57 protein-coding genes, 1 tRNA gene and 3 pseudogenes (1 of these 61 only partly in view) are annotated in these 57120 nt (G+C 57.4%); 20 read left to right on the top strand and 41 right to left on the bottom strand.

The annotated features are described in order from the left end of the window. Positions 1-322: the 3' end of a sterol desaturase/SRPBCC family protein gene (locus KGA83_RS08055; RefSeq protein ID WP_108217267.1), read on the top strand. The gene continues 824 nt to the left of window position 1, outside the view; 322 of the gene's 1146 nt are visible here — the last part of the coding sequence; the start codon falls outside the window, past its left edge; its stop codon occupies positions 320-322. Further along, complete coding sequence (locus KGA83_RS08050) at positions 319-1398, top strand: SMP-30/gluconolactonase/LRE family protein (RefSeq protein ID WP_115947840.1); 1080 nt, start codon at positions 319-321, stop codon at positions 1396-1398. Before KGA83_RS08055 ends, KGA83_RS08050 begins: the two co-directional genes overlap by 4 nt. Positions 1399-1569: 171 nt before the next feature. Here KGA83_RS08050 and KGA83_RS29810 read toward each other — a convergent pair whose 3' ends face one another. The 4 genes from KGA83_RS29810 to KGA83_RS08035 all read right to left on the bottom strand — a co-directional run bounded on the left by KGA83_RS29810 (position 1570) and on the right by KGA83_RS08035 (position 5249). Continuing rightward, on the bottom strand, positions 1570-1695 hold the full coding sequence (locus tag KGA83_RS29810; protein WP_256357299.1) for a hypothetical protein: 126 nt from the start codon (positions 1693-1695) through the stop codon (positions 1570-1572). Between the two features lie 106 nt (positions 1696-1801). Continuing rightward, on the bottom strand, positions 1802-2035 hold the full coding sequence (locus tag KGA83_RS08045) for a DUF465 domain-containing protein (RefSeq protein WP_108217265.1): 234 nt from the start codon (positions 2033-2035) through the stop codon (positions 1802-1804). 173 nt (positions 2036-2208) lie between these two features. After that, the gene (locus KGA83_RS08040; protein ID WP_115947839.1) at positions 2209-4320 is read right to left on the bottom strand and encodes a PAS domain-containing sensor histidine kinase; all 2112 of its coding nucleotides are present in this window, start codon (positions 4318-4320) and stop codon (positions 2209-2211) included. A gap of 239 nt (positions 4321-4559) precedes the next feature. Continuing rightward, a complete protein-coding gene (locus KGA83_RS08035; protein WP_108217263.1) occupies positions 4560-5249 on the bottom strand; it encodes a GntR family transcriptional regulator in 690 nt (229 codons plus the stop codon). Positions 5250-5399: 150 nt separating this feature from the next. Between KGA83_RS08035 and KGA83_RS08030 the strand changes: the two are divergent. Then, positions 5400-5622, top strand: a pseudogene (locus KGA83_RS08030) (flavin reductase family protein); the annotation flags it as partial. Between the two features lie 125 nt (positions 5623-5747). On the opposite strand, the gene KGA83_RS08025 reads toward KGA83_RS08030, so the two are convergent. From KGA83_RS08025 to KGA83_RS08000, 6 genes and pseudogenes are all read right to left on the bottom strand, one after another. Then, positions 5748-8846: an error-prone DNA polymerase gene (locus tag KGA83_RS08025; protein WP_177413274.1), complete on the bottom strand. Its 3099-nt coding sequence runs from the start codon at positions 8844-8846 to the stop codon at positions 5748-5750. After that, positions 8822-10237 (bottom strand): Y-family DNA polymerase, encoded by a 1416-nt coding sequence (locus tag KGA83_RS08020; protein WP_115947837.1) that lies wholly within the window; start codon positions 10235-10237, stop codon positions 8822-8824. The genes KGA83_RS08025 and KGA83_RS08020 overlap by 25 nt, the downstream gene beginning before the upstream one ends. A gap of 7 nt (positions 10238-10244) precedes the next feature. Continuing rightward, positions 10245-10862 carry a translesion DNA synthesis-associated protein ImuA gene (gene imuA, locus KGA83_RS08015; RefSeq protein ID WP_115947836.1) on the bottom strand — a complete coding sequence of 206 codons (618 nt, stop codon included), beginning with the start codon at positions 10860-10862 and terminating at the stop codon, positions 10245-10247. Beyond that, entirely contained in the window at positions 10862-11479 is a 618-nt protein-coding gene (gene lexA, locus KGA83_RS08010; protein WP_115947835.1) for a transcriptional repressor LexA, read from the bottom strand. The genes imuA and lexA overlap by 1 nt, the downstream gene beginning before the upstream one ends. A gap of 114 nt (positions 11480-11593) precedes the next feature. Continuing rightward, positions 11594-12010, bottom strand: a complete 417-nt coding sequence (locus tag KGA83_RS08005; RefSeq protein WP_115947967.1) for a DUF3010 family protein — start codon at positions 12008-12010, stop codon at positions 11594-11596. 18 nt (positions 12011-12028) lie between these two features. Beyond that, positions 12029-12193: pseudogene (locus KGA83_RS08000) on the bottom strand (helix-turn-helix domain-containing protein); the annotation flags it as partial. A 207-nt stretch (positions 12194-12400) separates the two neighbouring features. Here KGA83_RS08000 and KGA83_RS07995 point away from each other — a divergent pair. The 9 genes from KGA83_RS07995 to KGA83_RS07955 all read left to right on the top strand — a co-directional run bounded on the left by KGA83_RS07995 (position 12401) and on the right by KGA83_RS07955 (position 22863). Beyond that, positions 12401-12625 carry a hypothetical protein gene (locus KGA83_RS07995; RefSeq protein WP_158560142.1) on the top strand — a complete coding sequence of 75 codons (225 nt, stop codon included), beginning with the start codon at positions 12401-12403 and terminating at the stop codon, positions 12623-12625. After that, a complete protein-coding gene (locus tag KGA83_RS07990; protein WP_158560141.1) occupies positions 12622-14013 on the top strand; it encodes an acetyl-CoA carboxylase biotin carboxylase subunit family protein in 1392 nt (463 codons plus the stop codon). Before KGA83_RS07995 ends, KGA83_RS07990 begins: the two co-directional genes overlap by 4 nt. After that, positions 14014-15576, top strand: a complete 1563-nt coding sequence (asnB, locus tag KGA83_RS07985; RefSeq protein WP_223529411.1) for an asparagine synthase (glutamine-hydrolyzing) — start codon at positions 14014-14016, stop codon at positions 15574-15576. It abuts the gene before it with no gap. A gap of 6 nt (positions 15577-15582) precedes the next feature. After that, positions 15583-16695, top strand: coding sequence for an arginine 2,3-aminomutase (gene blsG, locus KGA83_RS07980; protein WP_115947831.1), 1113 nt, complete (start codon positions 15583-15585; stop codon positions 16693-16695). 102 nt (positions 16696-16797) lie between these two features. Further along, positions 16798-17610: a hypothetical protein gene (locus tag KGA83_RS07975; RefSeq protein ID WP_223529409.1), complete on the top strand. Its 813-nt coding sequence runs from the start codon at positions 16798-16800 to the stop codon at positions 17608-17610. Positions 17611-17647: 37 nt separating this feature from the next. Then, positions 17648-18988 (top strand): MATE family efflux transporter, encoded by a 1341-nt coding sequence (locus tag KGA83_RS07970; RefSeq protein ID WP_223529431.1) that lies wholly within the window; start codon positions 17648-17650, stop codon positions 18986-18988. A gap of 431 nt (positions 18989-19419) precedes the next feature. Next, entirely contained in the window at positions 19420-20205 is a 786-nt protein-coding gene (locus tag KGA83_RS29905) for an aspartyl/asparaginyl beta-hydroxylase domain-containing protein (protein WP_223529408.1), read from the top strand. 18 nt (positions 20206-20223) lie between these two features. Further along, the gene (locus tag KGA83_RS07960; RefSeq protein WP_115947826.1) at positions 20224-21351 is read left to right on the top strand and encodes a pyridoxal phosphate-dependent aminotransferase; all 1128 of its coding nucleotides are present in this window, start codon (positions 20224-20226) and stop codon (positions 21349-21351) included. 162 nt (positions 21352-21513) lie between these two features. Then, entirely contained in the window at positions 21514-22863 is a 1350-nt protein-coding gene (locus KGA83_RS07955; RefSeq protein WP_177413273.1) for a KamA family radical SAM protein, read from the top strand. A gap of 313 nt (positions 22864-23176) precedes the next feature. Here the strand turns inward: KGA83_RS07955 and KGA83_RS07945 are convergent, their stop codons facing one another. The 10 genes and pseudogenes from KGA83_RS07945 to KGA83_RS07900 all read right to left on the bottom strand — a co-directional run bounded on the left by KGA83_RS07945 (position 23177) and on the right by KGA83_RS07900 (position 31821). After that, positions 23177-23455 (bottom strand): DUF971 domain-containing protein, encoded by a 279-nt coding sequence (locus KGA83_RS07945; RefSeq protein ID WP_223529406.1) that lies wholly within the window; start codon positions 23453-23455, stop codon positions 23177-23179. Beyond that, the gene (locus KGA83_RS07940; protein WP_115947824.1) at positions 23452-24414 is read right to left on the bottom strand and encodes a HEAT repeat domain-containing protein; all 963 of its coding nucleotides are present in this window, start codon (positions 24412-24414) and stop codon (positions 23452-23454) included. Before KGA83_RS07940 ends, KGA83_RS07945 begins: the two co-directional genes overlap by 4 nt. Next, positions 24411-25259: an ABC transporter ATP-binding protein gene (locus tag KGA83_RS07935; RefSeq protein WP_223529405.1), complete on the bottom strand. Its 849-nt coding sequence runs from the start codon at positions 25257-25259 to the stop codon at positions 24411-24413. The genes KGA83_RS07940 and KGA83_RS07935 overlap by 4 nt, the downstream gene beginning before the upstream one ends. Beyond that, the gene (locus KGA83_RS07930; protein WP_115947822.1) at positions 25259-26041 is read right to left on the bottom strand and encodes an ABC transporter permease; all 783 of its coding nucleotides are present in this window, start codon (positions 26039-26041) and stop codon (positions 25259-25261) included. Before KGA83_RS07930 ends, KGA83_RS07935 begins: the two co-directional genes overlap by 1 nt. Positions 26042-26187: 146 nt before the next feature. Next, entirely contained in the window at positions 26188-27594 is a 1407-nt protein-coding gene (locus KGA83_RS07925; RefSeq protein WP_223529403.1) for an ABC transporter substrate-binding protein, read from the bottom strand. Positions 27595-27832: 238 nt separating this feature from the next. Then, on the bottom strand, positions 27833-28078 hold the full coding sequence (locus KGA83_RS07920; protein WP_003180418.1) for a ferredoxin family protein: 246 nt from the start codon (positions 28076-28078) through the stop codon (positions 27833-27835). A gap of 25 nt (positions 28079-28103) precedes the next feature. Continuing rightward, positions 28104-29834, bottom strand: coding sequence for a fumarate reductase/succinate dehydrogenase flavoprotein subunit (locus KGA83_RS07915; protein WP_223529401.1), 1731 nt, complete (start codon positions 29832-29834; stop codon positions 28104-28106). Continuing rightward, positions 29831-30583, bottom strand: coding sequence for a GntR family transcriptional regulator (locus tag KGA83_RS07910; RefSeq protein WP_108219904.1), 753 nt, complete (start codon positions 30581-30583; stop codon positions 29831-29833). Before KGA83_RS07910 ends, KGA83_RS07915 begins: the two co-directional genes overlap by 4 nt. 214 nt (positions 30584-30797) lie before the next feature. Continuing rightward, a pseudogene (locus KGA83_RS07905) lies at positions 30798-30923 on the bottom strand (gfo/Idh/MocA family oxidoreductase); the annotation flags it as partial. A 10-nt stretch (positions 30924-30933) separates the two neighbouring features. Then, positions 30934-31821 carry a Dyp-type peroxidase gene (locus tag KGA83_RS07900; RefSeq protein WP_223529399.1) on the bottom strand — a complete coding sequence of 296 codons (888 nt, stop codon included), beginning with the start codon at positions 31819-31821 and terminating at the stop codon, positions 30934-30936. Positions 31822-32206: 385 nt separating this feature from the next. Between KGA83_RS07900 and KGA83_RS07895 the strand changes: the two genes are divergently transcribed. Then, the gene (locus KGA83_RS07895) at positions 32207-33832 is read left to right on the top strand and encodes an NADP-dependent glyceraldehyde-3-phosphate dehydrogenase (protein ID WP_108219906.1); all 1626 of its coding nucleotides are present in this window, start codon (positions 32207-32209) and stop codon (positions 33830-33832) included. A gap of 44 nt (positions 33833-33876) precedes the next feature. Continuing rightward, on the top strand, positions 33877-34917 hold the full coding sequence (locus KGA83_RS07890; RefSeq protein ID WP_108219907.1) for an FUSC family protein: 1041 nt from the start codon (positions 33877-33879) through the stop codon (positions 34915-34917). 15 nt (positions 34918-34932) lie between these two features. Here KGA83_RS07890 and KGA83_RS07885 read toward each other — a convergent pair whose 3' ends face one another. After that, positions 34933-35826 (bottom strand): DMT family transporter, encoded by an 894-nt coding sequence (locus tag KGA83_RS07885; RefSeq protein ID WP_115947819.1) that lies wholly within the window; start codon positions 35824-35826, stop codon positions 34933-34935. A 136-nt stretch (positions 35827-35962) separates the two neighbouring features. On the opposite strand from KGA83_RS07885, the gene KGA83_RS07880 reads away from it, so the two are divergent. Both KGA83_RS07880 and KGA83_RS07875 read left to right on the top strand, forming a co-directional pair. Then, positions 35963-36400, top strand: a complete 438-nt coding sequence (locus KGA83_RS07880; RefSeq protein WP_057396958.1) for an Lrp/AsnC family transcriptional regulator — start codon at positions 35963-35965, stop codon at positions 36398-36400. A gap of 56 nt (positions 36401-36456) precedes the next feature. Next, positions 36457-36786, top strand: coding sequence for a YceK/YidQ family lipoprotein (locus tag KGA83_RS07875; protein WP_108219909.1), 330 nt, complete (start codon positions 36457-36459; stop codon positions 36784-36786). Between the two features lie 59 nt (positions 36787-36845). Here the strand turns inward: KGA83_RS07875 and KGA83_RS07870 are convergent, their stop codons facing one another. Continuing rightward, complete coding sequence (locus tag KGA83_RS07870; RefSeq protein WP_108219910.1) at positions 36846-37517, bottom strand: Bax inhibitor-1/YccA family protein; 672 nt, start codon at positions 37515-37517, stop codon at positions 36846-36848. A gap of 123 nt (positions 37518-37640) precedes the next feature. Here KGA83_RS07870 and KGA83_RS07865 point away from each other — a divergent pair. The 4 genes from KGA83_RS07865 (at position 37641) to KGA83_RS07850 (ending at position 41042) form a co-directional block, all read left to right on the top strand. Next, positions 37641-37728, top strand: a tRNA-Ser gene (locus tag KGA83_RS07865). A 207-nt stretch (positions 37729-37935) separates the two neighbouring features. Continuing rightward, a complete protein-coding gene (locus KGA83_RS07860; RefSeq protein WP_223529398.1) occupies positions 37936-38145 on the top strand; it encodes a hypothetical protein in 210 nt (69 codons plus the stop codon). A 1254-nt stretch (positions 38146-39399) separates the two neighbouring features. Continuing rightward, positions 39400-40539: a DUF262 domain-containing protein gene (locus KGA83_RS07855; RefSeq protein ID WP_223529397.1), complete on the top strand. Its 1140-nt coding sequence runs from the start codon at positions 39400-39402 to the stop codon at positions 40537-40539. Further along, on the top strand, positions 40536-41042 hold the full coding sequence (locus KGA83_RS07850) for a HEPN domain-containing protein (RefSeq protein ID WP_223529396.1): 507 nt from the start codon (positions 40536-40538) through the stop codon (positions 41040-41042). Before KGA83_RS07855 ends, KGA83_RS07850 begins: the two co-directional genes overlap by 4 nt. 169 nt (positions 41043-41211) lie before the next feature. On the opposite strand, the gene KGA83_RS07845 is transcribed toward KGA83_RS07850, so the two are convergent. The 19 genes from KGA83_RS07845 to KGA83_RS07755 form a co-directional block, all read right to left on the bottom strand. Then, on the bottom strand, positions 41212-42006 hold the full coding sequence (locus KGA83_RS07845) for a DNA adenine methylase (RefSeq protein WP_223529394.1): 795 nt from the start codon (positions 42004-42006) through the stop codon (positions 41212-41214). A gap of 202 nt (positions 42007-42208) precedes the next feature. Then, positions 42209-43243, bottom strand: coding sequence for a phage late control D family protein (locus tag KGA83_RS07840; RefSeq protein WP_223529393.1), 1035 nt, complete (start codon positions 43241-43243; stop codon positions 42209-42211). A 52-nt stretch (positions 43244-43295) separates the two neighbouring features. Next, complete coding sequence (locus tag KGA83_RS07835; protein WP_057716592.1) at positions 43296-43502, bottom strand: tail protein X; 207 nt, start codon at positions 43500-43502, stop codon at positions 43296-43298. Continuing rightward, the gene (locus tag KGA83_RS07830) at positions 43477-44334 is read right to left on the bottom strand and encodes a phage tail protein (protein WP_223529391.1); all 858 of its coding nucleotides are present in this window, start codon (positions 44332-44334) and stop codon (positions 43477-43479) included. The genes KGA83_RS07835 and KGA83_RS07830 overlap by 26 nt, the downstream gene beginning before the upstream one ends. 9 nt (positions 44335-44343) lie before the next feature. After that, complete coding sequence (locus KGA83_RS07825) at positions 44344-46695, bottom strand: phage tail tape measure protein (RefSeq protein WP_223529389.1); 2352 nt, start codon at positions 46693-46695, stop codon at positions 44344-44346. Positions 46696-46837: 142 nt separating this feature from the next. Beyond that, complete coding sequence (locus tag KGA83_RS07820) at positions 46838-47146, bottom strand: phage tail assembly protein (protein WP_223529387.1); 309 nt, start codon at positions 47144-47146, stop codon at positions 46838-46840. Positions 47147-47157: 11 nt separating this feature from the next. Next, positions 47158-47661: a phage major tail tube protein gene (locus tag KGA83_RS07815; RefSeq protein WP_108217350.1), complete on the bottom strand. Its 504-nt coding sequence runs from the start codon at positions 47659-47661 to the stop codon at positions 47158-47160. Positions 47662-47673: 12 nt separating this feature from the next. Continuing rightward, positions 47674-48837, bottom strand: a complete 1164-nt coding sequence (locus KGA83_RS07810) for a phage tail sheath family protein (protein ID WP_223529385.1) — start codon at positions 48835-48837, stop codon at positions 47674-47676. A 102-nt stretch (positions 48838-48939) separates the two neighbouring features. Further along, positions 48940-49527 (bottom strand): hypothetical protein, encoded by a 588-nt coding sequence (locus KGA83_RS07805; RefSeq protein ID WP_223529383.1) that lies wholly within the window; start codon positions 49525-49527, stop codon positions 48940-48942. Further along, on the bottom strand, positions 49527-51836 hold the full coding sequence (locus tag KGA83_RS07800; RefSeq protein WP_223529381.1) for a phage tail protein: 2310 nt from the start codon (positions 51834-51836) through the stop codon (positions 49527-49529). Before KGA83_RS07800 ends, KGA83_RS07805 begins: the two co-directional genes overlap by 1 nt. Further along, on the bottom strand, positions 51829-52440 hold the full coding sequence (locus tag KGA83_RS07795) for a phage tail protein I (protein WP_154859743.1): 612 nt from the start codon (positions 52438-52440) through the stop codon (positions 51829-51831). The genes KGA83_RS07800 and KGA83_RS07795 overlap by 8 nt, the downstream gene beginning before the upstream one ends. A 1-nt stretch (position 52441) precedes the next feature. Continuing rightward, entirely contained in the window at positions 52442-53320 is an 879-nt protein-coding gene (locus tag KGA83_RS07790) for a baseplate J/gp47 family protein (RefSeq protein WP_223529379.1), read from the bottom strand. Continuing rightward, complete coding sequence (locus tag KGA83_RS07785; protein WP_223529378.1) at positions 53317-53643, bottom strand: GPW/gp25 family protein; 327 nt, start codon at positions 53641-53643, stop codon at positions 53317-53319. The genes KGA83_RS07790 and KGA83_RS07785 overlap by 4 nt, the downstream gene beginning before the upstream one ends. Positions 53644-53656: 13 nt before the next feature. Further along, positions 53657-53878 carry a hypothetical protein gene (locus KGA83_RS07780; RefSeq protein WP_223529377.1) on the bottom strand — a complete coding sequence of 74 codons (222 nt, stop codon included), beginning with the start codon at positions 53876-53878 and terminating at the stop codon, positions 53657-53659. 57 nt (positions 53879-53935) lie between these two features. Beyond that, entirely contained in the window at positions 53936-54496 is a 561-nt protein-coding gene (locus KGA83_RS07775; protein WP_223529375.1) for a phage baseplate assembly protein V, read from the bottom strand. Beyond that, the gene (locus tag KGA83_RS07770) at positions 54463-55014 is read right to left on the bottom strand and encodes a hypothetical protein (RefSeq protein WP_223529373.1); all 552 of its coding nucleotides are present in this window, start codon (positions 55012-55014) and stop codon (positions 54463-54465) included. Before KGA83_RS07770 ends, KGA83_RS07775 begins: the two co-directional genes overlap by 34 nt. Continuing rightward, positions 55007-55372, bottom strand: coding sequence for a hypothetical protein (locus KGA83_RS07765; protein WP_223529370.1), 366 nt, complete (start codon positions 55370-55372; stop codon positions 55007-55009). Before KGA83_RS07765 ends, KGA83_RS07770 begins: the two co-directional genes overlap by 8 nt. Then, complete coding sequence (locus KGA83_RS07760) at positions 55369-55689, bottom strand: capsid cement protein (protein ID WP_223529367.1); 321 nt, start codon at positions 55687-55689, stop codon at positions 55369-55371. The genes KGA83_RS07765 and KGA83_RS07760 overlap by 4 nt, the downstream gene beginning before the upstream one ends. Before the next feature lie 67 nt (positions 55690-55756). Continuing rightward, a partial coding sequence (locus tag KGA83_RS07755) for a ClpP-like prohead protease/major capsid protein fusion protein (protein ID WP_411741903.1) occupies positions 55757-57120 on the bottom strand: 1364 nt, incomplete at its 5' end.

The raw sequence follows: 57120 nt of genomic DNA, 5'->3' as shown, positions 1-57120 counted from the left end.
ACGTTTCGAAGAGGACATCCGCGCTGGTGGCCGTGACGGGCACTTGCGCTGGGAGGTGGCGGAGTACCTGCCCGGACGGCGCTGGAGTGCGTGCGCACAGGGGGATCATGGCCTGTCGCTGGTGGTGACCTATGAATGCGATGCCGAGGGCAACGACACACGTTTCGTCCGCACCCTGGAGTATCAATTCAGCGGTCTGGCGATGCGGATTGCCAACCGGTTGTTGCTCAAGCGGCGCATCGATCGGGAATCGGCGGCGTCGATGCGGGCATTGCGCGAAATGGCGCCGAAATACCTGACGGCGACAGGGGTCAGCGCGTGAGCAGAGCCTTCAAATGCCTGTTGCTGATCATCTTCGTCATCGGCGCCTTCCTGCTGCTGATGCCGACCAAGGTGCGACCGGTGGCCTGGGCTCCACAACTTGCGCCATCCCTCTCCAGCGGAATCTACGCGGACAATCAGCGGCTCAAGGGGGTGGAACGCGTCGGTGCCGCCGACATCGACGGGCCGGAAGCCTTGTTGCTGGAAAACGACACACTCATTACCGGTCTGCACGACGGTCGTCTGATCCTCACGAGCCTGGACGGCAAGACCACCAAAGTCCTGGCCGATACCGGAGGCCGGCCATTGGGTCTGGCCCGTCATCCCAATGGTCTGCTGGTGATCGCCGATGCCGTCAAAGGCTTGTTGGCCCTCGACGCCCAGGGGCGCCTGGTGGCCTTGAGCACAGAGGCCGACGGCGTTCCCTTCGGCTTTACCGACGATGTGACCATCGACAAACCCGGTCACTACGCCTATTTCAGCGATGCTTCGAGCCGCTTTGGCTATGGCCACGACGGTGAGGCCGTAATCGAACATGGTGGTGGCGGTCGCCTGCTGCGTTACGACTTCCAGACCGGCAAAACGTCGGTTGTGCTGGATAAGCTGGAGTTTGCCAACGGCGTGACCCTGGGGCCGGACGATGCTTATGTACTGGTCAATGAAACCGGCGCCTACCGCATCAGCCGTTACTGGCTCAGCGGCCCCAAGGCCGGCACCCATGACCTGTTCATCGACAACCTGCCGGGGCTGCCGGACAACCTGTCGTTCAATGGCCGCGACCGGTTCTGGGTGGCGCTGTATGCCCCCCGAAACGCTTTGCTCGATGGCACGGCGGCCCATCCGTTCGTGCGCAAGATGATCGTGCGAGCCATGACCGTATTGCCCAGGCCCGTGGAAAAACGCGGGTTTGCCCTGGGCCTGGACCTTGAAGGCAAGGTGATCGCCAACCTGCAGGACGGCAGCAGCGACAACTACTCGCCCATCACCACGGTACGCGAGTATGGAGACTGGCTGTATTTCGGTTCGCTGAAAGCGCAGAACATGGTGCGGTTGCCTTTGAGCAAGGCATTGCAATAAGCAGCCTCTTTTTCTGAATTCACTGAAGAACTACTGTGGGAGCGAGCCTGCTCGCGAAGACGTCAGCACATTCAACATCGACATTGACTGTCAGGCCCTCTTCGCGAGCAGGCTCGCTCCTACAGGGGACGGTGTTCATTCTGAATCGACGTCGACACCTTCATCTCCCGGTCACTCATCAATACCAGGCTCTTCCTCGGGATTGACCGTGGTGTGTTCGGGGCTCAGCGGTTCGGGATGAGTGGGTATAGGGTCGTAGCCACCCGGTTGTTCTCCGGGGTATTCGGGCTGGGTCATGAGGCACCTCGTCGAGAGCCATGACATTGGTCTGCGAGCATTCGAGGTGCCGGTTCTGGTTGCCGTTCCAACGGTTCAGCCACCGGTCATTGGTGGCACTGGCGGGTCAGGACGACGAGCCCAACTGCCTGACGATCTTGTCCTTGACCTGAAGACGTACCTCCTTGAGTTTCCTTACGGTGTCATCGTTGGACTTGGCCTCCTCTGCTTTCACCACTTCGGCATCCGCCTGGGAATACTTGTTAAGCAGTGAATCCAGTAACGGATCCTTGGTGCGTTTCTGCTGGATTTCTTCCTTTGAGCGTTTCAGATCCTGATAAAGGTCATGGGGCACCGGCATGGAACACCTCCGTTTGTTGATCGGCAGCGAGACGCGATCAATTGCGTTCACCAACTATCAGAATGGCCTCGGTTAGCCTGTTCTGTCGACCACCTGTCAGACCAGCGGTGTCCGTTCGTCGTCCTGTCGCAAGCGCGATAAAACCTTTGCCTGCACCCGCGCCGTCACCGGTTTCAGCCGTTAAGCACCGTGCGCACCATTTGCCTGAGTGCTTCGGGATTGTAGGGTTTGCTCAGCAGGTGGGTGTCGGGGCTGAGCTGGTGATTGCGCGAGATGATGTCGCGGGTATGCCCCGAGGTGAACAGCACGGCCACCGGTGGTTCCTGCACTTTCGCCCAGGCCGCCAGGTCCGAACTCTTGATCAGGCCGGGCATGATCACGTCGGTGAATATCAAGTCCACCGCCAACCCTTCCAGCAACATTTGCATGGCGACGTCACCATTGGTGGCCGTGAGGATCTGATAGCCCTCTTCGCGCAACAACTCCACCACCGACACCCGCACGGCCTCATTGTCTTCGACCACCAGGATGCGTTCGTGCCCGCCCCGTTGCGGCACATCAGGGCTCAGCGTTTCACTGGGTGGCACGCGCAGGGTGCGCGGGAAATACAACTGCACCCGAGTCCCCTGCCCCAGACTGCTGGAGATTTCGATATGACCGCCACTCTGTTTGACGAAACCAAACACCATGCTCAAGCCCAATCCGGTGCCCTGACCGTCAGCCTTGGTGGTGAAGAACGGCTCGAATGCCTGGGCCAGCACCTGCGGCGGCATGCCGACGCCGGTATCCGCTACGGACACCCGCACATAGTCCCCGGCGGCAATGCCTTTTCCCGCACAAAATTCGCGATCAAGGACGATGTTTTCTGCACAAATGTCAATCCTGCCCTCGCCTTGAAGGGCGTCACGGGCATTGATTGCCAGATTGAGAATGGCGTTTTCCAGCTGGTTGCGATCGACAAACACGCTCCACGAATCTTCGGGCGCCGACATGTGAACCTGGAGCGTTTCACCCAAGGCGCGCAGCAACAGTTCCGCCAGGCCATCGAAAATCTGCCGCAACGTGAAGACCGCGGGCGACAAAGGTTGGCGCCGGGAGAATGCAAGCAATTGCGAGGACAGCTTGGCACCGCGCTCGACTGCGGCAATCGACGCCGATACCCGGCGCTGCACATTGGCGTTTTTCGGCTCATGGCGTGCCAACAGGTGCAGGTTGCCGGCGATCACTTGCAACAGGTTGTTGAAGTCGTGGGCCACACCGCCGGTGAGGCCACCGATGGCTTCGAGTTTCTGTGACTGGCGCAGTTGTTCTTCCGCCACCAACCGCGCCTCGACCTCATCAGCCACCCGCTGCTCCAGGTTGCGGGTGAACTTGAGCAGGGATTCTTCGGCGGTCTTGCGTTCGTGAATATCGATCAGCACGCCGGGGAAACGAAATGCCTCCCCTTGCTCATCGAATTCGCAACAACCGCTGGCGAGCACCCAGAAGTAACTGCCGTCGGGACGCTGGATCCGGTACTCGACGTTGTAGGGTTCGCCCGTCTCGACCGACAGTTTGACTCGTTCCTGGACCCAGCTGCGGTCGTCCGGATGGATCCGCCCTTTGGCGATTTCCTGTGACAGGTGGCTCAGGTCATGCCCGGGTGGATAAGAGAGCGTGCGAGCGAATCGCTCATCACCCGACAACACGTTGGTCTTGATGTCCCAGACAAAGGACCCGAGCAAGGCACCGGCGTTCAATGCCAGGCGCACCCGCTCGTTATCCGCACGATAAGCGTCTTCAGCCACTTGTCGCCGGCGCTCGGATATCACCCGCTCCGTGGTTTCCACAACCATGGACATGACCCCGGCCGGACGTCCGTCATCGTCAGCCACCGGGCTGTAGTAGAGGTCCATCCAGACATCTTCCGGAACCCCGTCACGCAGCAGCACCATTTCTTTGTTGCGATAGGACAAGGTGCCGCCCGCCAGGCAGGTATCCACCACGTGGCGATTGAAATCGGCGACTTCGGGCCAGCCCAGCTCCACCGTGGACCCCAGCAGATAGGGATGACGCCCACCGGCGAATTTCGAGTAGGCGTCATTGTAAATCATGTACCCGGACTGGCCCCAGAGCATCACCATCGGCAGCGGCGACGCAAGCATCAACTGCACCGCACTGCTCAGGCTCTTGGACCATGAGTCGAGTGGGCCAAGTTCGGTCTGGCTCCAGTCGAACGCACGAATGCGCCCGGCCATTTCGCCGTTCCACCCGGCACACCCGTGGCTATCCGCTAGAAACTGCATCGGCTGGCTCTATCCCGGTAAATTGCACCCGTTTGTTTCGAGCATTCTGGACGCTATTCGTTTCATAGAGGTATAGCTGATTCTTGCGAGCCACTGCAGATCCCTTGTGGGAGCGAGCCGGCTCCGGGCGGCGTTCCGACGAAAGCGGTGGCACAGTCAACATCAATGTCTTCTGACACACCGCCTTCGCGAGCAGGCTCGCTCCCACAATTTGTGTCCTCAGCACGAGGGACCGTGCACTACACCTCAATCAAGTGCTTTAGCGGGTTGTAACTGCTTTTCAGGGTGGCCGCGACATCCAGGATCGCCTTCTCTATCCCATTCAAATGCATGCAGGTCAGCTCGATGGCTGCGCTCTGGTTGCCCGCTTCGATGTACTCGATCAGCCGCAGGTGTTCGTCGTCGCGGCAGACTTCGTGGCTGTCGTCATCCAGTGCGGCGGCATACAGCGACGCCCGGGAAATCAGCTTCTGGAACCAGTCGAGCAACACCGGGTTGTTCAGGCTGCGGGCCAGCTTGATGTGGAACTCGCCGAGCAGGTGAATCAGCCGTTCGTGATCACCACTCTGATGCGCTTCATCTTCCAGCAACAAATGATCGCGCAGGTCCTGTGTCACCGTCGTATCGCGACGACGGCACAGTTCGCTGACGATACCGATCTCGACCAGACGCCGGGTTTCGAACAACGAGCGAATCTCTTCGTCACTCGGCAACGACACCGATGCACCTTTATTGGGCTCGGTGGTGACCAGTCCATCGGCTTCCAATTGCTTGAGCGCGGCCCGAACGGACGTGCGGCTGACATTGAATAGCTCGGCCAGTGAGGCTTCGCCGAGCTTCATGCCCGGACGCAACGAGCGTTTGCTGATCGCCTCGTAAACCCCTTGGTAGACGCGGTCGACCGTGGTTTCCAGTTTCTTTTCCGTCATTCATCAACTCCTCGCGCCCTGTGCAACCAACCCTGGCGAATGAACAGCCTTTGAAAAAGGGGCTTGCACGGGCAGATTAATCCGGGCATTTCTAAATTGCATCCAGATTTTGCATACAGTAATTATAGAAATGCACCATAATGGCCCATCCGGGAGATCATCTTTGGTGAAGTGCTGATGGCCCATGTGCGTGACGAACTGATCGATCCGAAAACCCTGTACATCGATCAGCTGGGGTTGGATGCGATCGGACGCATGGGCGGGCATGGCTATGCGCGCGCGCGGGATTATTTCGAATTGCCGACGCGATCGTTACAGGCGTGGACGGATGCACCGGGGGGGTGGCGAGCGGTTTGGGCCTGTCATCAAATGACGCCTGTTTACACATGACCTGTAGGAGCTGGCTAGCCAGCGAAGGCGGCCTTGAGACGTGCAGCGCCATCAAAAACGCCTTCGCCGGCAAGCCGGCTCCTACAGGGGGATGGGTGACGGCTGGCGTCAGTGAAAATCCCGGCTGCGCACAGTGATGCCATCGAGCAACGCACTCAGATCACTCAAGCGCCCGGCAATCAGATGCCGCACCTCGCCCTCCTTCTCCCAGCGGCCATCGACCTTGAGCAGCTGCGAGCCGACCAACACCTGGCGCTGCCGCTCGGCCAGGTCGCGCCACACCACCACGTTGACGTTGCCGAACTCGTCCTCAAGGGTGACGAAGGTCACGCCGCTGGCGGTGGCCGGGCGTTGTCGGCCCGTGACCAGCCCGGCGATGCTGACCGGCCGACCGTGTTCGACGTCCAGCAACTCCTTCGAACTGCGGCAGCGCCGCGCCTTCAATTCACCGCGTAACAGGGCCAACGGATGCGGCCCGAGGGTGGTGCCGACACTGGCGTAATCGGCTTGCAGGTCCTCGCCCACGGTGGGCTTGGGTAACGCCACCGCGTCCTCCTCCTGGCTCGGCAGGCCGGCGAACAAACCCAGCTGCTTATGTACCCCGGCCACTTCCCAGCGCGCCCGATGGCGATCACCGGCCAGCCCGCGCAGCGCACCGGCATCGGCCAGTTGCTCCTGGGCGCGGGCATCGAGTCGCGCCCGCTCGCCCAGGTCGGCGATGTCGGCAAACGCGACTTGGGAGCGGGCCACCTCGATGCGTCGGGCATCGTCCTCGCGAAAGCCCTTGATCATGCGCAGGCCCAGGCGAATCGCCGGTTGCGCACCGGCGATCGGCTCCAGGCTGCAATCCCAGTCACTGGCGCGCACGTCCACCGGGCGAACCTGCAAATGATGACGCCGAACGTCCTGCAGAATCTGGTCCGGGCTGTAGAACCCCATCGGCCAACTGTTGATCAGCGCACAGGCGAAGGCCGCCGGCTCGTGGCATTTCAACCAGCAACTGGCGTAGGTCAGCAAAGCAAAACTGGCCGCGTGGGACTCGGGAAAGCCGTAGCTGCCAAAGCCCTTGATCTGCTCGAAGATCTGCGTGGCGAACTCGGCGGTGTAGCCGTTTTTCTTCATCCCGACGGCCAGCCTTTCCTTGTGCGGTTCGAGCCCGCCGTGGCGTTTCCACGCGGCCATGGAGCGACGTAGCTGGTCGGCCTCGCCGGGGCTGTAGTCGGCGGCGACGATGGCGATCTGCATGACCTGTTCCTGAAACAGCGGCACGCCGAGGGTGCGCTTGAGCACCACTTCCAGTTCCGGTGACGGATAGGCCTCCGGTTCCTCCTTGTTCCGTCGCCGCAGGTACGGGTGCACCATGCCGCCCTGGATCGGCCCCGGCCGAACGATGGCGACCTCGATCACCAGATCGTAGAACGTCTTCGGCCTGAGCCTGGGCAGCATCGACATTTGCGCCCGGGACTCGATCTGGAACACGCCGATGGTGTCGGCCCGACCGATCATTTCGTAGGTGGCCGCGTCTTCGGACGGGATGCTCGCCAGGCTCAGGTCCAGACCCCGGTGCCGACGCAGCAGATCGAAACATCGGCGAATCGCGCTGAGCATGCCCAGCGCCAGGATATCGACCTTGAGCAAACCGACCGCATCGAGGTCATCCTTGTCCCACTGGATGATGGTGCGCTCGGCCATGGCGGCGTTTTCCACCGGCACCAGACTGTCCAGCGGCTGCTCGGAAATCACGAAACCGCCGGGGTGCTGGGACAAATGCCGGGGGAAGCCGATCAGTTGCCCCGTCAGGCTCAACACCCGGTGCAGCATCGGGCTCTCGGGGTCGAACCCGCCCTCGCGCAGGCGTTCAACGGGGGGCGTTTCATCGCTCCAGTGACCGCAACAATCGGCCAAGGCGTTGATCTGGTCCGGCGGCAAGCCCAGTGCCTTGGCTACATCCCGTACCGCACCGGCCGCATGATAGGTGCTGACCACTGCCGTCAGCGCGGCGCGGGCCCGGCCATAGCGCTGGAACACGTACTGCAAGACTTCCTCGCGGCGTTCATGCTCGAAATCGACGTCGATGTCCGGTGGTTCGTTGCGTTCTTTGGACAGAAAGCGCTCGAACAGCAACGTGGTGCGATCCGGATCGATTTCGGTGATGCCCAGGGCAAAACACACCGCCGAGTTGGCGGCAGAACCACGCCCCTGACAAAGAATCCGTTGCTGGCGGGCAAAGCGGACGATGTCGTGGACCGTCAGGAAATAGCTTTCATAGCCCAGCTCCGCGATCAGTTGCAGCTCCTTGTCGATCTGCGCCAGCACTTCGCTTTTCGGCCCTTTTGGCCAGCGCCACTCGATGCCCTCCTCGGTCAAATGACGCAGCCACGAGGTGGCCGAGTGCCCTTGTGGCACCAGTTCGCGGGGGTACTGGTAACGCAACTGGCCCAGATCAAAGGTGCAGCGCCGGGCGATGTTCAGCGTTTCGGCCAGCAAGGCTGGCGGGTACAGCGCCTGCAGCACATCGAGGCTGCGCAGGTGGCGTTCGCCGTTGGGGTGCAGGCGCAACCCGGCATCGGCCACCGGCAGGTGATGACGGATCGCGGTCATGGTGTCCTGCAAGGCGCGCCGGCCGCGAGCGTGCATGTGCACATCGCCGCAAGCGACCGCAGGAATACGCAACTCCCTGGCCAGGGCCAGCAGATCGTCCAGGCGCCGGGCATCGTCCTGACCGCAATGCAACTGCACGGCCAGCCACAGGCGCTCGGCGAAGACCTGCTTGAGCCAGCGGCCCTGTGCAAAGGCATCGACAGCGTCCGGCACCCACAACGCCAACAGCCCCGGCAAGGGTTCACTGAAGTCTTCGCGCAACACCTGATACTGGCCTTTCTGCGTGCGACGCCGGGCGCGGGTGATCAATCGGCACAACGCCTGATAGCCCTCGAGGCTCTCCACCAGCAGCACCAGTTTCGGACCGTTCTCGATACGTACTTCACTGCCGATGATCAGCGGCAACTCCACGGACTTCGCCGCTTGCCAGGCCCGAACGATGCCCGCCAGGGTGCATTCGTCGGTGATCGCCAGGGCTTGATAACCCTGTTTTTTCGCGCGCTGGAACAGTTCGAGGGCACTGGAGGCACCGCGCTGGAAGCTGAAGTTCGACAGGCAGTGCAATTCGGCATAGTCGATGCTCATGCGAACCACCCCTGCAACCACAACGGGCCGTCCTCACCGACCGCCCGGTAGGCCCAGCCCTGTTGGCCGGCACGGGTTTCGATCAGGTAGTAGTCGCGGCGTACGTCGTCGCCGTCCCACCAACCAGACTCGATACGTTCCGGCCCCATGAGGATGCGCGCCGTGCCCTGATGCACGGCCAGCGGTTCAGCCAGTAGCCAGCCCGGCCGTTTCACCGCCGCCGGCACTGCGCAGGGCTGGCTGTCGGCACTGGCCTGCCACGCACACTCGGGGCGGTGATCGGCCTGGAAGCGCAAGCCATGCACCGCGTCATCCCCCAGCCGTGCACGCAGGCGTTCACGCAGTTGCTCCCAGGGCAAGGACTGCTGCGGGCGATCGTCGAACAGCTCCTGATGCTGGGGCACGAAGGTCGGCAAATCCTCGGCGCGCAGACGAAAGCCGCGCACCGGCGCCTCGACCTGGACCTGCTCCAGCCGCCCCCGGGCCAGTTCGAAGAGCATCGCCGGATCGCGCTCGGCGCTGAGCAGGCCAACCTTGATGAGCGTATCCGGCAACCCGCCGTGCTCCAGATGCAGGTCGAAACGCTGTACGCCGCTGTCGCGACCGCAGAGGAACGCCGACAGGTCGCCAGTCAACCGGCGCAACGGAAACAGCAAGGCTTGATGGGACTGCACATCGAAATTGAGCTCGATGCGCACATCGAAGCGGTCCGGCGGCAGGTAAAACGCCAGCGCCAACCGCCGCAAACCCAAGAGGGCATCCAGATGCTTGAGCACCTGGGCCTCGAAACGCCGGGCCAGGCTATGCCGGGGCAGCGCCTGCACCTGGCTCAAGGTGCGCAGGCCCATGCGCGACAAGGCCGTGGCGACCGGTGCTTCGAGGCCGATCCGGTCGACGGGCATTTGCCCCAGGTGATGCTGCAAGGCTTGATCGTCCGGAACCACCAGACCGTCATAGGCGTTGGCCAGCACCCGCGCCGCCACCGGGTTGGGCGCGGCCACGATGCGGTGCCGAAACCCCAGTTCGCCGAGCTCACGGCGCAAAAGCGCTTCGAATTGCGGCCAGGCGCCGAACAGGCCGAGGCTGGATTCGATCTCGAACACCAGGGCCCGGGGGTAATGCACGCTGACCTGGGAACTGAAGCGATAGGCCCAGGCGGCGAGAAACTGCTGCCAGTGTTCGATTTCAGCGGCGTCGTATTCGGCCGTGACAAAGCCTTTGCTCAAGGCCTGTGCCGCACTCATGGACTGGCCGGGACGCAAACCCAGCGCCCGCGCCGCACCGTTGACGGCCTGCAGCACCCGGCGCTGGGCCGGACCGGTCAGCAACGCCAGGGGTTCATCGGGATCGGCGCGCTGACGCAGTACCGCGTCCAGCGCCAATTGCGGGAAAACAATGCAGACCCAGCGCATGGCAACCTCAATGCCCCACGGCGAAGGCAATCGGCGCCGAACGGGCCAGGCCGCCGCGGCACTTGAGCACGCGCAGTTGTGCCGGTCGGGCATCGATGGCAATGCGCAGGGCCGCTGGCGAAGGGTTGATCGCTTCACCGAGGGGACGATAGGCGAAGGCCAGGGTCTGGCCGGTTTCCGCTGCCACCTGCAAGCGGCGCAAGGCGCGGTCATCGGCCTTGTGCGGCCAGCACAGCACCGCGCCGCAACTGCCCGAGCGCAGGCATTGTTCCGCGGCCCACAGCGCATCACGCTCGCCGGCCTGGATGATCGACAATTGACGCAGATCGACCCCGGCGCCCTGCCACGCCTGGGGGTACGGCACATAAGGCGGCGCCACCAGCACGATGCGCTCGCCCGCCGCCGACAGCCGTGCCAGCGTCGGCCACACCAGTTGCAATTCGCCCACGCCCTGCCCGGCCAACAGGATTTCCGTCAGCGCCGCCTCCGGCCAGCCACCGCTGGGCAACGCGGCGTCCAGCGCGGCATGCCCGGTGGGCTGCGGGCTGGCGGCCGGTGGCGCAGGCCGGCCCCTCCAGACCTGGCCGCCATTGAACAGCGTATCCAGCGCAACGACGGCGCCCATCAGCCTTGCCTCACCAAGCCACAGAACACGCCTTCGATGGCCAGGTCCCGGTCGGCCTCGACAATGATCGGCTGGTAGGCCGGGTTGCGTGGCAGCAGGCGAACCACATCGCCGACCCGCTCGAAGCGCTTGATGGTGACTTCACCGTCGAGCCGCGCCACGACGATCTGGCCATTAACGGCCTCGGGGCTGCGGTGCACGCCAACCAGATCGCCGTCGAAAATGCCGTCCTCGATCATCGAATCACCGCGCACTCGCAACATGTAGTCCGGCACCCGCGAGAAGATAGACGGATCGAGCAGCAAGCGGCTATGGACCTCCGCATCGGCCCCCATCGGCGCACCAGCCGCCACCCGGCCGAGCACCGGGATGTCCAGCAACTCGGGACGCGGCGGCTGCCCGAGCAGGCGAATGCCCCGGGCCTGATGCGGGTTGACCTCGATAAACCCGGCTTCGGTCAACGCCAGCACATGCTTGCGCGCCACGCTGCGGGAGGCGAAACCGAACGCCTCGCTGATTTCAGCGAGACTCGGAGGCTGACCGTGCTCGGCGATGCGATCGCGGATGAAGGTCAGAATGGCGGTACGGCGGGGAGTCAGAGTCGTCATGGAGTACATTTGTACTCTTTTGGCTTTTTTCTGGCAAGGGCCGTCAGTCATCCGATGGCAGAACCGATAACCTGTGCGAGCCTGCTCGCTCCCACAATTGATCTTCTCTGTCAGGAAGGCCGGTTACTTCTTCAGAAGCGCCGAACACGCCGCCTTGTACGCCTCATGCTGGTACTTGTTCAGCGTTCCCGGCAATTCGAAGTTGTGCTTCTTGGCCTGGGCATTGATGGTCTGCGGCGACAACAGCGTCACCTCGCAATTCTCCAGCAACTGGAACACCCCTTCGATCTTGAACGTAGTCGGCCCACCGGCGAACTCACCTTTCTTGCCGCGCTTCTTGATCGCGATGCGGTCGATGGAGTTTTCACGGACGAACGACGCAACCTGCGCGGCGAACAGCTTAACGTTGGCCGCCTCGTCATCATCATCGAGGGCGATTTTCTTGGTGTTGAGGGCGACGTGACTCAGGGCCGTACCGTCGAGGGATGCCACGGCGATGATCGCTTCACTGCCTTTGATTTCGATGCCGCAGATTTTCATTTCGATCCCTTTCACAGCCTAAAGCTCAAGTTGATTAGCGGCAATACCAAACGCCGCTGCTATTTTTTCGCGAGTGGCCTTCCGAGGCTCTGAGAGGGTCTCTTGCTGGGAAAATGCCGGCTGAGAGACACCCATCCGTTTGGCCACTTCATCCTGGGTAAGGTTCAAGTGTTCGCGCCATGGAGCGCTGTCCGAGGGAAGATCAACGGATCTGTGAAAGCTTGATTGAAATTGTCTTGCATCTTATCGAGCAGAAATTTCTGTAGGATTTTTAGTATCAATTACTGCGAAGTTTCCTTTTCCTTCCTTTGACTGTGAGTTCGGCGGTACGAATTATTTAGTTTGTGCCGCATCATTCATGGACATCCATCACAGATAAGGATTTTGGAAATGAATGCTCCCCTCTCCTCTGTGTACACCAATAAAGCCTCCCCAGATTCTCTTCGCAGCAAAAAAGATTACCTTTTCTCGCAGCAACTTGAAGGGGCGAACAAAGACGTCTTGAGGATTATTGAGCAACAACGGGCTTACGCCAATGCTCCTCCGCCCACAGCCAACCAATGCTCGCTATCTCGTTTTACAACAACGAATATGATCATGGGCCTATATATATGAAGCCAGAAATATTAATTTTCATAGATAACGACTATTTATCAACCTCACTATATTTGTATAGAAGATTACACTTTCAAGCTGCAGCAAAAGAAGGCATCAGGTGCATAACAATAATCGCAAAAGATAGCAAAAATATTAGGGAGGCCAGCGATGAAAGTGATGAAGCTGTCTTGGTAGATAGTATTGAAGCCAGAGAAGTACTCTGCGCAGTAGAACGTTTAAGTCGGACATACAGTGTGAAAGGACTGTTTTGCTACCCCGCGCATGTCACACCGCGTGGGGACGCTAACCCTGTAGTTGAAGATATCGCCAGGCGATGTGGGCTTAAATATTACAGCGCCGAACCGCTAGAGAATTGTAATAATAAATACTTAATGCGTTCGAAACTTAGCAATATAAAAGGAGTTAGGTCGGTAAATTTTAGGCTCTTCAACGGAAATTTCGAAACTATGAATGATCTCATGTTTCCCGTAGTGATGAAGCCGGTATACGGGGGCGGCTCGGCGTTTGTCTCGATATGTGATGACCGAAAGAGTCTTGAGAAAGCCTATAATCACTTCATACAAAGATTTCCTGACGTGCCTGGAGCCTATTCTTTCTCGGGAACTGAAAAATGGCTTAGTTCCCCAGAAGAAGGTCCTGTGCTATATACGCCGGGCGTTTCCGTGTTAATTGAAGAATTCATTGAGGGGCCTGAAGGTTCTTTAGAATGCTTGGTTATCGATGGCAACATTCACCCGATGTTGATATTTGAAAAGATGATAACAAGCAACACCTCCAATACGGTTTTGGAAAAGGTCATAGTTACACCACCGCAAAGCTTTTCTAACGACCAGATATCGATGATCGTATCAACTATTAGCAATTCTATAAAAGCACTGAAGGTAAAGAACGGATTTTTACACGTTGAGTTCAAATTATCTAAAAACGGCCCCCAAGTGATTGAGGTGAACCCGAGGCTGGGCGGGTTCTTCGTGGACGAAGCACTTAAGGATCTGTGCTCATGTGATGCGTATGCCTTAAACGTCAATTACATAACAAGTAAGCCAGTAACCATAGGGCACCATTTGGCGGATGACCTTCCGATCTTGCCGGAGGACGCCGTTTACGCGATGCTTCTATTCTACCCAACTCGCTCAGGCTACATCAAAGCTATAAAGCTTCCAGAAATTGACTCTGCGTGTGAGATTTTATCGCAGGTACTGCCTACTACTAACGGCCACAAAGATGGTTTCTTCGATGTAGAGAACGAAGAAGCTTATATCGCAAAAATGTGGGTGAGGGCAACGTCTATAGACGAGATACTTCACGTCCATAAAGAGTATGAGAGAAACATTAAAGTCGAAACATCTGCATATCGTGAAGGCAAATTACTGGAGCAGTGCTAGATGTGCGGGATAGCTGCAATTTTTGAGACTTCTACGCGTTCTGATGAAAAGCGCGAATTTGAGGCTACTTTATTAAAAATGTTGGGGAGAATCTCCCATAGAGGCGCTGCTGAAAGCTTTGGAGAGCGCTTTATATTTTCTCATGCTGCTATTGGTACCAATCGCTTGCCTATCGTGGAGAGAGAAGACAACAATCAGCCGTTCATAGATAACATTTCTGGTCACGCAATTATATTTAATGGTGAAATTTACAACTTGAATGAGTTGCGATTAATTTTATTGTCACGCGGAGTGAAGTTTTTAGGCTGTTCAGATACCGAGCTAGTTCTTAGAGCCTATACTCACTGGGGAAAATCTTGTCTGACCCGACTCAATGGTATATTCGCGTTTATTATCTATTCACCGGGAGACAACACCGTTTTCGCTGCGAGGGATCGGCTGGGCGTAAAGCCTCTATACTTGACTCAAGAAGGAACTGTCCTCTATTTCGCATCGGAACTGAAAGCACTAATTGGGTTGACCAACAAGACACAAGAAATCCTCCCTGGACATTATTGGGTGGACGGTCGACAGAACGCATATTATTTAATTAGCGAAAGCATAGGGTCGCGACTAGATTACAAGTCTACGGTAAATCAATGCAATGAGCTACTGCACCTCTCGGTAAAACGTCAAGTCAATACGGATCTTCCGGTAGGCGTAGTTTTCTCTGGCGGGCTAGATAGTGCGATAATTCTTTATCTTGCTAACCTATACCATAAGAACGTCACCGCCTACACGGTCGGAGTGGCTGGCTCAGCTGACGTAGTATTCGCGCAGAGATTATGCAAAGAACTTGGCATTAAGATAGTTATTTCTGATGTTGATCGTGTAGATTTGATGCAGTCTATTAGAACCAGTATATATGTATCTGAACAATTTGAACCCGTAGATATAACTGATGCATTAACTATACATTCTGCTTTCTCCCGAATGAAAGAAGACGGGATACGTATAGCTCTATCTGGAGATGGAAGTGATGAGCTATTCGCTGGTTATGACTTCTTTCAAGGGGCCAGTGACCGTCGTGCGCTTCAGTTACATAAAGTTAAGAACTTGTATCGAACTGATCTACAGCGTGTAGATAGAATGAGCATGTTCAATACAGTGGAATGCCGTGTGCCGTTTCTCGACAAAGATCTTTTTGATTTTATAATATCAGCTCCGATGGAGTTCCATGTAAGAGATGATTTTACAAAAGTTCTACTGAGGGACGCTTTTTCCCTCGAATTACCAGATTATATCACTCGGCGACCAAAAATGAGGATGTCTGAAGGGTCAGGTATAGGTGGACTCATTTTTGACGTACTTCAATCAATGAATGAGAGCCTGGATAGCAAGCCTTTTCCATTAGAAGATAATGCAATTAATAATGCTGCTTTGATATTCCAAGAGCTCGGCTTTGAACTTCCAGACAATCGATATAAGGTACAAGGTCTCGACTATCATAGCGGGGGATGGACGACCTCGAAAACTAAAGAAATTGATAAAAACCTCGTCAGTTCCCCTACCAGCGAAGGATAATAAAAAATGATTATTGCAAAGGACACTTTGAGTAAGCAGGATTTGCTGTCTTCCGACCAATGGGGCGACCACAAATTTCAAATGAAGAATGCCATTCGCACCAAGGCTCAGCTGGAAGCCTGGGTAACTCTCAGTGATACGGAGTTGAAGGGCATTGAGCAAACAGAAAGCCAGTACAAGTGGATGATTACTCCATATTATGCATCACTGATGGACGAGACCAATGAGAATTGTCCAATTCGGCTGCAAAGCATACCCCACCCAAAAGAAGTTGATGAGAGTAATCAGCAGGAGGATGTAGACCCGGTGGGTGATATGGTTTATATGAAAACCAGGCGCGTCGTACATAAGTATCCAAACCGAGTCATATTCCTAGTGTCGGATACTTGCCCAGTTTATTGCAGACACTGCACTAGAAAGTTTCACACAACTGACAAGTCAGGCAGTTATTACAACAAAGAGCTTCCCGCCTCATATGATCAAGACATAGAGTACATCGCAAACAACAAAAACATCAGCGACGTATTACTTACCGGAGGCGACCCGCTAATTCTATCCGATAAGCTTTTGCATAGCATTATATCTAGGCTCAATGCAATCCCCCACGTAGATTTTGTACGCATTGGCTCACGGTACCCGGTTTTTCTTCCGCAGCGAATAACAGATGATTTTTGTAAGATGTTGTCCGAATTCAAATCAATTTGGTTTAGCACCCATTTCAATCATCCCGTGGAAGTGACTCCTGAGGCCTTAAGCGCGGTAGATAAACTTCTTTCCCACGGTATACCGGTGCAAAACCAGACAGTGCTGTTGCGTGGTGTGAACGACGACGTCGAAACACTTAGAACGTTGAACCGGATGCTGGTGAAAGGCAGGGTAAGGCCTTATTACCTATACCACGCGGACAATGTTCAAGGCGTATCGCACTTTAGAACGTCGATAGAAAAGGGCCTTGAGATTATGGAGCAGCTGCACGGTTATGAAACTGGTTTCAGCGTCCCACAGTATGTTTACACCACTAAACTTGGGAAGATCCCTTTGAATAACCAGTACTTCTATAAACTAGGTTCTAAGAATTTTGTGCTTGGCTATGATCATAAAACGCTTGAAGTTCCTTGAGGTCAACTGACTCGCGAGTGGGTCACTACCTGGTGGCTTTGAAACTAACTAATTTACCATTTCTTCGGTACTGATATGATATTTACTAAATTAGACTACTCAATGTTAAGCCCAGAATCTATTGTCGCTCAATTTAAAGAGGACTTTAGTTTTTCATCTGATGTCACAATGTTAGACCTTCCTAAAGCCAATCAACAGCGACCGACGCCGAAACATTGGAGGGACGACTGCCATTCAAACTACGATGATTTATTTCTTCAGCTTTCAAGGCATGTTGGTGATGTCTTCGGTTATAGCGACCTGCAGAACGGTAAGCTTGTTCAAGAAATATTCCCAATCTTCAAAGATAGAAATAAGCAGTTGGGAAGTGGTTCTGTGCATTTAGAACTGCATACTGAAGACCCGGCTTTACCTTATAGGGCCGATGTGCTAGGTTTTTTATGCGTAAGAAACGACGATAAAGTCCCAAACTTGCTGTCTTGCCCAGATTTTTCAGCTGTTGATGCAACACTTAAGCACAGGTTAACTGAGACCCGTTATACCATTCTTTCCGACCGACCATCTACGATCGAATATAAGCCAACATCTCTAGAGACGGCGGTACTGCAAGAATCACCTACCGAGGGCTACGGCTTCATTTATGATCCTGTCTACGTTGACTACAGCAAAATGTCTCATTGCGAAGAACTAGATTTTAAGGATTTTATCAAGCTGGTTGAGTCAGCAACCTTTGACTTATCAATGAACGAAGCACAGGTTTTGTTTATCAACAACTACAAGTGTGCTCATGGCAGGCCACAATTTACGCCAAAGTACGATGGAACGGATCGATGGCTGAAAAGAGTACAGATTTCCAAGGATGTGTCTAAGCACCTAGACCGGGAGTACAGTCTTGACATCATCACTGATATATAACCGTGCCGCGAGGCTTTCCCGTAGATATACATCCGAGATGCGCGAGAGTTCTCGGCTCTCGCTAGCCTTTGTATCTGGCAATATCGCGCATGTGATTATTGCGACTACGGACGTAATAATGGCTGGATGGATTAGTACCGAGGCGTTAGCTGCGTCGACTTTGGCACAGGGCCTCTACTATCTTCTGTTTTTATTATTCTCCGGGCTACTCATCTCTACCATCCCGTTTATTACTGATGCATTGGGGTCTAAGGCAAAAGAAGAACAATATGCATCTGTATCGACCAGCTGCATTCAGCTCATAGTAGCTGCGTTTTTAATATGCATAGCAATGCTCTATTTTACGAAAGAAATATTAGTTTTTTTTGGCCAGGATCCGCTTTTGTCTCTCGAAGCTCAGAGATACATGAATAGCCTGATGTGGAGCATCGGCCCAGCGATTTTATTTGTACACCTCAGAAATGTGTTATCAATAATGGGATCAGCGCGATATACAGTTATCGCAATTATTATAGCAGCGATCTTTAACTTCGTTGCTAACCTGATTCTAATATTTGGTTTTTTGTGGATACCCCCCTTGGGTTTGTTCGGTGCAGGTATTGCCACGACGCTAACAAACATTTTGCTTTGTATATTGCTGGTAATATTAGGCTTAATGAATCCGCAGTTCAGGGAGCGGCAGCACTGTATAAAATTGACAGTAGTGAGAGGGTGGTTGATGCTGCCTATTTTAAGAAATGGTATTCCGGTCTCTTTAACGCAGGCAAATGACACGCTATTTTTCTTCATCCTCACAATCATAGTGGGTAAGTTTGGAGTCGTTGCGTTGGCTGCTCATGGCATCGCAATGCAAGTTCTTCAAGTCGTATTTACAATACCTAATGGCATTTCTCAAGCTTCTACTACGAGAATAAGCCTCTGCTCTCCTTTGGGTGTGTATTCGAGGCGGACGAGTGACGCCGGATGGAGTGCTTTATGGCTCGGCTGGATAGTACTCACTGTAATATCTTCTATCCTGATTATTTTTTCCCATGATATTGTTCAGCTATTTGTTGCTCGCGGTGAAGGTGGAGATGACGAGCTCATCAAGCTTTCTAGCCTTTTTGTCTGCATTTTAGGAATCTTCCATTTCTTTGATGGAAGTCAAATGGTACTGCTCGGTATATTTAGGGGCTTGAAACAGACCGTCTTTCCGATGTTGCTTTCGATTATTTGTTTTTGGCTAGTGGGGCTACCGCTCGCTCTCTTCTTGGCATTTTATACTGACCTAGGAGCAGCGGGTGTATGGTGTGGCGTAGGGCTTGGACTTATAGCGCTGTTCTCTCTACTTCTATTTAGATGGATCCGATACAAGGCTACGGCGCAGGTTGTGGCATGAGAAATCTATACGGCATTCGAGGTATAAATTACATACTGAAACACAGTATATTCGTGATAGCTTGCTTAGTATTACTATCTATATTGCTTATTCTGGCGGTACCGAAGGGTTTTTTGTCGATATATTCGGTGTCTTACTGCTGCTTGTTATTTTTTCTTCTCTATTCCATCAGTGCCTGGCCGATTATTCGCTCCCAATTTGATATGCTCAATATCGTCGTACCTTATTCCACCGTGCGACGTTTTAGTAGCTACACCTGTTGGCTCGTTCCGCTCTCCATTTTTACGTTGGTGGCGGGACTCTATAACAGAACTGAATTAGTCGGATTTGGACTTTTAGTATTAAGCCAATTATTAATACTTTGCCTCATAATCTGCTTATATGCGACGGTTGTGATTTCCTGCAGGTCTGCTCTAAAGTGGCGGGAGCCGGTGCTCACATTATGGTACGAGGCATTAGATGACCTTGGCGATATTGATGATAAAACTCGCGAGTGTATCCTCGATCTAATTGAGTCGGAATTTCATGGAAGAGAATTATCACGCTCTAGCCACCTATCCAGCGGTTTGCTTAAGCCTGTCATGCCTATACCTTATGCTACGAATATAAATATCAATGGATTTAAGTCGTCGTTCGGACCCAGAAAGCCTCTTTGGTCTAAAGACGATTTCAGCTTTCTCTCAGGCATTGATACGCTTCTTGTCGAGATGACGCAGGAACTAATCCAGCTCTATGAAAAACACAAGAACACCCAGGAAAAATATCCCTTTCATGACGATCCTTTGTGGAAATCAGTTCCACTTTATAAAGGAGGTCAAAAAGTTGCTGTATACGCTGACCTTGTTCCAAATACGATTCGCTTTGTCAAGGATGTTGTGCAAGGCGCTACTATCAGAGAGGTTGTGCTTTCAAGCCTAGAACCGGGCGGTCACATCGAGCCGCATCTGGATTATGTTTATCCTATGCTGACGTTACATCTTCCTATCCTTTGTGCTGACGATGGATTATCTGGACTGAGAATCGGGGAAGAGATCGTTAGTTGGAGAACGGGTGAAATAGCAATCATTGACACGACTTTTCAGCATGAGTCTTGGAACCATAGTGAATGTACTCGTGTAAATCTGATGTTTGATTTCTGGCCCGGGGACCTAAGCCCGTCGGCGAAAGCTTTTTTCACTGAAGTCTACTCGCGGCAGATGCTGCGACACTTAAAATAATTACAGTTGGTGAAAATCATGTCAAATCCGAGCCAGCAGTTATCGAAGGTCTTGAGTGAAGGTCCTAAAATACGTGACTTAATTCAGATGCACGACGGTGAGCTAAACCTTGAAGTCCCGCAGGAAGTTTCTCGCGCGACGATTGACGCCTTAATAAATGGGCACACTGGCTATTGTAATCTTACTGGCATAGATGTTTTAAAAAACGCGTTGATCGAGAGATGCTTTCAACAACATAGTAAGTTGTGCGACCCGGCCGAAATTTTAGTTTCTAATGGTTCAAGCCAGGCTTTGTTCATGTTGATGAAGTGCATATTATCCAACGCGGACGAGGTTCTGATTCCGAATCCATGCTGGCCCGCCTATAGATCTTACATAGAACTTAACGGAGGTATTGCCGTCGATTACAAAATGGGAAATAAGGGTCTCGACATAGTTGAACTTCGCAAGTTGGTGACTCTCAAAACCAAGGCGTTGATTATTAACTCACCTCACAACCCCACTGGCTTGACTCTCAGTCGGCAAGATACTCTAGAGTTGATGGCGTTATCTCAAGAGTTTGGCTTTCTACTCATTTCCGATGAAGCCTACGAAGGCATCATTTTCGGTAGCGGTGAATATGTTAGCCCTCTGGATCTTATGGCGGACTCTAGCCTGCTGGTGGTTACACGTACGTTCTCAAAACTGTTCTCTATGTCTGGTTTTAGAATAGGCTATATGTTCGCGGATAGAAAAATAATCGACCGATGCTCCACGCTTCAGGGCGTCATGACGGACAATGCGTGTACATTTGCGCAGCACGGCGCCTTGGCAGCTATAGCGTTGCCTAAGAGCATTCTTAAAAAACGTGTTGATGAGTTGCAACACCGAGCCTATTACTGCCATCAATTATTAAGCACTACGTTTGACATTGTACGGCCGCAGGGTGGTTTCTTTCTATTTCCTGACATTTCCCGAGTATTGGGTGCTACTTGGAATTCGGATACTCAATTTGTAGACGATCTCCTCAATGTAAAATCCGTTTCGACCACGCCAGGGTCTTCTTACGGTATGAAGGACCATATCCGCATCTCTATTGCTTCCGTTAATGAAGCTGAAATTAAAGAAGCGTGCGGGAGAATTATTGATCTTGTCCACCATCGCTGATTTTCATACGACAGGTGTTACTAGTGTGGAAACCGTTGTCGCTTGGAGGCTCCATGGTTTCATCAGATATTATAGTTGGTCGCGACATTTATTTTAAGTCAAGACAGCTCCATATCTTATAGCCACCTATGTTCCGGCCTAAAATTTTATTGGTCACTAATTATGCATACTATTGAAAATATAGCGGTAAGTGTTGAAAGCCTCACAAAAAAATTCGAGGTTGAACGTTTCAAGGTTTATACCTTGAATCAAATTGACCAGATTCCTCAGCTTGCTAAATTAGACAGTCGGACTATTTGGGCGATGAAGGTGGTGGCAAGCGTTCTGCCATTTCGAGTCAATGAATATGTTATCAAAGAATTGATCGACTGGAACAGTATTCCAAACGACCCTATATACCAGCTTACCTTCCCCCAGAAGGACATGCTGGATAACGAGTCTTTTGATCTAATAGCATCTTTACTTTTAAGGAATTCCGACCGCTCATCCTGTGAGGTCGCGATAAAAGCGGTTAGAGCTAGACTCAATCCCCATCCAGCAGGACAGCTGGAGCGTAATATTCCTTCACTGTCTGGCGTGACAGTAACGGGTGTCCAGCACAAATATCGTGAAACTGTGCTTTTTTTTCCAAGCGCTGGTCAGATTTGCCATAGCTACTGTACTTTTTGTTTCCGTTGGGCCCAATTCACGGGTGACCAATCGCTCAAGATTGCTGCTAAGGAAAACGCCCAGCTATTGGATTATCTTCGGGCCAACCCTAAAGTGACTGATGTTTTAATTACTGGCGGAGATCCGCTAGTTATGAAGACAAGCAATCTATGTGCTTACCTAGAACCTCTTTTGACGCCTGAATTCGAGTACATCCACACTATCCGAATTGGTACGAAGGCGCTTTCTTTCTGGCCTCAGCGGTTTGTGACTGACAGCGACGCAGGTGAACTTCTTGATCTATTTAGGAAGATCATCAACAGCGGTAAACACTTAGCGTTAATGGCTCATTATAATCATTGGGCGGAACTTGAGCCTGCCATTGCTCGAGAGGCTATTCTTCGTGTTCGACAAACAGGCGCTCAAATACGTAGCCAGGGCCCGTTGCTGGCTCATATCAATGACTCAGCTGACGTCTGGGCGCGACTCTGGCAGACGCAAATTCAACTAGGCATTATTCCTTACTATATGTTTATCGAGCGTGATACCGGGGCCCGCCGGTATTTTGAAGTCCCCCTTGTATGTGCGTGGGAAATTTACCGGGACGCGGTCAAACAAGTTTCAGGTATTGCCAGGACTGCCAGAGGACCTTCGATGAGCGCAGATCCGGGGAAAGTTGAAGTCTGCGGTTTAGCTGAAATTCGAGGAGAAAAGGTGTTTGTTTTACGTTTTATCCAAGCACGAAACCCGGATTGGGTGCAGAGGCCATTCTTCGCACGATTTGATCCCGATGCTACGTGGTTCGATCAACTAAAACCGGCTTTTGGGGAGACTGCGTTCTTTTTCGAGAGGGAAGTTACTTAACCCGTTTTTGCCAGCGTTGCCGCTGATGATCAAACTGCCAGGCTGGGACAATGTGCTTCCACTCTATACTCTGTGCGCGGTTTTCATGGATCCGCGTTTCATAACCGCAGGACGCGAGATCAACTGGTCGCGGTAGGAATGGCAGTCACCTGCCACCCCCCGCACAGATCCATACGTGCGGAATTACCGCATACGGCTCCTGCCTTGGGTTTTAACGCCGAAGCGGGTTGTATTCGCAACATAAGCAACTGGAAGCGCACATAGGGGAGCTGCCGCAGACCGCGACAGCTCCCGATGAGGAATGGAGTTCGATTCAGTCGGTAAGCCCAGCAAGATAAGCCCACGGATAAATCCCCCGCTCATGCCCATCGCTGAAGACCAGTTGCAGGCCATACCCCTGCGAGTGCAATTCGATCACCCGGACCCGCGCATCCACCATCGGCGCCCCCCCCCGCAACCGAAACGCCCGGCACTGCGAGCACGGGCACTGGCGGCGCAGTTCGGCGTGTTCGAACACCTGCTCGCGACCATCCGGCCAGTTCAGGCGCAACTGCCGTTTGCTGCGGCAATTGCCAATCGCCAGCGGATTCATTGCAGTTGACTCAAGGCAATGCGCACGGCCTTGCGCACTTCAGGGTCGCCGTCGTCTTGCGCGTCCTGCAATGCCGCTATGGCCCCTGGGTCGTTCAATTCGCCGAGGGCCAACGCGGCTTCCTTGCGCAGGTTGCTGATGCGGTGGCCGAGGGTGTCGATCAGTGCTTGGAGCGCAGGTACAAAACGCAAGCGACCGAGGCTGCGGGTGGCGCGCAGGCGCACTTGCCAGTAATCGTCGTCCAGGGCGTCGATCAGGGCCGGGCCGGCGTCGGGGTGGCCGACCTTGCCCAGGGTGGTGGCGGCTTCTTCGCGAACTTGCCAGGCAGCGTCCCGCAAGGCCTGGCGCAGGGCCGGCAGCACCTGTGCGTCAGACGCCAGGCCCAAGGCCCCGGTGGCGGCACGCCGAACTTCAGTGTCCGGGTCAGCGCTGGCCAACCGCGCCAGTGCCGGCAAGGCATCGAGTTGCTTGAGCCAGCCGAGCACGCCCACTGCCTCGCGGCGCACGCTGGCGCTTTCATCAATCAGTGCCCGGACAGCCGCTTCGGCGGCATCGGGGCAACGCAACTCGCGCAACGCCCTGAACGCGGCGATGCGTACGCCGCTGTCGGCGTGTCCGGTCCACGGCAGGATGACCCGGCCCGCCGCTTCACTCTTGAGCAGGCTGAGACTTTGCGCAGCGGCCGCCTGCACCGCCGGGGATGGATCCGTCAGGGCCTGGCACAACGCTTCGACCACGGGCGAGTCCTCCCAGGCTTCCAGCAACCGCGCGGCTTCGGCGCGAACCTCTGCAATCGGGTCTTCGGCCAGTCGATTGATCAACCACTGCAGGCCGTCCGGCTCCTCGAGATCGGCCAGTTCGATCAGTGCGATCCGGCGCACGCCGGGATCGTCATCGGTCAGGCGCGGTTGCAGGGCCAGAATGTCGTCGTTATCGGTTACATCGAAAAGTGAGGTCATAGGGCAAATCGCGGCAGTTTGTTTTCAGGGGGAAGTCCGAGCGGGTTCAGGCGCGGCAATTGCCGACCGTCTTCGTGGCGCAGGAGTTCGAGGCAATGGCGCTTGAGGTGGGAGAACTCAGGGTGGGTCATCAGTTCCGTGCTGCGCGGCCGGGGGAAGTCCAGGCGCAGGTCTTCGATGATTCGCCCGGGGCGCGGGCTCATGACCAGCAGGCGATCGGCGAGGAACAGCGCTTCGTCGATGTCATGGGTGACAAACACCACGGTGGTGCGGATGCTCGTCCAGATGTCCAGCAGCAGTTCCTGCATGTTCAATCGGGTCAGGGCATCGAGGGCACCGAAGGGTTCGTCCATCAGCAGCAGGCGCGGACGGTTGACCAGCACCCGGGCAATTTCCACCCGTTGCTGCATGCCGCCGGAGAGCTGGTCGGGCCAACGCCCGGCAAACCCTTCGAGGCCCACCAGTGCGAGGATTTCATCCGCTGCCATGTGCCGTTCAGCCTTGCCGACGCCCCGCATTTTCAAGCCGAACGCCACGTTGTCACGCACGGTGCGCCACGGAAACAGCGTGTGCTGCTGGAACACCATGCCGCGCTGGGGCGATGGGCCCGACACCGCTGCGCCATCGACATTCAGCGTGCCGGTGCGCGGTTCCAGGTGGCCGGCCAGAGCCCCGAGCAAGGTCGATTTGCCGCAACCGGACGGCCCGAGAATGCACACGAACTGCCCCGGCTCGATCTGGCAGTCGAGGCCCTGCACCGCTTCGAAGGCAGTGTCGCCCTCGCCCAGGCTGATCGACAGCCCGTGAATATCGATACGCCCTTGCAGGTGTTGAAAAACGCTCATCAGGCTTTTCCTCGTGGTCGATGCCAGGGTGTGAACAGCCCGCCCAGACGCTTGATCAACAGGCTGCAGCCCATCCCGAGCACGCCGATCAGCAACATGCCGACCACGATGTCGGCGTAGTTCTGGATGGTGTAGGACTCCCAGGTGTAATAGCCGATGCCGAATTGGCCGGAGATCATTTCCGCCGTCACCAGGCAGAACCACGAGGTGCCCATGCCGATGGCCAGGCCGGTGATGATGCTCGGCGCAGCGCCCGGAAGAATGACCTCCAGCAGGATGGCCCGGCGCCCTGCCCCGAGGCTTTTCGCCGAGGCGATCAGCCGTGGGTCGACGCCTTCGACGCCGTGCACGGTGTTGAGCAGGATCGGGAACAGTGCGCCGGTGAAGGTGATGAACACCATCGACAGCTCCGACGAGGGAAACATCAGGATCGCCAGGGGAATCCACGCCACCGCCGGGATCGGACGCAGCACTTCCAGGGGTGGCAGCAACAGATCTTCGGCCCATTTCGAGCGGCCGATGGCCAGGCCCAGGGCAACGCCAATGATCAGCGCCGCGAGGTAACCGGCGAACACCCGGCCGAGGCTGCTGCCCAGGTGCTGCGCGAGCTTGCCCGAGTCGCCGAGGCCGAGGGCGGCTTCAATGACCGCCACGGGTGTCGGGACGTTGGCGAAGGTCACCAGGCCAAGGTTCCAGTGGTGGCTGGCGGCAAGTTGCCAGAACAGCAGGCAGAGCAGCAAGGATGCGACTCTGGGGATCCAGCGTGAATATGATCGGTACACAATTATTCCTCTTAACCCGCCTCCTGTAGGAGCGAGCTTGCTCGCGATGGACTCAAGAACGCCGCGTTTCGTCAGTAGACATGCGTTATCGTTAACGACCATCGCGAGCAAGCTCGCTCCTACAGGGGGTTGTAGTGTTTTGCCGGTTAGCGCACTGCCACGGCCTGGGCTGTGGCATCGGTGAAATCAAGGACCTTGCCGCCCTGGGCCGTGGCGAACTGCTGGGCCTGGCCTTTGAGCAGGAACGCGCTCAGTTGCCCTTTTCCATCGGTGGCAAACCACGCCTGGTCCGCCAGCAACTTGATCCCGCTGTCGCTGGCCTGGGCGTACACCGCGCGGATGTTTTTGCCTTCCTGCTTGAGGGCTGCCAGCGCGGCAAACGCCGCTTGCGCCGAGGCGTACTGGCGAACCTTCGGCTCGCCGCGCACCCAGATTTCCGCCACGTGGCTGAAGTCGGTGATGGCTTGGCCGCTGGCGGCATCGACGGCCTTGAGCGGTGTCTGCTGGTAGTTCGCAAGCTGCGCGCTGTAGTCCAGGTTCGAGGCCTTGAAGGCGGCGCGGATGTACTGGTCGTCGATGAAAGTGTTGAGATCAAGACCGCGATCGGCTTTCTTCAACAATTTGAGGGTATCGATGGCGGTGCCCACGGCCTGACGATATTCCGGCTTCCAGCTCAGGTCGCGGGTCTGCACACCGAGAGGGCCATGAAACAGGTAGTTGACCTCGGCATCGACCCCGGTGACCTTGGCGATCAACTCGCTGTACTTCTCCGGCTCAGCCGCCAGCAGCTGGTTGGCTTCGATACTCGCCCGCAGGTAAGCGACGACGATTTCCGGGTACTTCTGCGCATAGGCCTGATCGACCAGCGCACCGTGGAAGGTCGGCGCGTTGGCCTGGGCGCCGTCATAAATCTTGCGGGCGAAACCCCGGCTGGGGAACAGTTCGGCGAAGGGCACGAAGTCAGCGTGAGCATCGATCTTGCCGGCCTGCAACGCGGAGCCGGCGACTTCCGGCGGCTGGGCGATGATGTTCACGTCCTTGAGCGGGTCCCAGCCCTGGGCCGCGACGGCGCGCAGCAGCATGCCATGGGCGGTGGAAGCGAACGGCACGGAAATGGTCTTGCCTTTCAGCTCTGCCAGCGACTGCACGCTCGATGCGCTGGGCACCACGATGCCGTTGCCGCTGCCCTTGATGCTGCCCGACAGCACGCTGATGAACAGGCTGTGCTTGCCCGCCGTTTCGAACGCCACGCCGTTGAACGCGCCGGGGAAGTCGGCCATGGCGCCGAAGTCGAGTTTTCCGGCCACCATTTCGTTGGTCAGGGGGGCGCCGCTGGTGAAGTTTTTCCACTGCACCTCGTATTGGGCATCTTTGTAGGGGCCATCGTGGGGCAGGTATTTGTCCAGCAGCCCGAGTTCGCGAATCAACAGGCCTCCGGCGGCGCAGTTGATGGTGGTGTCCTGGGTGCCGATGGCAATGCGGATGGTTTCGGCCGAGGCCGACAGGGTGAATGAAGCCAGTACCAGACCGGCCAAAGCTGCACGCAACATCATGAGTGTTTCCCCTCGAATCATTTATTGGATGTTCGTCTCCGCCACGATCAGGGCGTGGTGGGAAACGAGGGGTGTTGTGAATCAGGCGTCCGGTGGTGCCGGATGGCGTTTTTGGGTGTCTGCAGTCGATCCACTGTGGGAGCGAGCCTGCTCGCGAAAGCGTCTTGTCAGTCGATGAAGATGCCAGCTGTGCCGGCCTCTTCGCGAGCAGGCTCGCTCCCACATTTGTGATTGTGTTTCAGCGCAGCAGGTACGGGATTTCGACTTTCACCGCCCCGGTCGGGCAGTCCTTTTCACAGGGCATGCAGTACCAGCATTCATCGAACGCCATATAGGCCTTTTGCGTAGCCGGGTTGATCGCCAGCAGGTCCATCGGGCAAACGTCGACGCACACGGTGCAGCCTTTGTGAGCGATGCATTTGTCCTCATCGACCGTGACCGGTGCGTTGGAGCGGAAGAAGATTTCCTGGGGTTGGTAAGCCATGTTCGGTCTCTCTTTTGTAGTCGCATCAAGCCGCATCGGCACCGACCCGCAGCCGGTCGTAGGCCTGCATCTCGTCGGCATCCAGCGGGATGATGTAAGGCTCGACGGCCTTCTTGAAACTGCTCATCAAACCGTTTTGGTCTTTCTTCAGGTGGCAATGGCAGAACCAGTCGCGGTCGTTGCGTTGCGGGTGATCGACGCGATGGTGGTACAGCCCCCAACGGCTTTCGGCGCGGAACAATGAAGCGCGGGCGGCCATTTCGGCGCAGTCGCGGATCATGCTGACTTCCATGGCGCGCATCAGTTCGTGGGCGTTATGGGCCTTGAGCTGGTCGAGGTCGCGCTGGATGTCGCTGAAGCGTTGCAGGCCGATCTGCATCTTTTTCGTCACTTTCGGCGGTTGCAGATAGTCGTTGACGAAGCGCCGCAGCTTGTATTCGACCTGCGCTGGCGGCAGGCCGTGTTCGCGGTCCAGCGGCGCGTAGACACGTTGTTTTTCGGTTTCGATCTGCGCGGCATCCAACGCAGAAAACTCACGCCCGGCGACAAAATCCGCTGCGTTGTTACCCGCAAACCAGCCATAGGTGAACGCACCGAGCATGTAGTTGTGCGGCACGGCGGCCATGTCACCGGCCGAGTACAAGCCCTTGACCGAGGTCTCGGCCTTCTCGTTGACCCACACCCCCGACGCCGAATGCCCGCTGCAAAAGCCGATTTCCGAAATGTGCATCTCGACCATCTGCGTGCGGTAGTCGGTGCCGCGATTGGCGTGGAACTGGCCGCGACTCGGACGCTCGTTGCTGTGCAGGATCTCTTCGATGTTCTGGATGGTTTCCTCGGCCAGGTGATCGAGCTTGAGGAACACCGGGCCATTGCCGCTTTCCAGCTCCCGGTGGAATTCCCACATCATCTGCCCGCTCCAGTAGTCGCACTCGATGAAGCGTTCGCCCTTGTTGTTGGCGGTGTAGCCGCCCAAGGGGCCGGTGACGTAGGCGCAGGCCGGGCCGTTGTAGTCCTTGATCAGCGGGTTGATCTGAAAGCATTCCAGGTTCGCCAGTTCGGCCCCGGCGTGGTAGGCCATCGAGTAACCGTCGCCGGCATTGGTCGGGTTTTCGTAGGTGCCCATCAGGTAGCCGGAGGACGGCAACCCCAGGCGTCCGGCGGCACCGCAGGCGAGGATCACCGCCTTGGCCTTGATCACATGGAAGTCCGCCGTGCGGCAGTCGAAGCCCATCACGCCGTTGACTGCGCCCTCTTCGTCTTTGAGCAAACGCGTGCACACCAGGCGATTGGTGATGCTCACTCGCGCGCGTTTCAACTGCCGGTACAGGACTTTTTTGATGTCATGCCCTTCCGGCATCGGCAACACATAAGCGCCCATGTGGTGGACCTTTTTCACCGCGTAGTCGCCGGTTTCGTCCTTCTCGAATTTCACACCCCAGCGGTCCAGTTGCTCGATCGTCTCGAAGCTGTGGGTGGCATAGGCGTACACCGCAGCCTGATTGACGATGCCGTCGTTGGCGATGGTGATTTCCTTGGTGTATTGCTCAGGCGTCGAGTGACCGGGAATGATCGCGTTGTTCAGGCCGTCCATGCCCATGCTGATCGCGCCGCTGCGCTTGACGTTGGCCTTGTCGATCAACAACACCCGCAGGTCGCGGTTGCGTTCCTTGGCCTTGATCGCCGCCATGGGGCCGGCAGTGCCACCGCCGATCACAACGATGTCGTATTCCTGCTCCAGCGTGCTGCGCGTCATGCCTGCTCCCCTTTTTGCCGGTCGATCCGCAGGCGGTACTGGAAGGCATCGCCACGGTAGTAAAGGTGTTCGAAGTCCAGCGGCCAACCGTCGACATCGTGGGTCAGGCGCTCAATGCGCATGATGGGTGAACCAGGTTCGACGTTCAGCGCCCGGGTCAGGTCGCTGTCGGCCAGTACTGCATCGATGGCCAGGTCGGCGTGCCCCAGGACCAGGCCGCAGTCGTTTTCCAGGATCTGGAAAATGTCGCGGGTGACCAGGTCGGCTTTTTCCAGGCGCTCGCCAATGGCCTTGGGCAGGTAAGTGATCTCCAGGGAAATCGGCTTGCGGTTGATCAGGCGCAACCGTTTGACCTGCGCCACAACCTCGCCTTCGGCGACCTGTAAACGCTCGGCGACGAGCTTGTTGGCGGCAATGAATTTGAAGCTGCGCAGGCGGTTGATCACCTCGTAGCCGCGACCGGTCATGGACTCGGCCAAGCCTTGCAGGGTGCTGACGTTCTGGAAGGTTTTCGGCTTGGCGACGAAGGTGCCTTTGCCGTGGATCTTGAAGATCAGCCCTTCTTTTTGCAGGTCACCCAAGGCCTGGCGCACGGTGATGCGGCTGACCTTGAACAACGTGCCAAGCTCGCTTTCGGAGGGCATCTGGCTGTCTTGCGGGTATTTGCCGTCGAGGATGCGGGTACGCAGCACGTCTCGCAGCTGGGTATGCAACGGGACGCTGCTCAGGGATAGAACGTTATCGGTCATGGCAGATCACTTGTTATAACGAGTTATGACGTGATCTTAGAGAGGTTATTACACGCTTGAGAAATACCGAATGCGCATAAGGTTAGATGCGCGATGCAACCCAAAACTGTGAGCTGCCGAAGGCTGCGATCTGTTGATTTTGTTTTTTAAAGCCAGGATCAAAAGATCGCAGCCTCCGGCAGCTCCTACAGGAGATTGTGTGTGGTCTGAGGGATCAGCAGCGCTTGAGGATCTGATCCATGACCCAACCGGTTTTCAGCGCTTCCCCGGCCACGGCCGGGTGCTGCGCCTCACCACGAATATGCGCATTCATGCCCATTACGTGGTGCCACTGAATGTGTGCGGGCTGCTTAGCCGACGCGCAATGCGCGCAGGTCCAGTCGACCATCCTTGAGCGGCGGGCACCAGTAGTAGCCACCGGTAATCGGACGGCTGATGCGGTACAGACCGTCGGTGATGCCGTCTTCCAGGCCACTCATGCGGCGCAGTTGGGCTTCGAAGGCGTCGAGGGAAAAACCGAAGGCCAGGAACATCAGGCCGGCGCGGTCGCCTTCGATCCACGGCATCGAACGGCGCACCACGAAGGCCTCAGGCGCAAAGCTTTCCTGGGCGGTGCGTTTGACGTGGGCGGAAACCGGCGCGTCGTCGATCTCTTCGTTATCGCTCAAGCGCCGTCCCATGATGTTGTCTTTTTCATCCGCCGACAGCCCATGGAAACCTTTCAAGTCATGCTGCCACTGCTGGATCGCGGCGAAGCTGCCACCCACCGTGCCATCCACGCCCTCACCCACCAGGGCGGCGGTCACGGCAGCTGCGTCGTGGGGGTTCTCGGTGCCATCTTCGAAACCGGTCAGGTCATGGCCGGTCATGTGGCGGAAGGTTTCGTTCATCTGCACCAGGCGCAACGCCGGGGCCAGCGCGGCGGCGATGACGTTGCTGCGGTTGAGCAACTCACCACGGTCTTCACCGTGCAGCCAGCACCAGAGCGCGTGCTGGGTCGACGGATTTTCGACGCCCACACCGGTCAATGCCGGAAAGGTTCGCAGGCCATCGATCTGAACGTGCAGCGCTTTGACCAGCGATTCACCGAAGCCGACGACAGCCGATTTCCCGTCCACCAGTTGCATCAAGTTGTCGAGCGCGACCGGCAATGCCTCGACGGATTCGAGGGCGAAGAACATATGGCGGGCTTGAGGCGGAACGGGGGTGGCGAGAATGCCCGGCTGGTAATAGCTCATATGAACTCCTTGAAAAAGAGCATGGAGTTTAACCGCAGTACGAGGGTTTGTGTGCCGTCAGAGGTCAGGAACCTGTGGCAAAAGAGGCTTCTGTGGTGAGCGGGCTTCTGTGGCGATACGCACCCCGCCAGCAACGCCGCAAAGACGCCCCCCACCATGGCCAAACAAAGGCTAGGCTTTTCAGTTGATCGGCTTGCCCGCATGGTTGTCCTCTCATTGGCTGCCCGGCCAACAAGGGGCACCTCTGAGGCCATGACCGTAGGGGTCGATGAATCCGCGATCCTTCACGCTGTGCGGCAAAACGCTGAAATGAGTCATGACAAGGGTTGCTGAGGTCTGCTAAAACGATTCATCAGTGCATTATCCAATCCAGAGGGGTAGCGACATGACCACAGCCAATAGTCTCCAGAACCTGTTCCCGAGCCCCGCCGACATCCCGGAAAAGTACCGCCTTGACGGCCAGTCCGAGCAGCGTGAGTACCTGGTCGATGGCGTACTGAAAACCTGGAACGGGCCACTGGCCCAGGTCCGCAGCCCGGTGTACCTGACCGGCGCTGATGGCGACGAGCAAGTGATCCTCGGCAGCACGCCGTTGCTCGATGCCGAGACCGCATTGACCGCCCTCGACGCTGCCGTGCGCGCCTACGACCGCGGCCAGGGATTGTGGCCGACCATGCGCGTGGCCGAGCGCATCCAGCACGTCGAAACCTTCCTGGGGCGCATGCGCGAGCAGCGCGACGCCGTGGTCAAGCTGCTGATGTGGGAGATCGGCAAGAACCTCAAGGACTCGGAAAAGGAGTTCGACCGCACCTGCGACTACATCGTCGACACCATCAATGCGCTCAAAGAACTCGACCGCCGCTCCAGCCGTTTCGAACTGGAACAGGACACCCTCGGCCAGATCCGTCGCGTGCCGATGGGCGTCGCCCTGTGCATGGGGCCTTACAACTATCCATTGAACGAAACCTTCACCACGCTGATCCCGGCGCTGATCATGGGCAACACCGTAGTGTTCAAGCCGGCCAAGCTCGGCGTGCTGCTGATTCGCCCGCTGCTGGAAGCCTTTCGCGACAGCTTCCCGGCCGGGGTGATCAACGTCATCTACGGCAGCGGCCGCGAGACGGTCAGTGCGCTGATGGCCAGCGGCAAGATCGACATCTTTGCCTTCATTGGCACCAACAAGGCCGCCAGCGACCTGAAAAAACTCCATCCGAGACCCCACCGCTTGCGCGCGGCACTGGGCCTGGATGCGAAAAACCCAGGGATAGTCCTGCCGGAAGTGGATCTGGACAATGCGGTCAGTGAGGCGGTGACCGGCTCGCTGTCATTCAATGGCCAACGCTGCACCGCGCTGAAGATCCTGTTTGTCCACGAAGACGTGGTCGAATCCTTCATCGACAAATTCAATGCCAGGCTCGCCAACCTCAAACCCGGCATGCCCTGGGAAAGCGGCGTGGCCCTGACGCCACTGCCGGAATCGGGCAAGGTCGACTATCTGCACTCTCTGGTGGCGGATGCCGAAAGCAAGGGCGCCAAAGTGGTCAACCCCAACGGTGGTGAGGCTCGTGCGTCGTTCTTCTACCCGGCGGTGCTGTACCCGGTCACGCCGCAGATGCGCGTTTATCAGGAAGAACAGTTCGGCCCGGTCATCCCCATCGTGCCGTACCGTCATCTGGACACCGTGATCGACTACGTGCTGGAGTCGGACTTCGGCCAACAGTTGAGCATCTTCGGCACCAACCCGGTGGCGGTCGGCCGGCTGGTGGACACCTTCGCCAATCAGGTCGGACGCATCAACCTCAACGCCCAATGCCAACGCGGCCCGGACACCTACCCCTTCAATGGTCGCAAGAACTCGGCCGAAGGCACCTTGTCGGTCCATGACGCACTGCGGGTGTTTTCGATCCGCACCCTGGTGGCCACCAAGTTCCAGGAGACCAACAAGGACCTGATCAGCGAGATCATCAGCGGCCGCAGTTCGAGCTTCCTGACCACCGACTACATCTTCTGAGGAGAGCCAGCCTGAGTACATCCAGAGCCCATCGGCTGCCACCCTTGCTGCGCCGACTGCTGCGTCCGTTGCTGGACCCGTACCGGCGCTACCGCCATGCCCGGGTGATCCATGCGGTGCGGGTGTCGCTCGGATTGCTGGCGACCATCCTGCTGACCACCGGCATCCATCTGCCCCACGGTGAGTGGGCGTCGGTGACGATGCTGGTGGTGATCGGCGGCTTGCAGCATCACGGCAACATCGGCAAGAAAGCCGCCGAGCGTGCCATCGGCACCTTGATCGGCGCCGGCGTCGGCCTGGCGCTGGTGGCACAACAGGCCTGGCTCGGGATGCCCTGGCTGACCTATTTCGCGATGTCGGTGGTCTGTGGGTTTTTCTCTTATCACGCCATCGGCAAGGGGGGTTACACGGCGCTGCTGTCGGCGATTACCGTGTTCATCGTCGCCGGGCACGGCGACAACCCGGTCACCGATGGCTTGTGGCGCGGGGTGGATATCCTGATCGGCATTGCCCTGGCCCTGGCGTTTTCCTTCGCCCTGCCGCTGTACGCGGTGTATTCCTGGCGCTACAACCTGGCCGATGCGCTGCGTGATTGCGCGAAAGTCTACGGGCGCATCATCGATGGCCAGGCCATCACTGCCGACGAACACCTCAAGCTCATGACCCGCCTGAACGCGGTGATGGTGCAACTTCGCTCACTGATGCCGTCGGTGTCCAAGGAAGTGAAGATTTCCATGACCGAGCTGGATGCCATCCAGCGCAATCTGCGCATGTGCGTCAGCACCCTGGAAATCCTCGGCAATACCCGACCGGATGCCAATGATCCCGAGGCGATGAGGCTCCTGCAAACGGCATTGAAAGCCGAGCATCGACAGATTCGAGTGCAATTGATCGGCATGGCCCGGGCGTTGAAATCCGGTGCGGCCCAGCGGCTCAATCGCCCCGTGGATGTGCCCCTTGTCAGCCTCGATGCGCCGGTCTACAACACGCTGGACGGCTATCGCCTGCTGACTCAACAACTGGCCGCCAACGTCGGCGAGATGCGCCAGCGACTGGCCAGCAATGCGCCGCGCTGGAACATCTGACGCCTGGCTAGCGGGTTACGGCGTCACCGTGCGCCGAAACTTCAGCGACCAGCCTTGTTGCATGCCGGCAGCGGCCAGCAGAATCGCCGCGACTCCGATCCATTGCAGCGGCTCCAGGCGATGGCCGAAGGCAAACCAGTCGACGAAAATCGCCGCAATCGGGTAGATGAAGGACAACGCCCCCGTCAGCGCAGTCGGCAGTTTTTGAATCGCACCGTACAGCAACACGTACATCACACCAGTGTGCACCATGCCCAGCGTCACCAGGCTGGCCCACGCACTCGGTGCCTGCGGCAATACCGAAAGATTCGCGAATGGTGCGAGCAACAACACACCCGTGCTGACCTGGATCAGCGCGATCAAATGCGGCGGTGTGCCGGTCAAACGCTTGATGATCAGCGCCGCAATCGCGTAGAGAAACGCCGCACCCAACGCCAAGGCAATGCCCGTCAGGTAATCGCTGCCGCTCTCGCCCTGGCTGCCATGGGCACTGACAATCGCCAGCATCCCGAGAAACGAAACGCCCAGCCAGGTCAGTTTCTGCGCGGTGATCCTTTCGTTGAGGAACAAAGCCGCCAGCCCGACCAGCATGAACGGCTGGACGTTATAGACGGCAGTGCCGATGGCAATGGACGCCCGGGAATAGGACGCGAACAACAACACCCAGTTGCCGACAATCGCCACACCGCTGAGCACGGCGAGCAAGAACGTGGTGCGGGTCAAAATGCCGGGGCGCAAAAAGCCGAAGGCTGCGCAAATCAGCAGCAAGGTGCCGGCACCGAACAGGCAGCGCCAGAACACCACGTCCAGCACCGGTTGCCCGGACACCAGCACGAACCAGCCGATGGTGCCGGAGATCAGCATGGCGGCCGTCATTTCGAACGAACCGCGGCGTAGGGATTTGTCCATTATCAGACTCCTGTGTTTGTGGCCAAAGTATGCCAATGCACCTGGGGGCTACTCCAGAGCAAAAAGCAGGCTAAACTCGGGATCTGCCTTTTTTATAAAGGCCGTTTTGAATAAATGCCTAACAGAGGATTTCGCCATGACCGATGACATCGACCAGGTGCTGATCACGGCCCTGATGGAAGACTCGCGACGCTCGCTCAAGGCCCTGGCGCAAATCAGCGGCCTGTCCTCCCCCAGCGTTGCCGAGCGTCTGCGCCGCCTGGAAGAACGCGGCGTGCTCAAGGGCTACACCGTTGAAATCGACCCGAAATGCTTTGGCTATCAACTGCAAGCCATCGTGCGTATTCGCCCGTTGCCGGGGCAATTGCAGGAAGTGGAACGGCAAATCATGGCCATTCCCGAATTCACCGAGTGCGACAAGGTCACCGGCGACGACTGCTTCATCGCGCGTCTGCATGTGCGCTCGATGGAACAACTGGACACCCTGCTCGACCGCCTCAACACCCTCGCGGAAACCAATACGGCGATCGTCAAGAAAACTCCGGTCAAGCGCCGATTGCCGCCCATGGCGTGAGTGATATTTGTTTCAGCCTGAAGTAGATTGACGGTTTCCGGCGAAGGATTGACGGCATGAAAACTCAGGCAATGCTACTCGTGGCAATGATGCTGGCGGGTTGTGGCACGATTCAGACGGTTGTACGCAGTGACGAAACGGCCGCAAAAAGCCTCAAGGAACAAAAGAGTTATTGCGGTGCGGTACCGCGAATCTATAGCGGCGTGACCTACGATTTTTGCTACCTGAATGCGCCCCTCGAAGAGGGTCGGGACGCGCAGGTACATAGTTTCGCCCCGGCTATTGTGCTGCTCGACGTGGTCGTGTCCGGAGCGATGGATACGCTGCTGCTGCCCTACACCATCTACCGCCAGCAAGCCGATGGCAGCATTGTCATTGTCGAGTAACCCTGAATTTCAGCTAATAAAAAACCCGCCTGGGCGGGTTTTTTACTCAATGCCGACGATCAGTCATCGCGACCCATGATGCCGAACAGCTGCAACAGGCTGACGAACAGGTTGTAGATCGATACATACAGGCTGATGGTAGCCATGATGTAGTTACGCTCGCCGCCATGAATGATGGCGCTGGTCTGGAACAGAATGCAGACCGAGGAGAACAGCACGAATCCTGCGCTGATCGCCAGTTGCAAACCGCTGATCTGGAAGAACATGCCCGCCAGCGTCGCACCCAGCAGCACGAAGAAGCCTGCCGTGATGAAGCCACCGAGGAAGCTCATGTCCTTGCGGGTGATCAGCACATACGCCGACAGACCGCCGAACACCAGCGCGGTCATCGCGAACGCCGAGCTGACCACTTCAGCGCCGCCCTGCATACCCAGGTAACGGTTGAGGATCGGGCCCAGCAGGAAACCCATGAAGCCGGTCAGGGCAAATGCCGACACCAGGCCCCAGGCCGAATCACGGAGTTTGTTGGTGAGGAAGAAAAGACCGTAGAAGCCGATCAGCACCACGAAAATGTTCGGGTAGCCAACATGCATCTGCTGGGCAACGTAGGCTGTCACACCGCTGAATGCCAGGGTCAGGGCGAGCAAGCCGTATGTGTTGCGCAGGACGCGGCTAACCTCTAGCTGCTCAGCCTGCACGCTGTTATTAACTGCGTAATCCTGTTCGCGCATGGCGACACTCCTGTTGGTTTGAAACGTTCAGTCGCAAAGATCATAACAGACGCCCTGTAACAAGCTACGCAGAGAGTTTGACAGTGTGTTTCATTCAGGTATTATGGCGCCCGCAACGCAAACGGAGGTGTGGCCGAGTGGTTTAAGGCAACGGTCTTGAAAACCGTCGACTGTAACAGGTCCATGAGTTCGAATCCCATCGCCTCCGCCATCTTTATACGACAAAGCCCTGATTATTCAGGGCTTTGTCGTTTCTGGGGTTTGGCGAAAATTCGACCACACCCGAAGCGTTACAAAACTTTTCGGGTGGCGTTACAAAACTATTCCGTTTTTCCCGCCTTCCCGCATCCTGCCAACCCCCCCGATCACCATCCGAGAAATCCTGCTGCTACGCTGAAACCTCCACGGAGGATTCACGATGCCAAACTCAGACCTACTCCCTTCCCTGCTATTCAAGATCAACGAAAACCAGCTCGCGCTTGAGGCCGCCATCATGGAGCTTTCAAACTGGGTTGAGCAGCGTGGGTCGGCCGACGTCGCCGACAACGTGCGCGGCGCCCTGGACACGATCGACCGAAATGATGAGTTCATCAAGATGACACTCGCAGTGCTCATGGCGCCGGAGTGAACTCCCAGACTTAAGTTCATGATGCGTTGCTGATATAGCGGTGAAGGAGGGATTCGAGCCCCTTCCGACCACCTCATACACCGCTTGAGGCCACTGAAATCGGGATAACGTTTCGCTAGCAGAGCCTAAAGCGGCATCCCACGGCCTCTGTTTTGCCCTATTTTGTCCTAAGCTACGCACTGCATCCTATAAACGACCTGATCCGATGATGGATGCCCGCACAAAACAAATTACTCCAACTTTAGGTTTCGCATGCCCCCGCTCATTCGTTACTTCTCAGAGAGAAATGCACATGCCTTCGTTGAAAGAGGTGAGGTGCTTTTCCGAGCGCTATCGTACTTCCGAGACTATGAGGACAAAGGCGTTCGTGCTGACGAAAAGGAGGGTACCCTTGTTCATTGCCCTTCTGATGGCCTGAAGGTGACTATAGTTGCAAGCGGAGAATCCGTTGCCTTGCCACATAGGCTGGAGGCAACGGCCAAGGAAGACGAAATATTCGTCTATTGCATGAGCACGGAGCTTTCCTCCAGCATCGCTCAACGCTTCGAGGCCGAGGTAGCGGTTGAAATTCTTGAACCAGTAAAGTTCTTGACCCGTCTCCGGGCTTCTCTATCCTTACGGCGGTGGCTCCGTGCCAATCAACTCATACATCAGCAAGTATGCTATTACGAGTGGCACGAACCACCCATCGTTGACTGGGCTCTCCCAGAGCGAATCTCTATGCGAAAGCCAAAATCATTTGAGTGGCAAAGCGAGTACCGCTTCGCTGTGCCAGTTGGAGATGCGTTCCGTGCAGAGAACGTAAGCGTTAGGCTTGTGCCCCCCGACGCAAAACGCGCGCCACGAGCTGAATCGCATCCCGAGCTTTTACTGAAGCTAGGAAACCTCTCGAAACTCTGCAGACTGCATAAGCTGTAAAGCGAAACCCAACCATTCATTGAACTGGACTGCCTTCGGCAGCGGGTGAATTCTAACGTTATGAATGCCTGTAACGAGTCGATTGCGGTCATTTAGCCTTATCCAGGAATAACGCTTGGATAGGGATTCGACCCGCTTCCGCTGGCTGCCGGGACCGCACCTTCCCTCACGCATATTTCCCTTTTCAGCTTCATATGCCAGGAGTTAGTCTCTCCTTTAGGCATGATGGCTAGGTGTCAGTATCTACACCCATTTCTAGTCTTTTAGCTTCTGCCTGGTACTGATTGGACCTGCCGACCAACGTGGAAGGCTTCTAGAAAATCTAAGGATTTCGTAATGGAAGAAATTATAATCGACAACGACATTGACATCCCAGCCGAAGAAAAAGATGACTTCTACAGTGATGATGATCTATTCGACATCTCATCTTGGGGGGCTGATTTAAGCTTCAGAGAGCTAATCGCGCGCTATGATGACGACGAGTTAGTTAAACCAGAACTACAAAGAAACTATGTCTGGGATAAGGCGGAAGCTTCTAGATTCATAGATTCGGTGTTACTTGGACTTCCCGTCCCAAGTATTTTCCTTGCCAAGACGAGCGACGAAAAACTATTAATAATTGATGGCTATCAACGATTGATGACCGTCAGAGACTTCGTCAAAGGAATCTTCTCTAAAGACGGGTCAATATTCAAGCTTTCACGAAGCGGCAAGATACATGAGAAATGGATGGGAAAAACCTTCCTGGAACTATCTCCAGAAGATCAGCGAAAAATAAGAAACACGACTATACACGCTATTATTTTCATGCAGAAACATCCAGCCGATGGAGACACAAGCCTCTACCAAGTTTTTGAAAGAATAAACTCTAGCGGTAGATCTCTTCTTCCACAGGAAATAAGAAACTGCGTATATCAGGGACCGATGAACACGCTTTTATTTGAACTTAACCAGCATAAGCCATGGAGACAACTTTGGGGAAAGCCGATTCAAGATGCACGAATGAGAGATCTTGAGGTCATCCTCAGATTCTTTGCTCTTTCGTCTGACTACATACAGCAAGACGATAAAAGTCCCGCACGAATATCCTTGAAGCAACATCTAAATCGGTTCATGGACTCAGTAAACGACGAAAAGTTCTGCGGTGAATTTAAATCCAGATTTTTATCAACAGTAGATTACATACACTCAAATATCGGCATTACTGCATTCCATAACATCTCTCCTTCTGACGACAAACGTCTAGTACCTAATTTCAGTCCAACTATATTTGACTCTGTAATGATTTCTGTCGATATGGGAATTAGAGAAGGAATAGCTGAAAAATACACCCGAGGCCTTGAGGAAAGACGCATGAAACTTTTGCGCCTCCCAGAATACCAAAGGCTTTTATCCCAAGAAACAATGAGAGTACCAAACATTCGCGCCAGGGTAGCGGACATGTATTACTCACTATTCAATGGTGAGGCAAAATGAATAACAGAGAGGTTGAAAGTTTCATTCAAGCATGTGCTGACGAACTTGAGGGAATTAGAGCGTTCATCGTAGGAAATGGAGAGGAAGCCAGGCCAACCCCATACTTAAAAAGATATGCGGTAATGCGTGCAACGGGTTGTATCGAGGTTGGATTCAAGCAAATCATTGCCGACAGAGTTGATCAAGATAGTCAGTCACATGTTAAAAATTTCATAAAGCGTAAGGTGCGAGACAGCTCCATGAACCCCAAACTAGGAGCAATTGAAAATATGTTATCTGAGTTTGATGACAGATGGCGCGGACGCTTCGATGAACTAATCGCTTTTGCCGATAAGCCAAAATTAAAAGGTGCGCTCACGTGCCTAGTGGATGCCCGAAACGAGTTTGCTCACGGCGGAAGCCCAAACCTAGACATATCAAATATCATTCAGAATTTTAATGATTCAATTGACGTCCTAAAAGCATTAGATAACTGTGTATCCTACGACTACGAGCAAGCCTAACCGCATGCTCCGACTCAACCAAAATAAATATCAACTAATCTTGCACGAGATTAGTTGATATCAAAAACCAACAATTACACACCCTTCCAGTCGCTCTCAAAAACATTACGACAAGTACTTTGCATCAGACGCTTCTAGCTCTAGAACCAAACAGAGACTTACTTCCGCTTCAAAATAAACGCCCCATCACCTCCGGCTCCCAATTCATAATTACCAGTTCCCCGCTCACCTCGGCTTTGCCTTGTCGCTGGTTGGTAGAGCTGTAGCGAATGTCCAATGTCTCGAAATGGAACCCTTCAAACACCCGCCGAATGTCCGGGTGGTCGTTGATACTGACCATCACCCTGCCCTTGCAGCGGCGCATGAAGTCGGCCATGCGCTCGTAGTTCTCAAACGGAAAATCCACCCCATAACCGGCGCTCTGCCAGTAAGGCGGGTCCATGTAGTGAAAGGTGTGCGCCCGGTCGTAGCGTTCGGCGCATTCCAGCCAGGGCAGGTTTTCCACGTAGGTGCCGGACAGGCGCTGCCAGGCGGTTGAAAGGTTTTCCTCGATGCGCAGCAAGTTGATTGACGGGGTGGTGGTCGCGGTACCGAAGGTCTGCCCGGAGACCTTGCCGGCGAAGGCATGGTGCTGCAGGTAAAAGAATCGGGCGGCGCGCTGGATGTCGGTGAGGGTTTCCGGGCGGGTCATCTTCTGCCACTCGAACACCTGGCGCGAACTGAGCGCCCACTTGAACTGACGCACGAACTCTTCGAGGTGGTTTTGCACCACGCGATACAACGTCACCAGGTCACCGTTGATGTCGTTGAGCACTTCCACCGGCGCGGCCTGGGGTCGCATAAAGTACAACGCGGCGCCGCCGGCAAAGACTTCGACGTAGCATTCGTGGGGTGGAAAAAGCGGGATAAGACGATCGGCCAGGCGGCGTTTGCCGCCCATCCAAGGGATGATGGGTGAAGACATAGAGAGCAAGACCTTTACTGTATAAATAAACAGGTGCTAGGCTCACTGTGCTTTGTGCACAGAGCAGGAGCCTTGGCGGGACTTGCAGGGACATTCTGCGGGGACGGTGGCCAGGTTGGATGTTGACGCATCCAGACTGGCCGCTCCTTTTAATTCGGTGTTAAACCCTTTTTGACCCGGGGCGACTCACACGCCCGGACAATCAATCGGCCACTTCAAGCACGACTTTCTGCGGCTTGCCTGAGGCCTTGGCCTTGCCCTCCTTGCCGCCATTGCACTCCACCGACACCGTCCACCCGGACGGGGTGAAGGTGTGATCCACCGACTCCACCAAATATTCACCATCGAGTCCGCGCTTGAAGCCTTGCGCCTCAATCATTATTTCGGCAAACAGGTCGGTTCGCCCTGGCAGATCCAGACGCACCGAGGCCGTCGAGCGATTGAACGCGGCCAGGCGTGCCTTCGCCGCTTCATCGGCCGCCGTGCGGTCCGGGTAGAGATGGCGATCGGTGTGCACCGGTGGCAGGCCTTCGGGCACGTTGGGGTTGTCCAGGTGCGAAATCAGCAGTTCGCCGCTGGCGGAGTCCTGGTACTGGGTGCTGACCCCTTGATGTGCGCTGCGGTCGCTCAAACGAAACTGCCAGCGGGTCACGTCACTGCGTTGCAGGGTGATCACCGCCAAGGCCTTGCCACTGGCGCTCTGCCCGCCCTGTCGCGGCAAGACCAGCAGCTTGCCGTCGGCCACCTTGGCGGTGCAGTCGTGCTTCTTGGCCACCCGGGTGATGAAATTGAAGTCCGACTCATTGAGCTGATCCATGCGCGGCACCCGGGTATCAACCGAGCACGACGGCTGCCAGCCATTGCGCACCGCCACGTCGCCCACAATCTGCGCCAAGCTGACATCCTCCCAGCTGCCACTGCGCGTGGTCTTGCCGCTGCCGCGCATGTCGCTGGCCTTGCCGCTGATCACCAGGGTGTCCGGCGGGCCGGAGACGGCCACCTCATCCACGGTGTAGCGGCCCATGCGGGTCAGATCGGCCCCGGCATAACCAAGGTAGACCTCGATACTCGCGCCACGCACGGGCAGCAACACCGCGCCGTCACGGTCATCAATGCGCAGCTCAAACGAATCCGAGGCCATGCCGGGCCGATCGGATAGCTGCAGCGAAACCAACCGATCGTTGATCAAGGTGGTGATGTCGGCGCCATCGGCGACGATACGAAACAGCGGTTGCATAGTGGTATCCCAGTTAAGAAGAAGCCCGCACTCGGCGGGCTGGGTAGCGGGATCAATCCCACAGTGAAATCACGCTATCGGTCTCAACCACCAGATCCGGCAGCGTGATCAACACACCGGCCCGGAACGGCTGCGGCTCATCGGCCAAGCCCTGATTGGCCGCCAGCACCGCTTCGACGCTGCGGTTCAGGTGGCCGTAATAGTGGTGACACAGGGTGTCGAGCAGATCCCCGTCAGCTGTTCTGCAGGTCATCGCCATAGCGGACAAACTCCAATGAAAAGCCCTGCTTGCGCGGGATCGCCCCGGGCAGCAAGGCGCTTTGCTCTTCGTCAATATTGGTCAAACACCAGTTGCCCAACACCTCGCCATAACCGGTGGTCAAGTTCAGCGGCAGCAACTTGGCACCGATACTGCGCAGCGTATCCAGCTGCTTCAGCCCACCTTTGAAGCTCGGGTAGATCGCGCCCTTGATGGTGATTTTTTCCTCGCCCAGCCCCACCGCCTGTTGCGCCGGCCGCCGGGTCAGGCGTTCCTGCGCGGCCCAGCGAAACGACGTCTGCCGGCGCAGTTCGTCAAAGGCCGCCGTGTCCAGGTTGAAGTAGTACGGTCGCTCATTGGCTTTCAGCGGGTAGAGAATCAGCAGGTGCGGGAACGGCTTCACCGCGTCGGGAATCGGCGTCATGTCGCCGGCAAACCATTCCGTGGGCAGGATGTTGCCCAACGCAGCATTGGCCTTACCGGCCACCTTGCTGAACGCCGCGCCAAAGCGGCCGACCTGTTCGGTCAGGGCGGAAAAGTGCTCTTCAAACTGGGCCAGCGCACGCTGGGTCTGGTTGTAGTAACTGGCGACCTTGCCAATCTTGGCCTGCGCCGAGTTGATCGCATCCTGCAGACGCCGGGTCTTGTCACTGAGGTCTTCGCTGATAAAGGGCAGACCTTCCAGCGCATCGGCCGCCCCACTGATTTCATTGAGCGCGCCATTCATGGGCCCGGTCATCGACTCGAGGTCAGTGCGCCCGGCCTCCCCCGCGTCGACCATGTATTTCAGCCCGCCCTGCAGGTGCTGCAGGTAGGTCTTTTCATCCGCCATAACACTTCCTCAGCCCACGTGGGGCGCATCAAACAACTGGCGGTCGCGCGCTTCCCGGGCGAAGTCTTCAAACTGACGGCGCAGGTACGGCATCAATTCTTGGACCAACTGTGCCGGGTCTTTCACATCGCCGTGCACCTGAAACACCGGGGCCGGGGCGAAGGTGAATTGCTGATCGACCTTCGGCCATTCGGGTGTCTTTGTTGCGGTGCTCGACATCAATGCTGCCGCCGTGGCCGGCGCGGTGGGGGCGCTGTCCATCGAGCGCACGACCGCGCCAACCCCTTTGCCGGCGGGCATGGGAAAGAGGCCGAGCGGTGCTTTGGGTACGTTTGGCGTGTCCGGCCCGCCAAACAACGCCTTGCCCATGGTCGCGCCCACGTCGCCGCCGCCCCATGCCCCGAGCCAGGCACCGATCATTCCGCCCACTGCGGTGCCCAACAACGGTATAACCGAACCGATGGCGGCACCGGCGGCGGCGCCAGCCAATCCACCGGCAAACCCACCCGCCGCCTCGCCGTAGCCTTCGGCCTTTTCATCGCGCGTAGTGGCGTTCTGGTAAGTGTCCAACACCTGAACGCCGGCACCGAGCGCCGCCAGCGCCCCACCCACTTTCAAGAAGCGGCCGCCTCGGGACGCTCGGTTTGCGGGACTTTTTCCCTTTCGACCTGAATCGTGATCCACCCCTTGATCATCGCCGTCATTCGCGTTGGTCACGAACACCCGCTGCACGATGTTGGACCGGTCACCGGCCGAACCGCGCGCGATGTTCACCAGCCCCCGACCGATCTTCAACGCGGCCCAAGCCTTGCCCGCCAGCAAGGCTCCGGCACTCAACGCCGCCAGGCCCAGCACCACCTTGGGCGTCTCCTCGGACAAGGCGGTCAAGCCACGCGCTGCCGCGCCAATGCCGGTGGCCAGCGCATCCGTCGCCGGCCGCAGGGCATCCCCGATCGCACGCAGCGAATCGTTGAACGCCTGACCGGTTTCGGCCCAGCGTTGTGACGAGGCTTCGCGCCGCTCGCTCAGGTTTTTGTCGAGAATGTCCTTGCGCGGGCCATCGGGGTCCGAAGCGCCTTTTTTCAGCTCCGCGTAGAATTTTTTGTTCTGGGTGTACGCCATCAGCGCCGTCTTGACCTGCATGTCGGCAAACAGATCGCCAGTACGCAGGGTCGCGGCCAGGGCATCGGCCATCGCTTGTGCCTTGGCCGGGTCCGTCTCCTGGCTGATCTGGGTCAGCCCCTGATTCAGCTGCTTGGCCTTTTTCGGGTCGGTCTTTTCCACATACCGGCGGGCCAGTTCAAAACTGGCTTCAAAGGTCGACAGGCCCTTGGCGATGGCAGCGTTCATCGAGCCCTGATAGTCAATCCCGGCATCGGCATAACCTTTGACCGTCTCCCCCGAGCCGATTTTCGCGACCCAGTTTTTCAGGTTGTTCGCCGCCTCATCGGCGCTGCCGGCGCTCTTGATCTGCACCTGCAACATGGCGCCCAGTTGGGTCACCGCCTCCTGACCGGTGATGCCGCTGCTGGCCATCTGCGCCAACAGTTCCGGAAACCACTTGGCCATGTCGGCCGCCTCGAAGCTGCCTTGCTGGCCCAGCAGGGCAACCGACGCCAGTGCCTGTTCCATTTTCTTCGGGTCGGTGATCTTGGCGTTGTTCTGCATCGCCAGAATCATCCTCGCCGTGTCGGTACCCGACGCGCCCTGCCCGACAGCAAACTTGGCGGCCACCGGGGCGTACTTCAGCGCTTCGGTCAGATCCATGCCGCCACCGACCAGCTGGTTCACCAGGTCCGCCACTTGGGTGTTGGCCATGCCGGTGTCTTTTGAGGTCTGAACGATGTCGCGGGCGGTGTCTACTTCCTGCTGGGTGTTGGCGGTACCGGACTTGATCGCGATGTCCCGGATGATCGCCTGAAAATCCGCGCTGACTTTGGTCGGTACCGCGGCCAGCGTGGTACCGGCCACCGCCGTACCGAATCCGCTACGCAGGCTCTCCCGTCCCTCTTCGATCTGCCCCATGCCTTTGGTTTTGAACTCGGCACTGCGCACCACCTTGCCCAGCGCCAGATACTCCTGACGCAGGCGCCCGACTTCGACACCCTGCTTGCGCAGGCTGTTGGTGTTGGTTTCCAGTTTGCGCAGCAAGGCGTCGGCATTGGCCGCCCCGCTGTCGTGGGCTTTTTTCCATTCATCGCGCAGACGCATGGTCTCGCCGATGACTTTCTGCAAGCCCTTGGCGCGGGTGGTTTGCGCCTCAAGCTTTTTCATTTCGCCGCTGACGTTCTTGAAGGCGGCGCCCAGGGATGAATCCACGGCGCCGCCAATCACCAGCCCGAGCGAGAGTTTATTCGCCATGCAGGGTACCTGTATGCAAAGGGGATGGGCTCAGTCCGTGAGCCACCAGACCATCTCGGAAAACGACAGCCCCTGAATCTCGGCCGCCGAAAAATTCAGCTCGACGGCCAAGCGTTTGGCCAGGGCCTTTTGCAGCCGGGGGTTAAACCCCGTCGTCTGCTCCCAGACGAAAATAAGCGGTCTGCAGACGACGGTAATCGCGCATCAGCAGCCCCTCCAGATCGCCGCGGCCGATGCTCGCCAGGCTGCAAAACAAGACCATCTCCTGCTCTTCTTCGTTGCTACCGCCCTGCAAGGTGGCAGCGCGCATTTCGCGCACCGTCGGTTCGCGCAGGGTCAGTTTGTCGACCTGAATGCCGTTGGCCTGGCTCGGCCGAGACAGGGCCACGGTGGCAATGCCATCGCCCAGTTGCAGCCACTTGGGCAGGACGTTGTCTTTTGCGTTACTCATGGTGTTGCTCCTTACATACCCAGGGCAGACCGCACAGCGGCCAATTGGTCGACGCCGTCAATGACGCGGATCGAGTTGAGGGGATCGAGTTCAAACATCACGCTGCCGTCGATTTCCAGCTTGTAATAGGTCACCGCGACGGCGTACTTGAACTCGCCTTTTTCACCCGGTTTCCAGTCCCCCGGATCGACTTCCTTGAGGCTGCCACGCAGGGTGGCGACCACCGACTTGACCGAACCTTTCTGGCCTTTGAAGGCGCCTCGGAACGAGGCGTTGAACGCGGTCAGGTCGGCCTGGCCGAAGAACTTCAGCACCTCGCGGCGCACGCCGTTGGTGATGAAGCTGGCTTCGAGCTTTTCGGTGCCCATGTCGATCTCGACCGGCGCGTCCATGCCGCCGGCGCGGTACTCGTCGGTCTTGAGGGTCAACTTGGGCAAGGTCAAGCTCGGCACGTCGCCTTGCAGGCTGATGCCGTCGACAAACAGGTTGGTGTTGTAGAGCACTTCCGGAATCATAAAGCGGCCTCCTTAGGCAGCGGTGTCCAGCACTTCAGTGATCCACTGATCGGTCACCTCCACGCGAAAGTTCGGGTTTTCGGCCGGCGGTACGTCGGTGAACCGAATGTTCCAGTACACCTTGCCGTCGCTGAGTTCGCTGGAGGTGTTCAGCTCTTCGTCGGCATAGACCTCAAAGTTGATGATCGCGCCCTGATTTTTCAGGTCGCGCATGAACGCCTGCAGGCCTTCGGTCACATCCTTGACGTAGGTCGCGGTGATCGAGCGGTCGACGGCCCATTTGTGCGCGTAGAGGATGGCGTCCATGACGATATCCAGCGTGCGCACGCGGGTGACGAACTTCCATTTCGGGTCACTGGACAGTGTGCGGTTGCCCCACAGGCGGTAACCGTCATCGCGGATGATCGTGGTGATGTTCGCGTTGTTCAGCACGTTGGCCCGGCAGGACGCATCGCCATCGAGAAACTCGATCGGGCGCGTGGTGCCGGTGATGCCAACAAACTCCTTGTTCGACGGCGAGGCCCAGAACCCGTAAGTGGCATCGGTCCAGGCAAACAGGCCGGCGGTCCAGGCCGATGCTGGTGCGTTGACGGTAGCGCTGGTTCCGGTGTCCCAGAACTGCACGCCGGGATCGACCATGTAGGCGTGTTTGCTGCCGAAGTTTTCGGCATAAGCAATCGCGGCTTCGTCGGTGGTGTTCGGCCCGTCGAGGATGGCCATCGCCCGCATCTTGTCGCCCAGTGCGACCAGCTCGGTGGCGACCGCCAGCGTCGCCGAGTACCCCGGAGTCACCAACAACCGTGGCTGCGCGTTGAACTTGCTTTTACCGTTGAGCAACGCCTGCATGCCGGTACGGCTGCCGTCGGCCCAAACCCCGCCGATGATCGCGGACAGCTGCTCGGCCGGGTCTTCCAGCAGCGGCACGCCGACGGCGACAATCACCGCCTTGGACCGTTTGAAAATGGCTTTGCAGTCCTGGGTGATCGCGGCGTCCGGCCCCCAAGCGGCGACCGCTTCGCTTTCGCGGGTGATCAGCAGCAATTCGTTGGCCGCTGCGGTGGCCGGCGGCGCCACGGTAAAGGTGTTGCACAGGCCGATGATCGACGCGGACGGGGTGGCGATATGCCGGGCGCCGGTGTCCACCAAGGTCACGGTGACGCCGTGGAAAAAACTCATAGAGTGATGCTCCAGAAACGAAAAAGCCCCGCATAAGCGAGGCCGTGGGGATGTGCGGTGATGTGCAGCATGGAAAAGAAAACGCCCCGGCAATGCGGGGCGTCAGGACGCGGTATTGGTCGATCCGTCCGGCTTTAGCGGCCGTTTATCACTGACCGGAAAGTCCGACGATCCAGGCCAGGCCCGCAGCTCATTGCGATAGGTGCGCCAAGCCAGCTCCGTGTTGAGCGCGGCTGGGTCAGCATCCAGATGCTTGTCGATCTCTCTGCCCGCCCAATGCAGTTCATTTTCGATCCATGACTGTTCTCGCTGGCTTTGAATCGCCAGATCGCGCGCGGCATCCAGTACCCAAACAAGACCATTCCAGACATAGGCCGCACTCGGTCGCGGCATAGTCGTCAGCTCGGCCGGTAACTCACCCGGCATCGAATGCGTCACCTCGGCACCATCGGTGGTGCGGTAAGCCACGCCTCGGTAGTCGGGCACGACACCCCATGCATCCTGCTGCCTAACGACCACCTGTTGTTCCGGAGCTTGTGGTGGTTCATCCAGCGTTGCGCCAGCCGGTAGACCGCAGCCACGGCTCACATAGATTTCGTTCTTTCCGAGGTATTCACCAGTGGTTTCACTGAACGTGTAAACGTCGATCCACCCACTCTCATCAAAAAAACCATTCACTAAAGTCGTCATCAATACATCCTGCAGATGTAGTTGTACGCCACGTTGCGCATACGGGTTTCCGTACTCACACGGGCGACCGCCGATGGATTGAAAGTTACAGACATGTTGCCCGTTGTACTGACTCGTGGTGCAGCCGGTATATCACCCGTCATGTAACCAGTAGCCGTAAATACGCCGGTCGCGGTATTCACCAGCAACATCGAATCATCGTCCTGTAGCCTGAGTTCACCCGTCATGTTTTGTAGCGTGTCGAGTTGAAGGCTCAACACGGCGCGCCCAGAGTCGGGGTCAATTCCGCGCCCGCCATCCAAACCACGAATCGACTCGGCGCGCATGTCTGGGAGGAAGCCGCTGGGATACACCGCTGCCAATGCCGGGTACCACTCGACATTGAATGGCTGGCCCCCCATCAAAACGCATTTCTCGGGTGGCGTAGCGGTTGGCCATGGAAACGGCACCCCGACGGGAAGCGAAAATATGGAAGCAGGATCAAAATTGCTTTCGGTCCAGATCCCCCCGAAATCCTGCGCATCAACCTGTATTTTTATTTTGCCCGAGGCGTTTTCATAGCCAATGTAGATTTTGTTGGTGTCCTGACCCGCCCCCCCGCCTTGCTGCACGGGAGTGAAACCCAGTGCCGCCTGGTATGCAGCAGGGTCAAAGTTACTAGTGTCCCAACCCGTTACCCACTCACTGAATACGAATCCCTCTGGGGTCCGAACACCGCCACGAGTAAGAGTTGTACCGGTGTTATAGCCGATGATTTGTTGCCAGAGGGTGTCTTGACTGACCGTAACCAGCATGGGGGAGAATTGACCGCCCTCTGGAACGTTCGGGCCGGGGTTCACTCGGTAAATACCCACGGTGGTGACTGTGTTTAGATCGGTGCCGTCGGGAAGGACAATCCCCCCGTGACCGATGCCATAAGCACCCGTGAGCAGTACACGGCCTGGCGTGTCATCTTGGGGGTAGATTTGTTTGACCAGATTAGTTGAGTCCCAGATGCTTTCCCATTCGCCCCAAACACCGGCAGTCAAGGCCCGGCGGTGTAGGGTGTGGTCGGCATTCCCATAAATCTCCTGGAAGGCGTATTGACCTGGTGTAATCGCCGAGACGCGAACCCAACCCTCATAGATCCCGCCACCTGGCCCTCCTATGCCATTGCTGATGAAATAGAGGGCCGTCTCCGCGTTCAAGCCACCGATGTCAACATCACTGACCGCATAGGCGGGCCCACCCCAGCCGAACGCTCCGACCTTCATCAGCGCATCAGGCGTTTCATCGTGCAGATCGACCTGCACAGCAGCGGTCGCGGCGGTGCCCAGCCCGAGGTTATTCCGAGCCTCGCTCGCATCCGCCAGATCGGCCAGGTTCTCACTGACCGCCAGGGCATCGGTAATGCCGTAGCCGTCCAGGGTGGTCGGGTTGGTGCCGGCGATCACACGCCCGAGGGCATCGACGGTGACACTGCGAAACGTGCCCACACCGGCCCCGTTGCCGCCCGCGATCATTTCGAACTGTAAACCGGTGGTGCCCAGGGTGATCGGCGCGTCGGTGACCAACTGCCAGAGGCTGTCGCCGTTGGTCGTGCCCTGCTCGACGTGGATAAACAACCCCGGTGTCACTTCCAGGCTGTTGTCGGCATCGGCGGCCCGCGTCCAGCCTTCGGCGCTGACAACATAGAGACCGTTGTCCTGGACCTCTGCCTGGGCGGTCACCAGCACCCGGTCACCAACGACCACGGCCACGTCATCGATGGTCTGCACATTGCTCAGGGTGATGGGACCCGTGGCCGCCACCCGCGCTGACTGTTTGTGATCCAGCTTGGCCAGCGCCTCACTGATCGCCAGGTCGACATATTCACGCGTGGCCAGCACCACGGCCGGGTCGATCTTCAGCACGATGTTCGCCGAGCTGCTGACGATGAAGTTCATCCGCACGACCTGGGTTTTGCCACTGCCCTGGTCCAACAACGGTTTATAGCTCGGCGCGCAGTTGGCCACCGCCACCAGGTCGCCGTCGACATCGTACAGACCGATCTCGCGAACCCACTCACCGCCCACTTCCGGCGGAATGATCTGCTCAGTGATCACCGTGTTGGGATTGGCCGGATCGACCCGGATCTGGTTGATCGGCGCCCGGCGCCATTCATTGATTAATTGCGTTTGCAGGCGGTCGGGAATCGGGTCGGTGCCATTGGCATCACCCAGGCCCATCTCGCTAAACATCCAGTCCAGGCCCATGGCGATGGCATTGGCGTGTTTGGCTTCACCGACCGCGGTGAGAATGGCAAAAAACTGACTGGTTTTATCAATCATAGGGATAAACGTCCAAAGTATCGGTTTCATCGACGCAGAGCGCCGGGCCAAAAGTGCCGGTCACGTCGATGTCTTTCGGGGCCGGCGGGTACACGTCGATCTCTTCACCTTCTTGCACGCACACGGCAATGCCCAGCACGCCCTCGGTCTGCAGACTGAGCGCCAGGTTGGTCATGTGCCGGCTGACCGGACGGGCGTCGTCGATCAACCACGCCAATTCCTCGTACAGTTCCTCGGTGATGCCGGCGTCATTCAGCCCAACCTCCAGAGCGAACGTACCGGGCACGCCTTCCGGCACGGTGTCGAACCATTCCACGACATCGATCAGGTAGCCCAAAGGCTCGACCACCCGACGCAACGCACCGATGGTGCCTTTGCGTGCATGCACGTCGTACGCCGAACGGATCGCCGTGCGCTTGGCTTCCTGTGTCCAGTTGTTGTTCCAGCGGTCCACCGACCAGGCCGACGCCAGATACGGCAACAGGTGTTCCGGGCAGGTGTCGGCGTTGTACAAACTGCGCAGCGGGATCAGCGTGTTTTCGTAATTGGCCGCTTCCACGGCCAGCTCCAGCGGCGTGCTGTTAAGCGGTAACTGAGTGCTCATGTCAGGCCCCCAGCGTCACGCTGTAGCCCGTGCAATACGCCGCCTCGGCCTTGCTCGGCTTGAGATCGGTCCAGCCCAGCAGCTCAACCCGGGCGATGCCGGGAACGTGCAACTGTGCATCGATCCCTGAGCGCGCCACTTCCAGACCCAGGCGGCGGCGTGGGTTGATCCACTCGCTCAGGCGTTTCTCACTTTCCGCCAGGTAGGCCTCGTTCTCCGGACCCGGTGCCTGCGGGTACAGCACCGCTTCAATGCGGTAGTCGATGACCACGGCACTCTGCACCGTGAGGCGGTCGGCCACCGGCCGCACGTCCTCGTCATTCAGGTGCAGGCAGACCTGCTCCAGCAGTTCCGGCGAGGCCGCGCCACTGCCTTCGAGGCTAAGCACGGTGACCACCACCACGGCGGGTGACGGGCTTTCCGCCGTGGCATCGGCCACCAGGCCCGAGGCGTTGCGCGCGTGCAGGATGTAGCTGTTACGCGGTCCCGCCGTGGTCAGCCCCTCATACGACAGCTGCACTCGCTCGCGCAGGGCATCGTCCTCCTCGAGCACCTGTGGCGTCGGCGGCACCGTGCTCGGATCTCCCGCCTGAATTACCAAGCGTTGCAGGTTGACGTTGGCGGCCAGGTGATCGAGGTCGGCACGCTCAGCATGGGCCAACAACAAGGCCTTGCCCGCATCGTTGACCCGCGCCCGGTTCTGCAAGGCGCCATACGCGGCCTGCTCGATCAACTTGAGTACCGGGTCACTTTCCAGCTCCGCACTCCAGTTGTCGCCCATGCTCAGGCGGAAGGCTTCCAGTTTCTCCTGGTAAACCTCCTCAAAGTCGAGGTCCTCCAGCACTTGCGGTGGCGGCAGGGCCGCCAGTTCCATGGTCATGCGGACACCTCCAAAGTCACGTCGCTACCCAAGTACTGCCCGGTCAGCTCAAAGGTGATACGTCCGTCGAGGATGGCCACGGCGCGCACCCGGCCCAGCTTCAGGCGTGGCTCCCAACGCCCGAGCGTGCTGGCCACTTCCGCCTGCACGGCACTTTTCCAGCCGTCATTGATCGGCAGGTCGACAAAGCGCCGCAGCTTGCTGCCGTACTCCGGGCGCATGCGCCGGCTGCCCACCGGCGTGGACAAGATGTCCTCGATGGACTGGCGCAGGTGGTCGAGGCCAGAAATGAGTTGGCCGGTGCGGCGGTCCAGTCCGATCATCCCGATCATGGGATCAGCCCTCGACCGCGACAAAATCCTTACGGCCATGCAAATACTCGAGCGCGACCGTGTCATCCGACGCCACCGCGACCTGGCCTTTTTCGACTTTTAAGGTGCGCTCGGCGTCCAGCAGGACCAGCACCCGCGAGGTGTACAACGTGTCGCGAAAGAAGCTCAGCGTGGCCGACGCGGGCGCTTCGGTGGCGGCCGAGACTTCCTTGGTTTTACTCGTCATGGTTTTTCTCCAGACATGAAAAAGCCCGCGCGCAGCGGGCTGAAGGTGAATGTTCACTCAATGCGAGTGGTTGCTGCTGTTGCCCCCGGCATCCATGATCGTGCCGGCGCCGCTGATGTCGCCGGACACACTCAACGCACCGTCGATGCTCACCTCACCCACCAGGGTGATCTGGCTGGCCGTCACCCGGATTTGTTCTGGCGTCACGTCAAGCTGCGAGCCACCGACCGTGATGGTTGCGCGGCTGCCGTCGGGTAACGCGATGCTGTAGCTGCCGGCTCGCCAGTCGTAGACCAGCGAGCCGCCATCATCGAAGTACCAAGCCTCGACGTGATCGCGGTTGTCCGGCGGGGCCCCGGCGTTGCCATACAGCCCCGGGATAAAGGTGCCCATGGCCGGATCACCGCTCGGGCTGAACAGCGCGCCCTGCTCATTCAGACTTGGCGCGCGCCAATGACGGGCCTTGCCTGCCGCCAGGCTGTGCCAGCGCACCCAGGCACTGACCCAAGTACCGGCCTTGACCCGTACCCGACCGGCCATCAGATCGACGCCGACCACCACGCAGGGCATCAGCATCGCCGCGATCATCCGATCGTGTTCGGCGCTGGCGTATCCCATGCCAGATCCTCCGGCTGAAAGTAGTGATCTTCATTGCCGGTACCGGTGCAGCCGTCGACGTTTAGGTACAGGGAACCCGGCGGCTCAACTGGCCATAACCATTCGGTTTCACCGATCTGGAACACCTGTTTCCACTCCACGATCCACACCACAAACTGCGCCAGCTCGGGCATCGAGTCGTCGGGGAATGCACGTACGTCCTGCACCTCTTCGACAAAGTCCAGGCCCCAATATTGCCCGCGCAAGATCTTGCTGATCTCGGTGGCCAGAATGGCGGCCTGCAAGGACGCTTTGCTGATGGTGGAATCGACCATGATGCACACCTGAAAGCGGCCGCTCAGGGAGGTTTTGCCGCTGCCGTTGTCGGGTGCTTCGCCGATTTCCGTCAGAGCGAACAACACCGCCGGCAGACCGACTTCAGCGTTCAACTCGGGAAACGCCTCGACGCTCACCACGGACGGCAAGCCGGCGCGGAACGTCGCCTCGATCGCATTGTGTAAGGTCGTCAGCTCATCCATTGTTCAAACTCAAAATGAAGGTGACCATGCCGGCACCGTCCGGCTCGCGCTTGCTGACCTTGTAGCGACCGCCGCCCTGCTCCGCCGGTAGATCGATGGTAAGAAAGGTGTCTTTCTCGATGCCCATTGCCTCCACCACGCGAGCCGTGAAGGTCGGCGCCAGAACGTTATCCGTCACGATGGCATTGCCCAGACGCACGCTCTTCGATTTGCCGCCGACATCCGCACCGACAAAGGGCGAGAAGAACGCACCGTACAGCGCTAGGCCGTTCGGCTTGATGGCGCGATCGCCGAGGCGATCGACCAGCACGGCATCCATCCGGGCCGTGACGTCACGAAAGCGGCCCAGCGTGGTCACTGGATCAACAACGCTTCGGCAATACCGCCGACCGGAGCGCTCATCAGCTTGCCGAACGGCACCAAATCACCGATGGCCGTGAGCGGATCAACCAGGACGCCGGCTTGCAGGGCCACCTTTTGCCCCTGTAGTAGCGCCGCATCGGCGTGCAGGCGCCAAACGCCGTCGAGATGGCCGACCAGGACATCACCCGCCGCGCCACTAGCGATCGGGATGACCACCGTATCCACCAGCACCAACGGCACCCCCGCCGTCGCGCCACCGTCTGGAGCCACAAAAGTCAGCGTGCTGCCGGGACCCGAATAATTCTTGGACATACGTATTTCTCCTGATCAGAAAAAACAAACCCCGCACGCGGCGGGGTATTGAGGGAAATCACTACCGTCAGCGGGCTTTTGTTGCTACCGCACCGATCGACTTGTTCAGACCACGATAATCCAGCGCAGCGACGCCGGCATCGATCCGCACCTTGCTCGTCACGCCATCGATGGTGAATCCCTGTTGCTGCTCCATGTAGGGCTGCTCTACGCCGTCCAGATAAGCGACTTCGATGGTGTCGGCGCCTTGGCGAGCGGCTTCATACCAGGTGATCGGCGAATCATCGTCCAGGCGTGGCTCGGCGATCACCGTGGCAAAATTGCGGATCGGGTTATCGATGCCGGCATTGGTATCGACGCCGGGCACCGAGGCCGAGCGAATCAGTTGATTGGTCTTGTCTTCCAGCGCCACCGGGACCAGGACAAACGCCGGGCGAATGTTCAAGGTGCGAGGCTTGCCGCCCTCGACCTCGGTTTTCTGCAAGGCCATGGCGGTCTTGGCCTTGCTCAGCGCTTCAATCGACATATTGGCGCCGGTACCGGAAAACAGGTTATTGCGCGAGGCATCGAACAGTTCTTTACCGTCGCTCATCACCGGCGAATGGATCAGCGTGTCATAGACCAGATCGCCGATGGTGCCGCGTGCGGCCAGGCCCATGTTGTAAGGCACGGTGCTCAGTTGGTCGAGGTCATCGTTGATGATCGCCTGACGGGTGATGCTGAACATCTCACCGTAGGTGGCCAAGCGGATTTTTTCGCCACGGTCATTGGTGGTGATGTACTTGTACTCAGCCCCTGGGCGAACTTCACGCAGGCTCGGGAACGCCCCCATGCCGACCCGAGACGCCACCTTAAAGTCACTCAAGCGGCCCTTTTTGGTCCACAGGTGATAGGTCTCCGGCGCCTCGTCCCAGCCGAGCAGGACCGACTTGGCGGCGCTGTCCACCAAGATGTTGCCGAAGTCACTGGAGTCATGGGTGAACGCCAAGCCGACCATGGCCATCGGATCAAGAGTAGCCACCAGGATGCCGCGATCATGCAGCGAGGCGCGGGCCAGCTCGCGCAAGCTCATGTGGTTATAGGCGTTGTCTTTCTGATTTTCCGCCTGACCCAAACGACCCGCCAGCGAGGCGCGCACCGAATCGCCGACCAGGTTGCCGTTGCCGATGTGGCCATGGTGGCTAGGTCCACCCGTGGGGGTGGTGGTCGAACCCAGCGCAACCAGCAGTTTTTCCCGCGCCATCTCGGCCGTACAGCTCAGGTCATTGAGGCAGGTGTTGAGCAGCTCGGTGTGGCTGGTGACCAGCGAGCCACAGAACGCGGCATTGATCGCCGTACGGCGAGCACCATCCGCCGCCAAGACCTGGGCGCGCATCTGATCCAAGGTCAGCGCGACCGGCGCCGGATCGACCGCCGGGGCTGGGGCTGGGG

The organism is Pseudomonas sp. GL-R-19 (assembly GCF_019956375.1).
GTDB lineage: Bacteria > Pseudomonadota > Gammaproteobacteria > Pseudomonadales > Pseudomonadaceae > Aquipseudomonas.
The sequence above is the reverse complement of the archived record's forward strand: the minus strand, read 5'-3'. Positions and strand labels throughout refer to the sequence as shown.

Coding starts and splice junctions, on each gene's coding strand:
- KGA83_RS29810 (WP_256357299.1), bottom strand. CDS start 1,695: ATGACCCAGCCCGAATACCCCGGAGAACAACCGGGTGGCTACGACCCT.
- KGA83_RS08045 (WP_108217265.1), bottom strand. CDS start 2,035: ATGCCGGTGCCCCATGACCTTTATCAGGATCTGAAACGCTCAAAGGAA.
- KGA83_RS08040 (WP_115947839.1), bottom strand. CDS start 4,320: ATGCAGTTTCTAGCGGATAGCCACGGGTGTGCCGGGTGGAACGGCGAA.
- KGA83_RS08035 (WP_108217263.1), bottom strand. CDS start 5,249: ATGACGGAAAAGAAACTGGAAACCACGGTCGACCGCGTCTACCAAGGG.
- KGA83_RS08020 (WP_115947837.1), bottom strand. CDS start 10,237: ATGCGCTGGGTCTGCATTGTTTTCCCGCAATTGGCGCTGGACGCGGTA.
- imuA (WP_115947836.1), bottom strand. CDS start 10,862: ATGGGCGCCGTCGTTGCGCTGGATACGCTGTTCAATGGCGGCCAGGTC.
- lexA (WP_115947835.1), bottom strand. CDS start 11,479: ATGTACTCCATGACGACTCTGACTCCCCGCCGTACCGCCATTCTGACC.
- KGA83_RS08005 (WP_115947967.1), bottom strand. CDS start 12,010: ATGAAAATCTGCGGCATCGAAATCAAAGGCAGTGAAGCGATCATCGCC.
- KGA83_RS07995 (WP_158560142.1), top strand. CDS start 12,401: ATGAATGCTCCCCTCTCCTCTGTGTACACCAATAAAGCCTCCCCAGAT.
- KGA83_RS07990 (WP_158560141.1), top strand. CDS start 12,622: ATGAAGCCAGAAATATTAATTTTCATAGATAACGACTATTTATCAACC.
- asnB (WP_223529411.1), top strand. CDS start 14,014: ATGTGCGGGATAGCTGCAATTTTTGAGACTTCTACGCGTTCTGATGAA.
- blsG (WP_115947831.1), top strand. CDS start 15,583: ATGATTATTGCAAAGGACACTTTGAGTAAGCAGGATTTGCTGTCTTCC.
- KGA83_RS07975 (WP_223529409.1), top strand. CDS start 16,798: ATGTTAAGCCCAGAATCTATTGTCGCTCAATTTAAAGAGGACTTTAGT.
- KGA83_RS07970 (WP_223529431.1), top strand. CDS start 17,648: ATGCGCGAGAGTTCTCGGCTCTCGCTAGCCTTTGTATCTGGCAATATC.
- KGA83_RS07960 (WP_115947826.1), top strand. CDS start 20,224: ATGTCAAATCCGAGCCAGCAGTTATCGAAGGTCTTGAGTGAAGGTCCT.
- KGA83_RS07955 (WP_177413273.1), top strand. CDS start 21,514: ATGCATACTATTGAAAATATAGCGGTAAGTGTTGAAAGCCTCACAAAA.
- KGA83_RS07945 (WP_223529406.1), bottom strand. CDS start 23,455: ATGAATCCGCTGGCGATTGGCAATTGCCGCAGCAAACGGCAGTTGCGC.
- KGA83_RS07940 (WP_115947824.1), bottom strand. CDS start 24,414: ATGACCTCACTTTTCGATGTAACCGATAACGACGACATTCTGGCCCTG.
- KGA83_RS07935 (WP_223529405.1), bottom strand. CDS start 25,259: ATGAGCGTTTTTCAACACCTGCAAGGGCGTATCGATATTCACGGGCTG.
- KGA83_RS07925 (WP_223529403.1), bottom strand. CDS start 27,594: ATGATGTTGCGTGCAGCTTTGGCCGGTCTGGTACTGGCTTCATTCACC.
- KGA83_RS07920 (WP_003180418.1), bottom strand. CDS start 28,078: ATGGCTTACCAACCCCAGGAAATCTTCTTCCGCTCCAACGCACCGGTC.
- KGA83_RS07915 (WP_223529401.1), bottom strand. CDS start 29,834: ATGACGCGCAGCACGCTGGAGCAGGAATACGACATCGTTGTGATCGGC.
- KGA83_RS07910 (WP_108219904.1), bottom strand. CDS start 30,583: ATGACCGATAACGTTCTATCCCTGAGCAGCGTCCCGTTGCATACCCAG.
- KGA83_RS07900 (WP_223529399.1), bottom strand. CDS start 31,821: ATGAGCTATTACCAGCCGGGCATTCTCGCCACCCCCGTTCCGCCTCAA.
- KGA83_RS07895 (WP_108219906.1), top strand. CDS start 32,207: ATGACCACAGCCAATAGTCTCCAGAACCTGTTCCCGAGCCCCGCCGAC.
- KGA83_RS07885 (WP_115947819.1), bottom strand. CDS start 35,826: ATGGACAAATCCCTACGCCGCGGTTCGTTCGAAATGACGGCCGCCATG.
- KGA83_RS07880 (WP_057396958.1), top strand. CDS start 35,963: ATGACCGATGACATCGACCAGGTGCTGATCACGGCCCTGATGGAAGAC.
- KGA83_RS07875 (WP_108219909.1), top strand. CDS start 36,457: ATGAAAACTCAGGCAATGCTACTCGTGGCAATGATGCTGGCGGGTTGT.
- KGA83_RS07870 (WP_108219910.1), bottom strand. CDS start 37,517: ATGCGCGAACAGGATTACGCAGTTAATAACAGCGTGCAGGCTGAGCAG.
- KGA83_RS07860 (WP_223529398.1), top strand. CDS start 37,936: ATGCCAAACTCAGACCTACTCCCTTCCCTGCTATTCAAGATCAACGAA.
- KGA83_RS07855 (WP_223529397.1), top strand. CDS start 39,400: ATGGAAGAAATTATAATCGACAACGACATTGACATCCCAGCCGAAGAA.
- KGA83_RS07850 (WP_223529396.1), top strand. CDS start 40,536: ATGAATAACAGAGAGGTTGAAAGTTTCATTCAAGCATGTGCTGACGAA.
- KGA83_RS07845 (WP_223529394.1), bottom strand. CDS start 42,006: ATGTCTTCACCCATCATCCCTTGGATGGGCGGCAAACGCCGCCTGGCC.
- KGA83_RS07840 (WP_223529393.1), bottom strand. CDS start 43,243: ATGCAACCGCTGTTTCGTATCGTCGCCGATGGCGCCGACATCACCACC.
- KGA83_RS07835 (WP_057716592.1), bottom strand. CDS start 43,502: ATGGCGATGACCTGCAGAACAGCTGACGGGGATCTGCTCGACACCCTG.
- KGA83_RS07830 (WP_223529391.1), bottom strand. CDS start 44,334: ATGGCGGATGAAAAGACCTACCTGCAGCACCTGCAGGGCGGGCTGAAA.
- KGA83_RS07825 (WP_223529389.1), bottom strand. CDS start 46,695: ATGGCGAATAAACTCTCGCTCGGGCTGGTGATTGGCGGCGCCGTGGAT.
- KGA83_RS07820 (WP_223529387.1), bottom strand. CDS start 47,146: ATGAGTAACGCAAAAGACAACGTCCTGCCCAAGTGGCTGCAACTGGGC.
- KGA83_RS07815 (WP_108217350.1), bottom strand. CDS start 47,661: ATGATTCCGGAAGTGCTCTACAACACCAACCTGTTTGTCGACGGCATC.
- KGA83_RS07810 (WP_223529385.1), bottom strand. CDS start 48,837: ATGAGTTTTTTCCACGGCGTCACCGTGACCTTGGTGGACACCGGCGCC.
- KGA83_RS07805 (WP_223529383.1), bottom strand. CDS start 49,527: ATGACGACTTTAGTGAATGGTTTTTTTGATGAGAGTGGGTGGATCGAC.
- KGA83_RS07800 (WP_223529381.1), bottom strand. CDS start 51,836: ATGATTGATAAAACCAGTCAGTTTTTTGCCATTCTCACCGCGGTCGGT.
- KGA83_RS07795 (WP_154859743.1), bottom strand. CDS start 52,440: ATGAGCACTCAGTTACCGCTTAACAGCACGCCGCTGGAGCTGGCCGTG.
- KGA83_RS07790 (WP_223529379.1), bottom strand. CDS start 53,320: ATGACCATGGAACTGGCGGCCCTGCCGCCACCGCAAGTGCTGGAGGAC.
- KGA83_RS07785 (WP_223529378.1), bottom strand. CDS start 53,643: ATGATCGGACTGGACCGCCGCACCGGCCAACTCATTTCTGGCCTCGAC.
- KGA83_RS07780 (WP_223529377.1), bottom strand. CDS start 53,878: ATGACGAGTAAAACCAAGGAAGTCTCGGCCGCCACCGAAGCGCCCGCG.
- KGA83_RS07775 (WP_223529375.1), bottom strand. CDS start 54,496: ATGGGATACGCCAGCGCCGAACACGATCGGATGATCGCGGCGATGCTG.
- KGA83_RS07770 (WP_223529373.1), bottom strand. CDS start 55,014: ATGGATGAGCTGACGACCTTACACAATGCGATCGAGGCGACGTTCCGC.
- KGA83_RS07760 (WP_223529367.1), bottom strand. CDS start 55,689: ATGTCCAAGAATTATTCGGGTCCCGGCAGCACGCTGACTTTTGTGGCT.